A 57,671-nucleotide genomic window follows, 5' to 3' on the forward strand; every position below is an offset into this window, starting at 1 on the left:
CCTACTGCGCTCCGCACCACTCGGCCACGATGCAGTCCCTGGTCGGCGGCGGACCGGGCATCGCACGCCCCGGAGCGGTGTCCCTCGCCCACCGCGGCGTGCTGTTTCTCGACGAGGCGCCCGAGTTTCGCAGCCAGACCCTGGACGCGTTGCGCCAGCCGCTGGAGTCGGGGCACGTGGTGATCGCGCGCAGCGCCGGCGTGGTCCGGTTTCCGGCGCGCTTCCTGATGGTGCTGGCGGCCAACCCCTGCCCCTGCGGGCGGTTCTCCCTCCGCGACTCGCTGTGCGAGTGCCCGCCGTCGGTGATCCGCCGCTACCAGTCCCGGCTGTCCGGCCCCCTGCTGGACCGGGTGGACCTGCGCGTCGAGGTCGATCCGGTCACCCGGGCCCAGCTCACCGAGCCCGGCGCCCGGGGCGAGTCCACGGCGGCCGTGGCCGACCGGGTACGGCAGGCCCGGGGGCGTGCCGCGGCCCGCTTCGCCGGCACTCCCTGGCGCACCAACAGCGAGGTGCCCGGCCGGGAACTGCGGAGCCGGTACCAGGCCGCCGCCGGGGCGATGGACGAGGCCGAACGCGGCCTGGAGCGGGGGCTGCTCACCGCCCGGGGCATCGACAGGGTCCTGCGTGTCGCCTGGACGGTGGCCGACCTGGTCGGACACGACCGCCCGGACGCGACCGACGTCGCACTGGCCCTGCACCTGCGCACCGGCGTCCCCCGGGGCGTGCCGATGGCCCTGGGGGCCCTGACATGAGGGAAGCCGGCGCTCCCGGCGGCGGACTGCTCGGCCGTGTCCTCCTCGCCCGGGTCGTAGAGCCCGGGGACGAGACCGCCGGGCGGTGGGTGCGGGAGCTCGGGGTGGCGGAGGTGGTACGGCGGCTGCGGTGCGGCGGGGAGCCGCTGCCGGGGGTGAGCGGCACCCGATGGGCGGGCCTCGTCGCGCGGGCCGGGCGCGCCGAACCGGAGCGGGACCTCGCGGTGGCCCGGGCCGCGGGCGCGCGGTTCGTGTGCCCGGGGGACGCCGAATGGCCGGGGCAGCTCGACGACCTCGGGGACGCGCGGCCCGTCGGGCTCTGGGTGCGCGGCCTGCCGAACCTGCGGATGTGGGCGCTGCGCTCGGTCGCCGTGGTGGGCGCGCGGGCCTGCACCGAGTACGGCACCCATATGGCGGCCACCCTCGCCTCGGACCTCGCCGAGCGCGGATGGGTGGTGGTCTCGGGCGGAGCGTACGGGGTGGACGGCGCCGCCCACCGCGGCGCCCTCGCCGCCCGCGGGGCCACCGTCGCCGTCCTGGCCAGCGGCGTCGACCGGCCCTACCCGCGTGGCCACGCCGCGCTGATCGGCCGTATCGCGCAGCAGGGCCTGGTGCTGGCGGAGCTGCCGCCGGGGGACCATCCGACCCAGAGCAGGTTCATCCTGCGCAACCGGGTGATCGCCGCGCTGACCAGAGGCACCGTCGTCGTGGAGGCCGCCCGCCGCAGCGGCTCGCTGGCCACCGCGCGGGCCGCGCAGCGCCTCGGACGGTTCACCATGGGCGTCCCCGGCCCGGTCACCAGCGCCCTCTCCGCCGGAGTGCACGAGCTGCTGCGCGGCGAGGCGGCCCTGGTCACGGACGCCGCGGAGGTCGTCGAGCTCGTGGGCGACATGGGTGACCTGGCGCCCGCCCGGCGCGGCCCCGTCCTCCCGCGTGACCTGCTTCAACCCGCCGCCCGGACGGTGCTCGCCGCCCTGCCCGGCGACCGGGTGGCCGGCGTGGAGGAGATCGCCCTGGACGCGCGGACCACGCGGGACGAGGCGATCGCGAGGCTGTACGAACTCCGCGCGCTCGGCTACGTCGAACGACACGGCGAGGGCTGGAAGTTGACACGCCAGGCGCTGAACTCGGTCCGCAGCGGTCACCATCCGCGGTGACCGCGGGTGTTCGGCCGTCCGGGGGAACACCCGACGCCCTTTGCATTTCCTGGAGTTGGCACCTCCGGCCGGTCACACAGAGCGAGGCGCGGACCGCCGTCACATCCCCGGCACGGGCACCCCGCGCACGGGTGGTGCCTCGTTGTTCGCGCACCGCGACTCCCCAGTCACGCTACGCTCACGAAGGAGGCTTCACAGACCCCGCCAACCCGACACCAGACCGACACCTCACCCAGGCAGCCCACTTCCTCCTACTCACCCTCACCCCGGTGCACACCGCAGCACCTCACGGCACACCACGACACTTCACGGCAGAACGGCACAAGGCGACGAATGCCCCAGCACACCTCCGGGTCCGACCGGGCGGCGATCCCCCCAGCCGCCCGCGACGGTGGCAGCGTGCGGCCGCCCGCTCCCTCGACGCTCGACGAGCTGTGGCGGTCGTACAAGGCGACGGGGGACGAGCGGCTGCGGGAGCAGCTGATCCTGCACTACTCGCCGCTCGTGAAATACGTCGCGGGCCGGGTGAGTGTCGGTCTGCCGTCCAATGTGGAGCAGGCGGACTTCGTCTCCTCCGGGGTGTTCGGGCTGATCGACGCGATCGAGAAGTTCGACATCGACCGGGAGATCAAGTTCGAGACGTACGCGATCACCCGGATCCGCGGCGCGATGATCGACGAACTGCGGGCGCTGGACTGGATCCCCCGCTCCGTCCGGCAGAAGGCGCGCAACGTCGAGCGCGCGTACGCCACCCTGGAGGCCCGGCTGCGGCGGACGCCGACGGAGAGTGAGGTCGCCGCCGAGCTCGGCATGGAGGTCGACGACCTGCACGCGGTGTTCAGCCAGTTGTCGCTGGCCAACGTGGTCGCCCTGGAGGAGCTGCTGCACGTCGGCGGTGAGGGCGGGGACCGGCTCAGCCTCATGGACACGCTGGAGGACACCGCCGCGGACAACCCGGTCGAGGTGGCCGAGGACCGGGAGCTGCGGCGCTTCCTGGCCAGCGCGATCAACACGCTGCCCGAGCGGGAGAAGACCGTGGTGACCCTGTACTACTACGAGGGGCTGACTCTCGCCGAGATCGGCAATGTGCTCGGGGTCACCGAGAGCCGGGTCAGCCAGATCCACACCAAGTCCGTGCTGCAGCTGAGGGCCAAGCTGGCGAGCTTCGGGCGCTGAGTCGCTCCCGTCCGCCCGGACGCGTCCGTAAAGTGGTCGCCGTGCCAAGGATCAGAGCGGCCTCCGTGGCCGAGCACCGGTCGATGCAGCGAGCCGCCCTGCTGGACGCGGCCCGTTCCCTGCTGTCCGAGGGCGGGACGGACGCCCTGACCTTTCCCGCGCTGGCGGAGCGGACCGGGCTGGCGCGGTCGTCCGTGTACGAGTACTTCCGGTCCCGGGCGGCGGTGGTCGAGGAGCTCTGCGAGGTCGACTTCCCGGTGTGGGCGGCGGAGGTCGCGGCGGCGATGGAGCGTGCCGGCACGCCGGAGGGCAAGGTCGAGGCGTATGTCCGGCAGCAGCTGGCCCTGGTCGGGGACCGGCGGCACCGGGCGGTCGTGGCCATCTCCGCGAGTGAGCTCGACCCGGGGGCGCGGGAGAAGATCCGGGCGGCCCACGGCGGACTGGTCGCGATGATCGTCGAGGCGCTGGGTGAGATGGGGCACGATCGGCCCCGGCTGGCGGCGATGCTGCTGCAAGGGGTCGTGGACGCGGCTGTGCGGCGCATCGAACTGGGGGCGGCGGAGGATCCCGCGACGATCACGGACGCCGCCGTGGCCATGGCGCTGCGGGGTCTGCACGGCTGAGGCCGGCCGGTGCCGTCGGTGCGCGTGTCCTCGCGGACCCACGGTCGCGGGGTGCCGCCGCGCCCACCGGCGCCGCCCGACGCCCCGGCTGCCCGCAGCTGCGCAGGAGCCGACCGTCCGCGGTCGTCCGCCGGCCCCGGAGCGCAGAGCGACAGGGCGGGGGTGGTTCTGGCCGGTTCGAGCGGGGGGCCACTGCCCCTGCGGGGGTCGGCCGGGCCGGCTGCCGTGCGGGATCGGCAGAACGGCTGCTGCACAGGGCGGCCGCCTGCCCCCGGCTCGGCCGGACCGGCTGCGGATCGGTGTGACCGTGTGCCGTCGGGTCGGCTGGGTCGGCTGGGTACCGATGTGACCGCCGACCGCCGCGTCGGCCGGACCGGTGGGGGATCGGCGTGACCGTGCGCCGTCGGGTCGGCCGGACCGGTTGGGAATCGGTGTGACCGTGTGGCGTCGGGTCGGCTGGGTCGGCTGGGAATCGGCGTGACCGTGTGCCGTCGGGTGGGCCGGGCCGCCGGGGATCGGCATGTTCGCCTGCCGCCGGGCGGCCCGGCCGGGGTCGGAGCGCCAGGGCGACCGCCTGGCGGGGCTTCGGCGGGGCGGGCCGCCGTGCGGGCGTGGCCGCGTGCCCTCGGGGCGGCCGGACCCGCTGCAGCTCAGGGGATGCCCGTCCGCGGCCCGCGTCCGCCTGACCGCCCGCGGCTACCCGGGCGGCGGCACGCCCAGCACCGGCAGCAGCCGCGACGGCCCCCTGTGCAGCAGCCACGGCGGGAGCAGGGAGAGCGGGTCCAGGTAGGCGGCGCCTCGCAGCAGACCCCAGTGCACGCACGTCGCCCGCCCGCAGTGCGAGCCCGCCGGTTCCACCGCTCCCACCACCTCGCCCGCCCCCACCTCGTCGCCCTTCCGCACCGCCGCGCTCACCGGCTCGTACGTGGTGCGCAGGTCCGTGCCCGCGAGGTCCACCGACACCACGCCCCGCCCCGCGACCCGCCCGGCGAAGTACACCCGCCCGGCCGCCACCGCGCGTACCGGGGCGCCTGCCGGGGCCGCCAGGTCCACCCCCCGGTGGCCGGCGCCGTACGCCGTCGCCGGCGGCTCCCAGCCCCGGAGCACCGGCGGGCGGACGCCCACCGGCCAGGCGCGGCCGACGGCCGGGACCGGTACCGGCGGGGAGGGCGGCGGCGCCGGAGCCGGGGCGTCCGCCCGAGCCGAAGGGGCCAGCGCGGCCGCGGTCAGGACCAGCGGCCCGACCGCCCGCAGCGAGACGCATAGCATCACTCGTCGCATGCGAGAACCGTCCCGCACCCGCACCGGCCACCGCCGGACCCTGTGGACCACTCCCCGGTTGTGGACAGCGGCGTCACCCGGCGCCCCGCCGGTCCCGTACACTTCTTCTGGCGATCCGGGTCACCGGGTCGACTTCGCACGCCCCGGTACGGCAGCCGGCAACGGTTCGTACCAAGCGCCTCTCGGTCCATCGCGGCACGGCGCACCCGGGCGTCAGGCGCGACCGCCGTCCGGCGGACGCGGCACAACCGAGAACACCGAGGAGAAACGGCCATGGCCGTCGTCACGATGCGGGAGCTGCTGGAGAGCGGCGTCCACTTCGGTCACCAGACCCGTCGTTGGAACCCGAAGATGAAGCGCTTCATCTTCACGGAGCGCAACGGCATCTACATCATCGACCTGCTCCAGTCGCTGTCGTACATCGACCGCGCCTACGAGTTCGTCAAGGAGACCGTCGCCCACGGCGGCACGGTCATGTTCGTCGGCACGAAGAAGCAGGCGCAGGAGGCCATCGCCGAGCAGGCCACCCGCGTCGGCATGCCCTACGTGAACCAGCGCTGGCTGGGCGGCATGCTCACCAACTTCTCGACCGTCTACAAGCGTCTGCAGCGCCTGAAGGAACTGGAGCAGATCGACTTCGAGGACGTCGCCGCCTCCGGTCTGACCAAGAAGGAGCTGCTGGTCCTCTCCCGCGAGAAGGCCAAGCTGGAGAAGACCCTCGGCGGTATCCGCGAGATGCAGAAGGTGCCCAGCGCCGTCTGGATCGTGGACACCAAGAAGGAGCACATCGCCGTCGGTGAGGCCCGGAAGCTGAACATTCCGGTCGTCGCGATCCTCGACACCAACTGCGACCCCGACGAGGTCGACTACAAGATCCCGGGCAACGACGACGCGATCCGCTCCGTCACCCTGCTCACCCGTGTGATCGCCGACGCCGTCGCCGAGGGCCTCATCGCCCGCTCCGGCGTCGCCACCGGTGACAAGGGCGAGAAGGCCGCGGGCGAGCCGCTCGCCGAGTGGGAGCGCGACCTGCTCGAGGGTGAGAAGAAGGACGAGGCTCCGGCCGCCGAGGCCGCTCCGGCCGAGGCCGCCGCTCCGGCCGAGGGCGAGCAGGCCGCCGAGGCCGCTCCGGCCGCCGAGGCCGAGCAGGCCTGACGCCGGTCCGTCAGCGTTCGACGGCAGGGGCGGCACTGCACCCGGAGCGCCTCCGGCGCGGTGGAGTCCGCCCCCGCCGTTCACCCGTGGGTCCGCACGACGTACGCGGTCCGCGTCCCCTGTGGACCGCGGATCGCGGACCGTGCGGATCTGAAGATCTTCCAGACTTCGAGAAAGACTCACAGACTCATGGCGAACTACACCGCCGCCGACGTCAAGAAGCTCCGTGAGCTCACCGGCGCCGGCATGATGGACTGCAAGAAGGCGCTGGACGAGGCCGAGGGCAACGTCGAGAAGGCCGTCGAGGCGCTGCGCATCAAGGGCCAGAAGGGCGTCGCCAAGCGCGAGGGCCGCTCCGCCGAGAACGGCGCCGTGGTCTCCATCATCGCCGACGACAACTCCTCCGGTGTCCTGGTCGAGCTGAAGTGCGAGACGGACTTCGTCGCCAAGGGCGAGAAGTTCCAGGCCGTCGCCAACGCGATCGCCGAGCACGTCGCCAAGACGTCCCCGGCCGACATCGACGCCCTGCTCGCCTCCGAGATCGAGGCCGGCAAGACCGTCCAGGCGTTCGTGGACGAGGCCAACGCCAACCTCGGCGAGAAGATCGTCCTGGACCGCTTCGCGCAGTTCTCCGACGGCTACGTCACCGCCTACATGCACCGCACCATGCCCGACCTGCCCCCGCAGATCGGCGTCCTGGTCGAGTTCGACAAGCAGACCGACGACATCGCCGCGGTCGCCAAGGGCATCGCCCAGCACATCGCCGCCTTCGCGCCGAAGTACCTCTCCAAGGAGGACGTCCCGGCCGAGGTCGTCGAGTCCGAGCGCCGCATCGCCGAGGAGACCACCCGCGCCGAGGGCAAGCCCGAGGCCGCGATCGCCAAGATCGTCGAGGGTCGTCTGAACGGCTTCTTCAAGGACGCCACGCTGCTCGGCCAGCCGTACGCGCTCGACAACAAGAAGTCGGTCCAGAAGGTGCTGGACGAGGCCGGCGTCACCCTGAAGCGCTTCACGCGCATCAAGGTCGGCATCTGAGTCCGTACCGCGATCGACTCCCGACCCACCGAGAAATCCCCGAGGGAATCCCGATAGGGTCGAACGCAGTCGCCCGCGCACACCGCCACACCCCGGTGTGGGGCGGACGGCAGCAGAACTGACGAGGAGGCCATTGCCGCGCATGGGAGCGAAAAGCAACCCCACCGGCAATGGCCTTCTTCGTATGTGCAACACGTGAAAGAGGCGGGATCCCCCATGACCACCAAGGCCCGAAAGAGCGACGACGGCAAAGTACGCGGCCGGTTTCTGCTGAAGCTGTCCGGAGAGGCGTTCTCCGGTGGCGGGGGCCTGGGCGTCGACCCGGACGTGGTGCACAAGATCGCCCGCGAGATCGCGGCCGTCGTCCGGGACGGGGCGCAGATCGCGGTCGTCATCGGCGGCGGCAACTTCTTCCGCGGCGCCGAACTCCAGCAGCGCGGCATGGACCGCGCCCGCTCCGACTACATGGGCATGCTCGGCACCGTGATGAACTGCCTCGCCCTCCAGGACTTCCTGGAGAAGGAGGGCATCCAGTCCCGCGTGCAGACCGCCATCACCATGGGGCAGGTCGCCGAGCCGTACATCCCGCTGCGCGCCGTGCGCCACCTGGAGAAGGGGCGTGTGGTCATCTTCGGCGCCGGTATGGGCATGCCCTACTTCTCCACCGACACCACCGCCGCCCAGCGCGCCCTGGAGATCGACGCCGAGGCGCTCCTCATGGGCAAGAACGGGGTGGACGGGGTCTACGACTCCGACCCCAAGACCAACCCCGACGCCGTCAAGTTCGACGCCCTCGGCTACGGCGAGGTCATCACCCGCGACCTCAAGGTCGCCGACGCCACCGCCATCACGCTGTGCCGGGACAACAAGCTCCCGATCCTGGTCTTCGAGCTTCTCGCGGAGGGCAATATCGCCCGGGCCGTCAAGGGTGAGAAGATCGGCACGCTGGTGGGCGACCAGGGCAGCCGGGACTGACCGGCAGACCCCGGCGTCCGGGCGCGCCACCTGTCCGGGGGACGGACGGGACGCGCCCTGGCCGGGGGATGGACAATGTCCTGCCGGTCGGGAACCGTGCAGGAAGAAGACGCGACGCAGCCGGCCGCCGACCGACTTCAGGAACCGCAGCCGGGCCTTACTCAAGACACGCAGGAGCAAGTGGTGATCGAAGAGACCCTCCTCGAGGCCGAGGAGAAGATGGAGAAGGCCGTCGTGGTCGCCAAGGAGGACTTCGCCGCGATCCGCACCGGCCGTGCGCACCCGGCGATGTTCAACAAGATCGTGGCCGACTACTACGGTGCCCCGACGCCGATCAACCAGCTGGCCTCGTTCTCCGTGCCGGAGCCGCGCATGGCGGTCGTGACGCCGTTCGACAAGAGCGCGCTGCGCAACATCGAGCAGGCGATCCGTGACTCCGACCTCGGTGTCAACCCCAGCAACGACGGCAACATCATCCGGGTGGTGTTCCCCGAGCTGACCGAGGAGCGCCGCCGCGAGTACATCAAGGTCGCCAAGGGCAAGGGCGAGGACGCGAAGGTCTCCATCCGCTCCGTGCGCCGCAAGGCCAAGGACGCCATCGACAAGTTCGTCAAGGACGGCGAGATCGGTGAGGACGAGGGCCGCCGTGCGGAGAAGGACCTCGACGACCTGACGGCGAAGTACGTCGCCCAGGTGGACGAGCTCCTCAAGCACAAGGAAGCGGAGCTGCTCGAAGTCTGATGAGCGACTCTTCGTGGGGGGCGCCGCCGTCGGCGGGGCAGGCCGGCTACTGGGGCTCCGGCGAGGGCGGGCCCGCTCGCGGGGCCGCCCCGGCGGGTCCCGCGTACGACGCGCCCGAGGCGCAGCAGACCCGCCCCATGCCCCTCGTGCCCGACGCGCCCGCGTATCACGGGGACCCGGACGGCGACCGGGGGGCCGCCCGGCCGGGCGGCCCCCCCTTCCGAGACGAGACGTTCCAGGCCCGGGGCTTCCCGGCCGAGACCCAGAACCCGGAGCCCATGTCCGACGCCCCGCAGCCGGCGCCAGCGCCGCAGAAGAAGAGCGCGGGCCGTGACCTCGGCGCGGCCATAGGCGTCGGCGTCGGGCTCGGTGTGGTGATCGTCGCGTCCCTGTTCGTCGTCAAGGCCGTCTTCGTCGGCGTCGTGGCGGTCGCCGTCGTCGTCGGCCTGTGGGAGCTGACCAGCAGACTCCGGGAACGCAAGGGCATCAGGGCGCCGCTGGTGCCGCTCGCGGTCGGCGGCGCGGCGATGGTCGTCGCCGGGTACGTGCGCGGCGCCGAGGGGGCCTGGGTCGCCATGGCGCTCACGGCCCTGGCCGTCCTCGTCTGGCGCATGACGGAACCGCCCGAGGGCTACCTCAAGGACGTCACGGCCGGCGTCTTCGCGGCGTTCTACGTGCCGTTCCTGGCGACGTTCGTCGCGCTGATGCTCACCGCCGACGACGGTCCCTGGCGGGTGCTGACCTTCCTGCTCCTGACGGTCGTCAGCGACACCGGCGCGTACGCGGTCGGCTGGCGCTTCGGCAGGAAGAAACTCGCCCCGCGCATCAGCCCCGGCAAGACCCGCGAGGGCCTGCTGGGGGCGGTGCTGTTCGCCATGGCCGCGGGCGCGGTCTGCATGCAGTTCCTGATCGACGACGGCAGCTGGTGGCAGGGCCTGGTGGTGGGACTCGCCGTCGCGGCCAGCGCCACGCTCGGCGACCTCGGCGAATCCATGATCAAACGGGATCTGGGCATCAAGGACATGGGCACCCTGCTCCCCGGGCACGGCGGCATCATGGACCGCCTGGACTCGCTGCTGCCCACGGCGCCGGTGGTGTGGCTGCTGATGGTGGTGTTCGTCGGCTCCGCGTGAAGCCGACCGCCGTACTGCCCCCGGGCCCCGTCCGCCATGCGCGGGCGGGGCCCGTCGCCGTCCCCGGCCCCTTGCCGTCCCGCGTCCCCGGCCCCTTGCCCTCCCCGGGCCCTTGCCCTCCCCGGGCCCTTGCCCTCCCCTTCGCCCCGTGGCCGCACCCGGTCCACGGATGCCGCAGCAGAAATCGCCGGGCGGGGCCGCCGGACGGCAGACTCCCTGAGAGGACGGCGTGTCCTCAGCCGCCAGGCGACGCAGCAGGGAGTGAGCCCGATGCCCCTCGACCCCGCCTCCGTACCCACGCCCCCGCCGGTGCGGTTCTGGCCCGTCGACGACCTGCCCGCCCTCGACCCGGACCCGTTCCTCGACGAGCTGCTGCGCGAAGAACCCGTCACCCGGATCCGGCTGCCGCACGGGGACGGGCACGCCTGGCTGGTCACCCGCTACGAGGACGTCCGCTTCGTCACCTCCGACCCGCGCTTCTCCCGGGAGCGGGTCGCCGGGCGCGACGTGACCACCATGCGCCCGGCGCCGGTGGCCTCGCAGACGGCGGGCCTGCAGTACATCGACCCGCCGCGGCACAGCCGGCTGCGCCGGGTCGTCGCCCGGGCGTTCACCGGCCGGAGCATGCAGCGGCTGCGCCCGCTCGCCGAGCGCAGGGCCGCCGAACTGCTCGACGGGATGGAACGCGCCGGTGCGCCGGCCGACCTCATGGAACACCTGCACGGGCCCTTCCCCGTAGCGGTGGTCCGGGACTTCCTCGGCGTGGAGGAGAAGGACTGGCACCGCTGGGCGGAGACGGGCGAGGCGCTGCTGTCCGCGGGCGCGGAGTCCGAGGAACGCGCCGGGCGGGCCGCCCGGGAGACCCGCGCCCGCATCGCCGAACTGCTGCGAAGCCGCCGTGAGGAACCCCGCGAGGACCTCGCCGGAGTGCTGGCGCAGGCAGCCGCGGCGGGTGAGATCACCGACGACGAGGCCATCTCCCTCGCCACCGCCGTCCAGGTCAGCGGCGGCCACGCCGTCCGCAACAACAGCGGCTCGATGATGTACGCGCTGCTCACCCACCCCGAGCAGATGGACCGGCTGCGCCGCGAGCCGGAACTGCTGCCGCGGGCCGTGGAGGAACTGTTCCGCTACGTCCCCCACCGCAACGGCGTCGGCATCCCGCGGATCGCCACCGAGGACGTCGAGGTCGGCGGGCACCTGATCCGCAAGGGCGATGTCGTCTACAACGCGTATGTCGCCGCCAACCGCGACCCCGAGGTCTTCCCCGACCCCGACGCCCTGGACTTCGACCGGGACGACGGCCCCCACCTGGCCTTCGGTCACGGCCCGCACCACTGCCTGGCCGCCATCATGGCCCGCATGGAGGCCGAGGTCGTGATCGGCTCCGTGCTCACCCGCTTCCCCCGCATCCGCCTGGCCGTGCCCCCGCAGGAGGTCGAGTTCCAACGCCGCGGCCTGATCCGCGGCCCCAGAACCCTCCCGGTGACCTGGTGACCGCAGGCCCGCCAGGTCACCCGATTCGATCTGCGACACTGGGTGGGCCATGCCTAAGCCCGGAGAACTCACCTTTGTCGCGCCGCGCGGAGCCAAGAAGCCGCCGCGGCATCTCGCCGATCTCACGCCTGCCGAGCGCAAGGAGGCGGTGGCCGGGATCGGTGAGAAGCCGTTCCGTGCCAAGCAGCTCTCGCAGCACTACTTCGCGCGGTACGCGCACGACCCCGAGCAGTGGACGGACATCCCGGCCGGCTCCCGGGAGAAGCTGCGCGAGGCGCTGTTCCCGGAGCTGATGACCGTCGTCCGGCATCTGTCGACCGACCAGGGGACCACCCGCAAGACGCTGTGGCGGCTGTTCGACGGCACGCTGGTCGAGTCGGTGCTGATGCGGTATCCGGACCGGGTCACCATGTGCATCAGCTCGCAGGCCGGCTGCGGGATGAACTGCCCGTTCTGCGCGACCGGGCAGGCGGGACTGGACCGGAACCTGTCCACGGCGGAGATCGTCCACCAGATCGTGGACGGCATGCGGGCGCTGCGGGACGGCGAGGTGCCGGGCGGTCCGGCGCGGCTGTCCAACATCGTCTTCATGGGCATGGGCGAGCCGCTCGCCAACTACAAGCGGGTCGTGGGGGCCATCCGGGCGCTGACCGACCCGGTCCCGGACGGGCTGGGGCTCTCGCAGCGCGGGATCACCGTGTCGACCGTCGGGCTGGTGCCGGCCATCCACCGGTTCGCCGACGAGGGCTTCAAGTGCCGGCTCGCCATCTCCCTGCACGCCCCCGACGACGAGCTGCGCGACACCCTGGTCCCCGTGAACACGCGGTGGAAGGTCCGCGAGGTGCTGGACGCAGGCTTCGAGTACACCGAGAAGTCGGGCCGCCGGCTGTCGATCGAGTACGCGCTGATCCGGGACATCAACGACCAGGCCTGGCGGGGCGACCGGCTCGGCCGGCTCCTCAAGGGCAGGCCCGTGCACGTCAACCTCATCCCCCTGAACCCGACGCCGGGGTCCAGGTGGACCGCTTCCCGGCCGGAGGACGAGAAGGCGTTCGTCGAGGCCGTCGCCGCGCACGGGGTGCCGGTGACCGTCCGGGACACCCGGGGGCAGGAGATCGACGGGGCCTGCGGTCAGCTCGCGGCCACCGAGCGGTAGTCTGAGGCCGTCCACAACTTCATACCGGCCATACCTATGCATATTCCGACAGGGGAGCGCCACAGCGCTGAGAGTGCGGCAACCGGGCCGCAGACCCTCTGAACCTCGCCCAGGTCATTCTGGGTAGGAAGTTCGGTCATCACCTCAAGCTGTTGCGCCCTGCCCGGCCTCCCGCGCGGAGCCGGGCAGGGCCGCGTCTCTTCCTGGCCGACCCCAGGAGGACATCCAGTGCACAACAAGACCCTCATGGCGGTGGCGGTCGGGCTCGGGCTGGTCACGCTGACGGCGTGCGGCTCGGCGGACACCGCGCAGTCCGCGAACTCCAAGACCGTCACCCTGGTCAGCCACGACTCGTGGGCCGTCTCCAAGAACGTGCTCAAGGACTTCGAGAAGAAGTCCGGGTACAAGGTCAGGGTCCTGGAGGACGGCGACGCCGGGCAGGCCGTCAACAAGGCCGTCCTCACCAAGGACAACCCCCAGGGCGACGTCTTCTTCGGCGTCGACAACACCCTGCTGTCCCGGGCCCTGGACAACGGCCTCTTCCAGCCGTACGAGGCGAAGGGCTCCGACCGCGTCCTGCCGCAGTACCGGGCCGACGGGGCCAAGCACCGCGTCACGCCCGTCGACACCGGCGACATCTGCGTCAACTACGACAAGGCCTACTTCCGCGAGCACCGGCTGGCCCCGCCGAAGTCCTTCGCCGACCTGGCCAAGCCCGCGTACAAGAACCTCCTCGTCACCGAGAACGCGGCCACCTCCTCGCCCGGCCTCGGCTTCCTGCTCGGCAGCGCCGCGGAGTTCGGCGACACGGGCTGGCAGGACTACTGGAAGAAGCTCAAGGCCAACGGCGTCAAGGTCGTCGACGGCTGGGAGCAGGCCTACCAGGAGTTCTCCGGCTCCTCGGAGGGCAAGAAGGCCGGCGGCGACCGGCCGCTCGTGGTGTCCTACGCCTCCTCCCCGCCCGCCGAGGTGATCTACGCGAAGAAGCGGCCCGCCACCGCCCCGACCGGGGTCGCGTACGGCACCTGCTTCCGGCAGACCGAGTACGCGGGCCTGCTGAGCAACGCGAAGAACCCCGAGGGCGGCAAGGCGTTCCTCGACTTCCTGCTCACCGAGGAGTTCCAGGAGGACATGCCGCTCAACATGTTCGTCTACCCGGTCGTGAAGGGCGCCGCCGTGCCGACCGAGTTCACGAAGTACGGAGCGGCCGCCGAGCACCCCGAGACCATGGCCCCTGACAAGATCGCCGCCAACCGCGACCAGTGGGTCAAGTCGTGGACGTCGCTCGTACTGAAGTAGCGGCCCGCACCAGGGGCACGCGCGGGAGCGCGGCGCGGCTCGGGCTGATGGCCGTGCCCGTCGCGTTCTTCGCGCTGTTCTTCGCCTGGCCCGTCGCCGCGATCCTGGCGCGCGGGCTGAGGGCGGACGGCGCCTGGCGGTTCGGCCGGCTGGCGGACGTGGTCACCCAGCCGGACATCCGGCACGTGCTGTGGTTCACCACCTGGCAGGCGCTCGCCTCCACCGGGCTCACCCTGCTGCTCGCCCTGCCCGCCGCCTATGTCTTCGCCCGCCTGGACTTCCCGGGCAAGGAGCTGCTGCGGGCCGTGGTCACCGTCCCGTTCGTGCTGCCGACCGTGGTCGCCGGCAGCGCCTTCCTGGCGCTGGTCGGGCGGGGCGGGCTGCTGGACCGGCTGTGGGGGGTGCGGCTGGACACCACGGTGTGGGCGATCCTGCTGGCCCACGTGTTCTTCAACTACGCGGTCGTCGTGCGCACGGTCGGCGGGCTGTGGGCCCAGCTCGACCCGCGGCAGGAGGAGGCCGCCCGGATGCTGGGCGCCTCCCCGCTCAGGGCCTGGCGGCAGATCACCCTGCCCGCGCTCGCGCCCGCCGTGGCCGCCGCCGCGCTGATGGTGTTCCTGTTCACGTTCACCTCCTTCGGCGTGGTCCAGATCCTCGGCGGCCCCACCTTCTCCACCCTGGAGGTGGAGATCTACCGGCAGACCTCCCAGGTCTTCGACCTGTCCACGGCCGCCGTCCTCACCCTCGTCCAGTTCGCCGCCGTAGGGGCGATCCTCGCCGTGCACGCCCGGACGGTACGGCGGCGGGAGGCAGCGCTTCGCCTCGTCGACCCGGGGGCGACCGCGCGCCGGCCGCGCGGGGCCGGGCAGCGGGCGCTGCTCGCCGGGGTGCTCGGCACGGTCGCCCTGCTGCTGGTCCTGCCGCTCGCCGTCCTCGTCCGGCGCTCGCTCGACGCGCCCGGCTTCGGCTACTACCGGGCCCTGACCGCCTCCGACGGCGGCACCTTCCTGGTGGCGCCCGTGCAGGCCGTGCGGACCTCGCTGGAGTACGCCGTCGCCGCCACCGCGATCGCCGTCGTGATCGGGGGTCTGGCCGCCGCCGCGCTGGCCCGCAGGGACGCGGGGCGGCTCGTGCGGGGCTTCGACGCGCTGCTGATGCTGCCGCTCGGCGTCTCCGCCGTGACCGTCGGCTTCGGCTTCCTGATCGCGCTCGACAAACCGCCGCTGGACCTGCGCCAGTCCTGGATCCTGGTGCCGCTCGCCCAGGCGCTGGTGGGCGCCCCCTTCGTCGTGCGGACCATGCTGCCCGTGCTGCGCGCGGTGGACGTGCGCCTGCGGGAGGCGGCGGCCGTGCTCGGCGCCTCGCCCTGGCGGGTGTGGCGGGAGGTGGACCTGCCGTTGGTGCGGCGGGCGCTGCTGGTCGCGGCCGGGTTCGCGTTCGCCGTCTCCCTCGGCGAGTTCGGGGCGACCGTGTTCATCGCCCGGCCCGACAACCCGACCCTGCCGGTCGCCGTGGCCCGGCTGCTGAGCCGTCCCGGTGACCTCAACTACGGCCAGGCCATGGCCCTTTCGACCATTCTGATGGTGGTGTGCGCCGTCTCGCTGCTCGTCCTGGAGCGGCTGCGCACCGACCGGACGGGAGAGTTCTGATGCTGCTGAGCCTCGAGGCCGCGACCGTGCGCTTCGGCGGGCGGGCCGTGCTCGACGCCGTCGGCCTCGAGGTCGCCGAGCACGAGGTGGTGTGTGTGCTCGGGCCCAGCGGCAGCGGGAAGTCGACGCTGCTCAGGGCGGTGGCGGGGCTGCAGCCCCTCGACTTCGGGCGGGTGCTGCTCGACGGCCGCGACCAGACGGGCGTGCCCGCGCACAAGCGGGGTGTCGGGCTGATGTTCCAGGACCATCAGCTCTTCCCGCAGCGGGACGTCGCCGCGAACGTCGCGTTCGGGCTGCGCATGCACGGCGTCGCCAGGGGCGAACGGGACAGCGAGGTCGAGAAGTTGCTGGAGCTGGTCGGTCTGCCGGGCGCCGGCCGGCGGGCCGTGGGCTCCCTGTCCGGCGGCGAGCAGCAGCGGGTCGCGCTCGCCCGGGCGCTCGCCCCCCGGCCCCGGCTGCTCATGCTGGACGAGCCGCTCGGCCAGCTCGACCGCTCGCTGCGGGAGCGGCTGGTGGTCGAACTGCGGGAGCTGTTCGGCCGGTTGGGCACCACCGTGCTCGCCGTGACCCACGACCAGGCGGAGGCGTTCGCGCTGGCCGACCGGGTGGTCGTGATGCGGGACGGGCGGATCGCCCAGTCCGGCACACCGCTGGAGGTGTGGCAGCGGCCCGCCGACGCGTTCGTGGCCCGGTTCCTCGGCTTCGACAACGTGGTCCGGGCGACCGTCTCCGGTACGGCCGCAGACAGTCCCTGGGGCAAGCTGCCGGTGCCCGACGGCTCGGCGCAGGGCAGCCGCACGGTCCTCGTCCGGCCCGCCGGGGTCCGGCTCGTGGCCGCCGACCAGGGCCTGCCGTGCACGGTGACCGCCCGCACCTTCAAGGGCACCCATGTGGCCGTCCGCCTCCAGCCGGAGGGCGCCCCGCGGCTGGAGGCGGCCTGCGCGCTCCGGGACGCCCCGGAGGTCGGCGCCACGGTCGGCGTGGAGTTCGACGCGACCGAGACCGTGGTCCTCGGCTGATCGTCCCGGACGGGGGCGACTCCGGCCGGTCCGCCCTCGCGGTGCGCCCCTCGGCCGGCACCTCGGCCGGCCGGCACCGCGTCCGCCGGCGCCAGGGCCGCGGGACGGGACCGCGGACACGACCGCGGCCCGTCCCCCGCGCTCGGGGGGACGGGCCGCGGTACGGCACGGCGGCGGGGGCGTCGCGGCGTCAGCCGTTCTGCCTGGCCCCGCGGCGGCGCGTGCCGAAGTAGACCGCGCCGCCGCCGACGGCGACCAGGGCGGCCGCGACACCGGCGATCAGGCCGGTGTGGGAGCCGCCGCCGGTCTCGGCGAGGTTCGACTCGCCGACCGCCGCGGACGGTGCGTTGCCGGGCGCGCCCGCCGGCGCGGTGTCGCTCTCCGAGGCCGACGGGGCCGGCGTCGCCGACTCGGCCGGGGCGGACACGGAGCGGGACGGCGACGGCTTGGCGGAGGCCGTCGGCTTCGCGGTCGCGCTCTCGGTCCGGCAGGCCGTGGACGGGGTCACCAGATCGGGCTGGATGTCCTGGTCGACGCCGTCGGCCTTGACGTGGATCCGGTAGGTGGCGCTGGGCTTCCAGTCCTCGGAGAAGGTGAGCCGGGCGCCCTTCTTCGACCCCTTGACCGGCTGCTCGCCGACCTTCGTCTCGACGCCGCCGGCGCCCTTGAGGAAGACGCTGACGGTGGCCTCGGTGGCGGAGGGGTCCGTGTCGGTGACGACGACGACTCCCTTGCCGCCGACGCACTTGGCCTCGGCGGAGAAGTCCTTGATGTCGCACGCGAGCGCGGTGCCGGCCAGGCTCAGCACCAGCGCCGCCGACCCGGAGGCGAGACCCAGAATGCGCACGGAACCGCGTACGCTGCGGCGGGTGTTGGACAACGTTTGTCCTTTACAGAGTGCAACTGCGGGGGGTGGCCGGGGGATCGGGGCGACGGACGAGGTGATGCCCCGACACCCCCGGGAGTCTCCCAGGTTTATAAGCGCTTCATAAGCAGTGTCAACGCATATGCCACCAACGGCCGTTGACTTTGCCTGCTTATTAACCGCCGAGACGTTTGATCGCCTCCGGGGCCTGCTCGATCCGGTCGACGAGGGCGATACGGGACTCCATCGCCCGCCCCCGCGCCAGTGCCCGCAGCAACGGCCAGGCCGGCAGCTCCCGCGTCCAGTGCCCGCTGTCCACGAGCACCATCGGCGCGGGCTCGCCGCGCGACCCGTAGTAGTTCGCCGTCGCGCTGTCGAAGACCTCCTGCACGGTCCCGGCCGCGCCCGGCAGGAACACCACCCCGGCGGTGCAGCGGGCCAGCAGGCCGTCCTCGCGGGTGGCGTTGGCGAAGTACTTGGCCGTGTGCGCGGCGAAGGCGTTGGGCGGCTCGTGGCCGTAGAACCAGGTGGGGATGCCCACCGACTCCCCTCCTCCCGGCCAGCGGTCGCGCACCTCGAAGGCGGCCCGCGCCCAGTCGGTGACGGACGGGCGGAACGAGGGCGCCTTGGCCAGCAGCCGCAGCGCGTCCTCCAGCATGCCGTCCGCGAAGGGCGCGGCGTACGCGCCGAGGTTGGCGGCCTCCATCGCGCCCGGACCGCCGCCGGTGGCGACCGTGAACCCGGCGCGGGCCAGGGCGCGGCCCAGCCGGGCCGCCCCCGCGTAGGCGTCCGTGCCGCGCGCCGTCGCGTGGCCGCCCATGACGCCCACGACCCGGGCGCCGGCCAGGAGTTCGTCCAGCGCGTCGGAGACGGCGTCGTCGTGGATGGCGCGGAGCATGGAGGCGAAGACGTCGCCGTCGGCCTTCGTGCGCCGGAACCAGGCGTAGGTCCGCGCGTCCGGTGTCGCCTCGTACCCCTGCGCCAGCGACTCGAACAGTTCGCCGGGCGTGTAGACGAACCCCCGGTACGGGTCGAAGGGCAGGCCGGGGACCGGCGGGAACACCAGGGCGCCGGCCGACCGGACGTGGGCGGCGGCCTCCGGGTCCATCGGGCAGCCGAGGAACACGGCGCCCGCGGCGTCGACGCGGAGCAGGACGTCGGTGCGGCCGGTCAGGTCGACGGCCTGCACACGGAACCGGGCGAGCGTGCCGTGTTCGGCGACGACCTCGTCGAACTCGGCCAGGGACTCGATCTCGCGGTCACGGGCGGCGGGATCGCGGGGGAGCGGCTGGGCGGGTGTCGGTTGCACCCGCCCATGCTGGCACGGATGTTCGGGCCGCGGGGTCAGCTCTCGATCGCGGCCGGGTCCATCCAGACGACCTCCCAGGTGTGGCCGTCGAGGTCGTCGAAGGCGCGGCCGTACATGAATCCGTGGTCCTGGGTCTCGCCGCTCGCCGTGCCGCCGGCCGCGAGGGCCTTGTCGACCAGCTCGTCCACCTTCTCGCGGCTCTCGGCGCTCAGAGCGAGCAGCACCTCGCTGGTCGCCGTCGCGTCGGCGATCGCCTTCTTGGTGAAGGTGGCGTAGAACGGCTTGGTGAGGAGCATCGCGACGATCGTGTCGCTGATCACCACCGAGGCGGCCTTCTCGTCGGTGAACTGCGGGTTGATCGTGTAGCCGAGTTCCGTGAAGAACTTCTTCGAGGCGTCGAGGTCGTTCACGGGCAGGTTCACGAAGATCATTTGCTGGTACATGGGGTCTCTCCCGTCGTCGTACGCGGTCTGCCGCGTTCGGTGGGGTAGACCGGCGGACCCCTCCGGACTCATCGGCGGCCGGAAAACTTCCTGCCCACCGGACCGCGCGTGGGGTCCGCTCAGCGGGCCGCCGGCAGCGCCGACAGCAGGCCGATCGCCAGGGTGAGCGGTGCGAACAGGGCCAGCAGGGCGGCGGCGCGCAGGGCGGCGGCGGCGCGCAGCACCGCGGCCGGCGCGCCGAGGCGGAGCAGCGCGGCGGTGGACTCAGCGCGGCACTGGCGGCTCTCCACGGCGGCGGTGAGCAGGGCGGCGAGGGTGCAGCCGCCGACCACCAGCGCGCCGAGGCCGGTCAGCGGACCGAAGGAGGGGGCCGGCCCGCCGCGCAGGGCGGTCAGCGCGCAGCCGGCGGAGGCCACCGCGCAGACCACGCCCAGCGGGCGGCCGATCCGGGTGGCCTCCGTCATGAGGATCCGGCCGGCCAGCAGCCGCAGGGCGCCCGGGCGGACGGACTGCAGGAGCCGCCCGCACAGGTGGGTGAGGCCGGGGGCGGCGAGGACGGCGCCGGAGGCGGTGAGCAGCCAGCCGGTCAGCACGGCGAGGGAGGGGACGGGGGCGGAGCGGCCGGCGTACGCCTGGACGGCCAGGCCGGCGGCGACCAGGGCCGCGCCCCAGGGAAGGCCGGCGGGTGGCCGGCCGGGGTGGGCGGCCGGCGGGTCGTCGGACTGCCGGTCCTCGGACGGCGGGTCGTCGGACGGCGACGGGGGCTCGGCGCCGGCGGCGGAGGGGACCGCGGGCTCGGGTCCGGGCGCGGCGGCCGGGACCGCGGTCCGCGGGCCGGCCGCGGCGGTCGCCGTCGCGGGGCCGCCGTCGCCGCTGCTCGTCGCGGGCCGGCGGCCGGCCCGCCCGTACGGCGCCCCGCCCGCCCGGCCCGCGTACGCTCCGGCGCGGCCGAGCCGTCGTGGGCCCGGGGCGGTCGGACGGGGGTCCACCGGGCGCAGGGCCAGGGCCACCGCCGCGGTCGCCGCCGCCGGGACCAGGGCCAGCAGGGTGAGCGCCGCCGGCACCGGCAGCGGCTGGTCCGCCGCCAGGAGGCCGGCGGCGGCGCCGTGGAAGGGCAGGCCCGTCAGGTCGCCGCGCAGGTGCAGGAAGAACAGCAGCGCCAGCAGCGAGCCCAGGGCGCACGACAGGGCCGTGGTCAGGGCGGAGTGGGCCATGAGGCGGCCCGGGCCGAGGCCCACGGCGGACAGGCCGGCGCGCGGCCGGGCGCCGGGGTCGGTGCGGGCCACCGCGAGCGCCAGGTACACCGTGGCGGCGAGCGGCAGCCCGCACCAGGCCAGGCGCAGCGCGGCGGCGCCCGCGGCCCGGGGGTGGCCGAGGGCGTGGCCGAGGCAGGACAGGAGCAGGAAGCCCGTGCCCGCCGCGGCCGCGGCCACCAGCAGGCGGCGCAGCTGGACGGCGGGCCGGGCGGCGCGGGTCAGACGGAGAGCGAGCACGCGGCCCGGCCTTCCGGGTCGGCGGGGTCGGGCAGGTGCACGGTGTGCACGCGCCGTCCGTCCAGCAGGTTCACGGTGCGGTCTGCCAGGGCGGCGGTGTCCGCGTCGTGCGTGGCGAGGACCACGGTGATGCCGTGCGAGCGGGCGGCCGTCGTCAGGGTGCGCAGGACGTGCCGGCGGTCGGCCCGGTGCAGGGGGGCCGTGGGCTCGTCGGCGAACAGGACCGTGGGGCCCGGGGCGAGCGCGCGGGCGATGGCGACGCGCTGGCGTTCGGCCTGCCGCAGCTCGTGCGGGCGCCTGCGGGCCCGGTCGCCGACGTCGAGGCGCTCCAGCCACTCCAGTGCGGCGGCCTTGGCCCGGCGGCGGGGGGCGCCGCGCAGCATCAGCGGCAGCGCGGCGTTCTCCCAGGCGTTCAGCTCGGGCACCAGGCACGGCTCGGGGCCGATCCAGCCGAAGCGGTCCCGGCGCAGCCGCTCGCGCGCCAGCGGGCCCAGGGTGTGCACGGGCGCGCTGTTGAACCACACCTCGCCGGTGCGCACCGGGACCTGGCCGGACAGACAGCGCAGCAGGGTCGTCTTGCCGCTGCCGCGCGGGCCGCAGACGGCGAGGATCTCACCCTCCCGCACGCCGAGCGAGACGCCGGCGAGTCCCGGTGAGCCGTCGCGGTGGCTGAAGTGCAGGGACCGTGCCCAGAGCACGTCGTTGTCCGGCGGGGCCTCCATGGGCGTACACCTCGGTTCTGATCCGTTATCCCGTGCCTGTTCCCCCGTACGGGGGAACGAAGGCGGGGCCGATCGGTCACTGGAACGCTAGGCAGCGGGTTGGAGGAGGCCGGACAGCACACGGCCCCGGGCCGCCGTTCTCACTCGAACGGGCGGCACCGGGGCCGGTGTTGATCAGCTGATCGGACGCGTCGGGCTCAGAGCCTGGTCCACGCCTCGGTCAGGGTCGCGCGCAGGATCTGCTCGATCTCGTCGAAGGTCCCCTGGTCGGAGATGAGCGGCGGGGCGAGCTGGACGACCGGGTCGCCGCGGTCGTCGGCACGGCAGTACAGGCCGTTGTCGAACAGGGCCTTGGAGAGGAAGCCGTACAGGACGCGCTCGGTCTCCTCCTCGTCGAAGGACTCCTTGGTGTCCTTGTCCTTCACCAGTTCGATGCCGTAGAAGAAGCCGTTGCCGCGGACGTCGCCGACGATCGGCAGGTCGTGCAGCTTCTGCAGGGTGCGCAGGAAGGCGCCCTCGTTGTCCAGCACGTGCTGGGTGAGGTTCTCGCGCTCGAACAGGTCGAGGTTGGCGAGGCCCACCGCGGCCGACACGGGGTGGCCGCCGAAGGTGTAGCCGTGCAGGAAGGTGTTGTCGCCCCGGTAGAACGGCTCGGCGAGCCGGTCGGAGACGATGCAGGCGCCGATCGGGGAGTAGCCCGAGGTCATGCCCTTGGCGCAGGTGATCATGTCCGGGACGTAGCCGAACTTGTCGCAGGCGAACATCGTGCCGAGGCGGCCGAAGGCACAGATGACCTCGTCCGACACGAGCAGCACGTCGTACCGGTCGCAGATCTCGCGCACGCGCTGGAAGTAGCCGGGCGGCGGCGGGAAGCAGCCGCCGGCGTTCTGCACCGGTTCGAGGAAGACCGCGGCGACGGTGTCGGGGCCCTCGAAGAGGATCTGCTGCTCGATCTGGTCGGCGGCCCAGCGGCCGAAGGCGACCGGGTCGTCGCCGTGGATCGGCGCGCGGTAGATGTTGGTGTTGGGCACCTTGTGCGCGCCCGGCACCAGCGGCTCGAAGGGGGCCTTCAGCGCCGGCAGACCGGTGATGGACAGGGCGCCCTGCGGGGTGCCGTGGTAGGCGACCGCGCGGGAGACGACCTTGTGCTTGGTGGGCTTGCCGACGAGCTTGAAGTACTGCTTGGCGAGCTTCCACGCGGTCTCGACGGCCTCGCCGCCGCCGGTGGTGAAGAACACCTTGTTCAGGTCGCCGGGCGCGTGGTGGGCGAGCCGCTCGGCCAGCTCCACCGCCTTGGGGTGGGCGTAGGACCACACCGGGAAGAACGCCAGCTCCTGAGCCTGCTTGAACGCGGTCTCGGCGAGTTCCGTACGGCCGTGACCGGCCTGGACCACGAACAGGCCGGCGAGACCGTCGAGGTAGCGCCTGCCCTTGTCGTCGTAGATGTAGGCGCCCTCGCCCCGGACGATGGTGGGAACGGGGGAGTTCTCGTACGAGGACATGCGGGTGAAGTGCATCCACAGGTGGTCGTACGCGGTGCGGCTGAGGTCCTTGGTGCTCACGGTCATCGGGTCCTCACGGTCATCGGGTTCCCCACATGTAGGTCTGCTTCTTGAGCTTCAGGTAGACGAAGCTCTCGGTGGAACGCACGCCGGGCAGGGCCCGGATGCGCTTGTTGATGACGTCCAGCAGGTGGTCGTCGTCCTCGCAGACGATCTCGGCGAGGATGTCGAAGGAGCCCGCGGTCATCACCACGTACTCGACTTCCGACATGCCGGTCAGCGCGTCCGCGACCGACTCGACGTCGCCCTCGACGTGGATCCCGACCATCGCCTGCCGGCGGAAGCCCACGGTGAGCGGGTCCGTGACGGCGACGATCTGCATCACGCCCTGGTCCAGCAGCTTCTGCACGCGCTGGCGCACGGCCGCCTCGGACAGCCCCACGGCCTTGCCGATCGCGGCGTACGGCCGGCGGCCGTCCTCCTGGAGCTGCTCGATGATGGCGAGGGAGACGGCGTCCAGCTGGGGAGTGCCGTTCCTGGACTCGCGGGAGGAGTCCCTCTGGTCTGCGCTTCGACTGGCCACGGCCTCACTCTGCACGACGTCTCGACAGTTTCGCAAGGTTCCAGCGATGAAATCCGTTGTTTACGATGCTGAGGCTTGCGGATTTCGCAGGACTCATGGCGGCGGGGGTGTTGAAAACGTCGACCGGACGGTTAGGGTGGGTGTCTCAGCGAGTGGACAGCTTGAACCTGATCAGGAGGCCGGCAGTGAGCACCGAGCTGCGTCGTCTGCGCAACTACATCGACGGTGAGTTCCGGGACGCCGCCGACGGACGGACCACCGAGGTGGTCAACCCCGCGACGGGCGAGGCGTACGCGACCGCGCCGCTGTCCGGGCAGGCGGACGTGGACGCCGCCATGGAGGCCGCGGCCCGCGCCTTCCCCGCCTGGCGCGACACCACGCCGGCCGAGCGGCAGAAGGCCCTCCTGAAGATCGCCGACGCCTTCGAGGAGCGCGCCGAGGAGCTGATCGCGGCCGAGGTGGAGAACACCGGCAAGCCGATCGGGCTCACCCGCTCCGAGGAGATCCCGCCGATGGTCGACCAGATCCGCTTCTTCGCGGGCGCGGCCCGGCTGCTCGAAGGCCGCTCGGCCGGCGAGTACATGGACGGGATGACCTCGATCATCCGCCGCGAGCCGGTCGGCGTCTGCGCCCAGGTCGCCCCCTGGAACTACCCGATGATGATGGCCGTGTGGAAGTTCGCCCCGGCCATCGCCGCCGGCAACACGGTCGTCCTGAAGCCGTCGGACACCACCCCGGCCTCCACCGTCCTGATCGCCGACATCGTCGGCTCGATCCTGCCCAAGGGCGTCTTCAACGTCATCTGCGGCGACCGCGACACCGGCCGCATGATGGTCGAGCACGACGTCCCGGCGATGGCCTCCATCACCGGCTCCGTGCGCGCCGGCATGTCCGTCGCCGAGTCCGCCTCCAAGGACCTCAAGCGGGTCCACCTGGAGCTCGGCGGCAAGGCCCCGGTCGTCGTCTTCGAGGACACCGACATCCCCAAGGCGGTGGAGGACATCTCCGTCGCGGGCTTCTTCAACGCCGGCCAGGACTGCACGGCCGCGACCCGCGTCCTCGTCCACGAGGCCATCCACGACGAGTTCGTGGCCGCGCTCGCCAAGGCCGCGGCCGAGACGAAGACCGGGCAGCCGGACGACGAGGACGTCCTCTACGGCCCGCTGAACAACCCGAACCAGCTCAAGCAGGTGTCCGGCTTCATCGACCGCCTTCCCGCCCACGCCAAGGTCGAGGCGGGCGGCCACCGGGTCGGCGACAAGGGCTACTTCTACGCCCCGACCGTCGTCTCCGGCCTGAAGCAGGACGACGAGATCGTGCAGAACGAGGTGTTCGGCCCGGTCATCACCGTCCAGTCCTTCACCGACGAGGACCAGGCCGTCGAGTACGCCAACGGCGTCGAGTACGCCCTCGCGTCCTCGGTGTGGACCAGGGACCACGCCCGCGCCATGCGCATGTCCAAGAAGCTCGACTTCGGCTGCGTGTGGATCAACACCCACATCCCGCTGGTCGCGGAGATGCCGCACGGCGGCTTCAAGAAGTCCGGCTACGGCAAGGACCTGTCGGCGTACGGCTTCGAGGACTACACCCGCATCAAGCACGTGATGACGTCCCTGGACGGCTGACCCCGCCGGTCCCCCCCCCGCGGCCCCGCGCCGCCCGGGGGAGCCGGCCCGCGCGAAGTGACACACCACGGCCCCGGACGGACCCCCGCCCGGGGCCGCGGTGTGTCCCCACCCCCCGTGACCCTCACCCCGCACGGGCTCCCGCACGGCTGCCCCCTTCCGGCCCCGAATGCCGTCCCGGCGTGCCCTCCTCGCCGGCCTCGCAGCACCGCCGTGCCGGCGCCACGGGCGGCGGCGTGCTCGGCTCGGGCGGACGAGGTTGGGCTGCCTGCCGTATCCGAAGGTGCGGGCACACGGTTTTGAACATGTTCAACTCCGGCGTAGGCTCCTGCCATGAACGACAGAGCCGCCCTGCTCACGGGCATTCGCCGCTGGCTGGCCCTCTTCGTCGGATGCCTCGTGCTCAGCGGGGCCACCGCCTTCCCCCTGGTGCACGAACTGCACTGGCCGGAGAGCGCGTTGCGCGCGCTGGCCGTGCCGGAGCACTTGCCCGGGCTGATGGCCTGGATCGTGCGGGTACGCGACGGGCTCGACGCCGTCGACGCCGAACACCCCTTCGTCCTCTACGGCACCGACTGGCTGGCCTTCGCCCATCTCGTCATCGCGGTCGCCTTCTACGGCCCGTACCGCGACCCCGTCCGCAACGTCTGGGTCGTCGAGTTCGGCATGATCGCCTGCGCCGGCATCGTCCCGCTCGCCCTCGTGTGCGGTCCTGTCCGGGGGATACCGCTGTGGTGGAGCGTGCTCGACATGTCGTTCGGGATCGTCGGCGTCGTCCCGCTGTACGTCGTGCACAGGAAGACCAGACGCCTGGAGACGCTCCAGGAACCGTGCGGGCACGGCCGATTGGTGCATGGCTGACGACCTGCCCTGCTCCTACGATGGGAGTCACCGTCGGGGGAGGGTGCACGTGACGCGCAGCACACCGCAGGGCAGCGGGCGTCGGCTCGAGAACGCGATCGCCTGGGCCGTCCGCAACGCGGACGGGGTCGTCGCCATCGGAGCAGCCCTCGTCATCGGGCTCATGGACGTCCTCAACCAGAACATGGACGACGACGTCGTCTCCGGCGCCACCCTGCTCGTCCTCGCCGCCCTCGTCTTCGGCTCGCTCACCGAACGCCGGCGGCGCGTGGCCGACATCCGGGCCGCGACCGCGGGGACCAGCCGGGCCATCGAGGACCTGGCGATGGTGCGGACGCTGTCCGGCGCCGAAGTGGCCCTCGCGCACGAGAGGGCCCGGCGCACCACCACCCGCTGGATCTTCAAGGGCGGCACCGGCACCTACCTGCGCGCGGTCACGCTGCCCGAGTGCGTGCTGGAGGCACAGCGGCAGCGGCGCTCCCTCAGCATGAAGATCGACATCATCAACCCCGCCGACGAGCAGGTGTGCGCCGCCTACGCGCGGTTCCGGAGCACCTTCGCGCCGGGACCCGGCGGCGGCTTCGCCGGGTGGACCGTGGAGCGCACCCGCAAGGAGGCGTACGCCACCGTCGTCGCCGCCAGTTGGCACCGGCAGCGGCTGGACACCCTGGAGATCGACGTCCACCTGTCCTCGGTGGCCCCGGCGCTGCGCTTCGACCTCTCGGACTCCTGCCTGATCATCACCCAGGACGACCCGAGCCGGGTCAGCCTCTGCGTGGAACGGGACCGGCCGCTCTACGACTACTACGTCACCGAACTGCACCAGAGTCGCGAGCAGGCGGTCAAACTCGACCTGCGCGAGGCCGTGCCGCTCGGCGACGAACCGACCGTGGACGAGGTCAGACGCCTGCTCGACCGGCTGGGCCTGCCGCTGCCGCCGAGCTTCACCGACCGTGACGTCGGCGACGTCATCGACAAGGCGCTGCACGCGGAGAACCCGTACCGCGGCTGAGCGCCGTGTTCCGGCCACCGGCCGAGGGAGGGAAGGACCATGGACTACCCGGCCCTGGAACGGGCAGCCCGGCGGCACGCCAGCGCCGAGCTGATCCGGCACGCCGTGGCGGAACTGGACCGGATCGCCTCGGGCCGCCGCGCCCTGCGGGCGGTGCGCCATCCCCTCGGCTTCGTCTGCCTGCCCCTCCTGCGCGACGGCCACGACGGCGTCTGCGTCCACCTGTTCGGCACCCCGGACGCGGTGCCCGACCGGTCCGCGCCCCAGGTGCACTGCCACAGCTGGGACCTCACCAGCACCGTGCTCTACGGGCGGCTCGGCAACCGGCGGGTGGACGTGCACCACGACCCCGGCGCGCCCACGCACCGGGTGTTCGAGGTGCACAGCGACCCCTCCGGCGTGGACGAACTGCGGCCCACCGAACGGCTCGTGCGCTGCCGCCCCGGCGCGGAACAGACCAGCGCGCGCGGCCAGACCTACGCCCTTCCGGCGGGTGAATTCCACACCAGCGTGGTGCCGGACGGCCGCCCCACCGCCACCCTGGTGCTGGGGCGGACACTGCCCGGCCGGGTGGACCTGTCGCTGGGCCCGCTGTCCGCGCCGGGGCACCGCATGGTCCGCCGGACCTGCGACGCGAGCCGGACCGCCCGGATCGCTCGGGCCGCCCTCAGGAGGATCCATGAGCCCGAACCCTGACCGCCCGGCCCCGCCGGCCGGCTACACCCGCGAGCACCGCACGGCGGTGGCCGCCGCCGAGGCCGCCGGGGCGCTGCTGCGCTCCCGCTTCCCCGACGGCTTCGCCGCCCGGCCCAAGGGGGAAGGCGAGGACGTCGTCACCGACCTGGACGTGGCGGCCGAGCGGCTGGTCGTCGGCCGGATCCGCGAGCGCTTCCCGCACGACCGCATCCTCGCCGAGGAGGCGGGGGAACTCGCCGGGGACGGCGGCGGCCGCACCTGGCTCGTCGACCCGCTCGACGGCAGCAACAACGTGGTGATCGGACTCGCCGTGTACGTCGTCGGCATCGCCCTGTGCGTGGACGACACGCCCGTGGTGGGCGTCGTCCACGATCCGATGACCGGGCGCACCTGGTCCGCCGTGCGGGGCGGCGGGGCGCACGGGCCCGGCGGGCGGCTCGCCGCGCCCGCCGCCGGCCGCCCGCTGCCCGCGGCCGGACCGCTGCTGGCCTGGACCCAGGGGCACGCCGTCCCCCGTGACGACCCCGCCGCCTGCGCCCTGAAACACACCCTCGAACTGCGCTCCCGGCGCCTGCTCCAGCTCTGGGCGCCCCTGGTCGCCTGGGCCATGCTCGCCCGCGGTGACATCGACGGCTTCGTGGGCTACCGCGCGGAGGCCGTCGACCTGCCCGCCGGTGCGCTGCTCGCCCGCGAGGCGGGCATCGCCCTGCGCCACCTCGACGGCGCCGAGTTCCGCGGCGGCTTCGGCGGACCCGACACGGGGCGCTCCTTCGTCGCCGGGCGGCCCGAACTGCTGCCGACCCTGCTCGACCTCGTCGCCACCTCCCCGGCCGGCCCCCGCTAGCGGGTCACGGCCAGCGCCGCCACCGACGCGGTCACCGCGCACACGGCCAGCACCGCTCCGGTCCCCATCAGCCGGGCGACCGGCACCCGTACGCCGTGCGCGTGGCAGCGCTCGTACCACAGCAGCGTGGCCAGGGACGCCCACGGGGTGACGACCGGACCGGCGTTGGTGCCGATGAGCAGGGCGAGGAGCTGGTCGTGGTTGGCCAGGGGGACGGCCGCCTCCCCGGCGAGGTAGACCGGCAGGTTGTTCAGGACGTTGGACAGGCCGCCGCCGACCGCCGCCGCGCGGAACTGGCCGAGCATGCCGCCGTCGTGGCCGACCGCCGCCGCGAGCAGGTGGTGCAGCCCGTGCGCGTCCACCGTCTCGACCACCAGGAACATCCCCGGCACCATGACCAGCAGCCGCCAGGGGACGAGCGACGGCCGGAGCGCGGACGGGTCACGGAGCGCGTAGGCCGCCACGGCGACCAGCGCGGCCGTGCCGGAGGCCGCCCACAGCGGCACGTCGGCCACCAGGATGGCCAGCAGGAGACCCGCGCAGGCCAGCGCGCAGGCGCGGAAGAGCACCGGGTCGGCCGGGCGGTGGACGGCGGGCCGCGCGTAACGGCCGGCGGTGTCCGCGCGCACGTCCTCGGCGCGTGCCGCGCCGGGCCCCGACACCGGGGCCGGGAGCGCGCCGGACCGGTCCGCCCCAGGGGTCCGCGGAGCCTCCCGCCGCCCCCGCCGCCAGAAGAACAGCCACAAACAAGCCATCGTCACGGCCACCGCCGCCAGCTGCGGCGCCCACATCCGGCCCGCCAGGCCCAGCGGGGACAGGGCGACCCGGTCGGCGGCCAGCAGGTTCGTCAGATTGGACACCGGCAGCAGCAGACTGGCCGTGTTGGCCAGCCACACCGTGGTCATCGCCAGCGGCACCGGCGCGATGCCCACCCGCGAGGCGAGCGCCAGCATCACCGGGGTCAGCAGGACCGCCGTGGTGTCCAGGTTCAGGGCGATCGTGGTGACCGACGCGAAGGCCACGCACAACAGGAACAGCAGCGGGTAACTGCCCCGGCCCGCCCGCGCCACGCGCGCCGCCACCACGTCGAACACCTCCGCCCGGCTGGTCAGCTCGGCCAGCACGATCACCGTGCCCAGGAACGCCAGCAGGGGGGCGACGCGGGTCATCGCGTCGGAGGCGGACGCGGCGGGCAGCAGACCCGTGACCAGGCACACCAGCCCGGTCGCCAGCAGGCCGATCGCCACCCGGTCGAGGACATGCAGACGCAGCAATGAGGCACGCACGGTCGGTAGGGTCGCACACCCGTGCCCCGCTGTGACCGGCGCACCGTCGAACGCCTCGAAACGGCCGGTGCCGGACGCCCCAGTCACGGCATGATGCCTCCATGGTGGCTCGTCAGAACATCCCGGGGGACACCGGGCCATTGGACTTCTTCATCAGCTACTCGCCGGCCGACGAACGCTGGGCGTCCTGGATCGCCTGGACCCTGGAGGAGGCCGGATACCGTACGGTCCTGCAGGCCTGGGACTTCGTGCCCGGCACCAACTTCGTCGACTTCATGGACCGCGGGGTCAGCGAGTCCGCCGCCGTCATCGCCGTGCTGTCGCGCAACTACGAGCGCTCCCGCTACGGCCGGATGGAATGGCAGGCCGCGCTGCGCGCCGACCCGGACGCGCCGGAGCGGCGGCTGATCACCGTACGGGTCGAGGACATCCCGGTGGAGGGCCTGCTGGCCACCATCACCTACGTGGACCTGGTGCCGGTCGCCGACGGGCCCGCGGCGAGGGACCTGCTGCTCACCCGGGTGCGGCAGGCGCTGGACGGCCGGGCCCGGCCCGAGGCCCGCCCCGGCTACCCGGGCGCCGACCCCCGACCGGGCCGCCCCGCGGGGGCCGTGCCGGCCGCCGCGTCCCCCGGACGGCCGCTCGGCGGGACCGGGTGGGCGGGACGGCGCAGGCCCGCCGCGCCCCCCTCGTACCCGCGGGCGTCCGCCGAGGGCGGCGAGCGGGACGCGGTGACCGTGCTCCAGCTCGCCGGGCCGGCCTTCGGGCGGGGGCAGGACCCCGCCGAGTTCCAGGCGGCGATCTGGGGCGACCTGGTCGAGCTGACCGACTCCGGTGCGCCCTCGCCCGACCTGCTGGTCGTCACCGGGGACCTCACCGCCTCCGGCAGCCGGCGCGAGTTCGAGCAGGCGCTGGCCTTCCTCACCGGGCTGCGCGCCCTGCTCGGCCTCGAACCCCACCGGGTCGCCCTGGTGCCCGGCGGCCAGGACGTCAACATGGCCGCCTGCCAGGCCTACTTCAGCACCTGCGAGGCCGACGAGATGCCGCCCCGGCCGCCGTACTGGCCCAAGTGGCGGCACTACGCCCGGCTGTTCCAGGAGCTCTACCAGGGTCTGGACGTGGTCTTCGACAGCGACCAGCCGTGGACGCTCTTCCCCGTCCCGGAACTGCACACCGTGGTCGCGGGGCTCAACTCCTCGATGGCCTACAGCCACCGGCGCGACGACCGGTACGGCCTGATCGGCCGCGAGCAGGCCGCCTGGTTCGCGCAGGCCCTGCGCCCGCACGAGACCGAGGGCTGGCTGAGGATCGGCGTGCTGCGCCACGCGCCCGGCGCCGCCCCCGGCCACCCCGCCCCCGGCGTCCGCCGGGCCGGCGCCGCGGGCACGGCCGCAGCGGACGGCGCCGGACCGCTGCGCGACACCGAGGACCTGGTGCGGCTGACCGCGCCCCGGCTGCACCTGCTGCTGCACGGCCCGGCCGGCCCGGGCGCGCCGCCCGCACTGACCACGACGGCCGGCGAGGTACCGGTGGTCGGCGCCCCCGCACCCGGCCGGCACCAGCTGCTGCGGGTCACCCGCGAGGGCGTCGCCGTCTGGCAGGGACCCGGGGAACCGCGGCGGCGACCGGTGCAGTGGCGCAGGGCGCACCGGGCCTTCGGACCGGAGGAGGAGACCCCCGGCGCGGACCCGGTGCGCCTTCCCGGCGCGGACGGCGCCCCCGCCGCCGACCCCGAGCCGCGCGCCGTTCGGACCCCGGCGGAGATCCTCCTCGCCCGGGTCGCGGAGGTGTGCCGCACCCGCCACGAGGGCGCCCAGATCCGCCCGGTGGAGGGCCCCTTCCCCCAGCTGCTGGTCACCTGGAGCCAGTCCGGCTTCGTCCGGCAGCAGCGGGTGGCCGTGCACACGGGCACCCCGACCGCACAGGACCTCGACCGGTTCCTGGCGCTCGTGCACGCCGCCGACGACGGGACCGAGGCGGAACTCGTCCACGACGGCCCGCCGCCCGCCCGCGAACTGCGCGACGCGGCCCGCCGCCGGGGCGTCCGGGTGCGCAGCTTCACCGAGTTCCAGGGCCTGCTCGACCTGCGCGGGTACGTCGCGGCGCAGAGCGAGCGGCTGCGCACCGACCCCCGCTATCCCCCCGGCCTGTACCTGCCGCAGCGGTACCGGGAGGTGGAGCGGCTCGACGCCGAGGACCGGGACGGGCTGGTGGACGAGATGCTCCGGCTGCTCGACTCCGACCAGGGCCGCTTCCTGCTGCTCCTCGGCGACTTCGGGCACGGCAAGACCTTCGCGCTGCGCGAGCTGGCCCGCCGCGTCCCGGCCGAGCTGCCGCACCTGGTGCCGCTGCTGATCGAACTGCACGCGCTGGACCGCGCCTACTCCTTCGAGGGCCTGGTCGCCGCCCATCTCGCCGCCCACGGCGTCGACAACATCGACCTGCGCGCCTTCCGGTACATGCTCCAGCAGGGCCGGATCGTGCTGCTCTTCGACGGCTTCGACGAACTCGTCAACCAGGTGACCTACGACCGCGCCGCCGAACGCCTCCAGGTGCTGCTGGACTCCGCCGTCGACAGCGCCAAGATCGTCGTCTCCAGCCGCACCCAGCACTTCCGCTCCCAGGGCCAGGTGCTCACCGCGCTCGGCGAACGCGTGGGCCTGCTCCCGCACCGCCGGGTGCTGGCCGTCCAGGAGTTCACCCCCCGCCAGATCCGGTCCTACCTGGTCAACCGCTACAACGGCGACGAACGCGCCGCCGACCACCGGGTGCGGCTGCTGGACGCCATCCCCGACCTGCTCGCCCTGTGCCGCAACCCGCGGCTGCTCGGTTTCGTCGCCGACCTCGACGACGACCGGCTCCGCGCGGTCGCCGGAGCCGGCCGTGCGCTCAGCGCGGCCGGCCTGTACGAGGAGGTGCTCACCGCCTGGCTGGACTTCGAGGCGCAGCGCGGCAGCGGCAGCCCCGGCCGGGCGCCGGGACTCGGCGCGGACCACCTGTGGAACGCGGTGACCGCGCTCGCCCTGCGGCTGTGGGAGAGCGGGCAGGACTCCCTGCGGCTGGACGAGCTGACCGACGCGGCCGAGACCCTCACCGGCCTCGCGGACACCCGGCTGTCGGTGCCGCAGACCGCCCACGCCATCGGCTCCGGCAGCCTGCTGGTGCGCAACGACGAGGGCGTGTTCCGGTTCATCCACGGCTCGGTGGTGGAGTGGCTCGTGGCCCGGGAGTGCGCCCGCAGGCTCACCGACGGCGACAGCGCCCTGCTGCGGCGGCGGCAGCTCGGCCAGCTCGCCGTGGAGTTCCTGTGCGACCTCGCCGACCACCGGATCTGCCAGGCGTGGGCCGAGCGGGAGCTGTCCGGCGCCGCCGGGGAGGAACCGGACGCCGCCCTGGACGCCGGCCGCGCCAACGCCGTCCGGATCCTCAGCCGGCTCCGCGTGCCCGCGCACACCGACCTGCGCGGCGCCGCCCTGGCCGGCGAGGACCTGTCCCACCGCGACTTCTCCGGCGTCGACCTGACCCGCGCCGACCTCACCGACGCCCGGCTGGTCGGCGCCGACCTCTCCGGAGCCGTCCTGCAGGGCGCCCGGCTGACCGGCGCCCGGCTCGACGGCGCCGACCTCACCGGGGCCGACCTGCGCGGCGCCGACCTGCGGCGGGCCCGGCTGATCGGCACCGACCTGACCGGCGCGCGGGTCGACGGCAGCCGGTGGCGGCGGGCGGCGCTGATCGCGGCGACCACCGGGCCCCTGGCCGCCGCCCCGGAACTCGCCACCGCCGCGATCGCCCCCGGCCTCGCCGTGGACTCCGGCTTCCGGCCGTCCGCGGTCGGCGTCCCCTACGGCTTCGACATGCGCACCAGCCGGCTGCCCGAACCCGTCTCCTACAGCCCCGACGGGGAACTGCTCGCCGTCGGCAGCGAGGACGGCGGCGTCCTGGTCTGCGACGCCGCCACCGGCACCCCCCTGCGCACCCTGCAGGGGCACACCGGCCGGGTGTACGCCGTCAAGTTCCGCGGACGCGTCCTGGCCACCGGCAGCGCCGACGGCAGCGTCCGCCTGTGGGACCCGGTCTCCGGCGACTGCCGGCACCGGCTGGCCGTCCACCCGAGCGGCGTCTGGCCGGTCGTCCTGAACACCGGGGGCTCCCTGCTGGCCACCGGGGACGCCGACGGCCGGGTCACCGTCTGGGACACCGCCTCCGGCGCCCCGCTGCACCGGCTGGCCGGGCACGCCGCGCCGGTCTACACCGTCGCGTTCGGGCCGGGCGACGCCACCCTGGTCACCGGGGACGCCGCCGGCGCCGTACGCCTGTGGGACCTCGGCACCGGACGGCCGGCCGGGGAACTGCCCGGCCACCGCGGCGCGGTGTTCCGGGCGCGGTTCAGCCCGGACGGCGCCCTGCTGGCCACCGCCGACCGCGGCGACGACCGCCGGGGCGGCACCGTACGGGTGTGGGACCTCGCCGCCCGCACGGTGCGGCACGCGTTCACCGGGCACGCCGGCAGCGTCTACACCCTGGACTTCCACCCCGGCGGCGCCCTGCTGGTCAGCGGTGACACCGAGGGGGAGGTGCGGCTGTGGGACCTGGCCGCCGGGCGCTCGGCCGGACTGCTCGGCGGCTGCCGCGGCGCCGTCTACCAGGTGCTGTTCGACCCGGACGGGACGCTGCTCGCCGCCGGGGACAGCGCGGGCGTGGTCCGTCTGTGGCGCGTCGACGGCGAGGCCGACCCGGTCGCGACCCCGTTGAACCGGCAGCCCGCCGAGCACCGCGGCTCCGTCTGGGTGTGCACGTTCCGGCCGCACGGCGACACCCCCGCCCAGGGCCCCGGCGCCCTGCTGGTGACCGGCGGCAACGACGGCGTGGTGCGGCTGTGGGAGCCGGCCACCGGCCAGGGCCGGCGCATCCTGCGCGGCCACGGACGGCGGATCGGCAGCCTGTCGTTCAGCGCCGACGGCTCGATGCTGGCGGCCGGCGGCAACGACGGCGTCGTCCGCCTGTGGCACCCCGCCTCCGGCCGCCGGCTGCGCGAACTGACCGGCCAGAGCGACCGCCTGGTCTCCGCGGTGTTCGGGCCCGCGGGCCCGCTGCTCGCCACCGCGAGCAGCGACGGCGACATCTACCTGTGGAACGCGGCCACCGGCGAGTACCAGCGCGAACTGGACGTCGAGACCGACCACGTCTGGGCGGAGGCGTTCAGCGCCGACGGCGAACTGCTGGCCACCGCCAACGACGACGACACCGTACAGCTGTGGTACCGGGCCACCGGCGCGCACGTCGCCGCCGTCTCCGAACACTACGGGCGGGTCCGCACCATCGCCTTCCGCTCCGACGGCGCCGTCCTCGCCACCGGCTGCGACGACCGCAAGGTGCGGATCTGGGACCTGGCACAGGGCCGCGTCACCGCCGAGCTGGAGGCCCACACCGACCGGGTGTACGCGGTGGCGTTCGCTCCCGACGGCTCCTGGCTGGCCAGCGCCTCCTGGGACGGGCAGGCGGTGATCTGGAAGGACGGCAGGGTGGCGCACCGGCTCACCGGGCACAGCGGCAAGCTCTGGACGGCGGCGGCCCACCCCCTGCGCCCGCTGCTCGCCACGGCGGGCGACGACCGGACGGTACGCCTCTGGGACCCGCACACCGGTGCGGCCACCGCCGTCCTCACCGGCCACACCGGCCGCGTCCTCGCGGTGGCGTTCAGCCCGGACGGCTCCCTGCTGGCCAGCGGCGGCGAGGACGGCACGGTCCGCCTGTGGAACGTCCCCGCCGACGCCGCCGTCACCCTGCGGGCCACGCTGGTCGGCATGCCCGACGGCTGGGCGGCGCTGTCCCCGTCCGGCGGCTACAAGTACGAGGGCGACGTCACCGGCGAGTTCTGGCACGCGGTCGGCATGTGCCGCTTCGAGCCGGGGGAGCTGGACGGCCACCTCCCCGGAGTGCGGCAGGTCCCGATGGACGATCCGCTGGAGTAGGGGAGGGGGCCCGGACGGGTCAGCGGTCGAACGCCGGGAACCCGAAGCGCCGGACGACGGGGAGCCCGTCGCCCTTGGCGTCCGTGGAGTTCACCGAGTAGACGAGGGTGCGGGACAGGTCACGGGTCGCGGCGATCACCGTGGCGTAGCCGGGACGGGAGCCGCTCTTGCCCCAGATCACCCTGCCGTTCACCTCCGACCGCTCCAGTGCCGCGCCGTACCGGGCGCCGGGCACGTCGGGCAGGGTGAACATCTCCTGCAGCTGCGGCTCGGGCACCACCCGGCCGCTGAACACCCCCACCAGCAGCCGCTCCAGGTCGGCGGTCGTCGAGATCATGTCACCGGCCGCGAAACGGTCGGACATGTTCCAGTCCGTCACGTCGACCAGCTCGCCGTCCATCCAGGCGTAACCGCGGTTGTGCGGTCCGTGGATCCGCGGGTCGCCGCCGGCCGGGAAGGAGGTGTGCCGCATGCCGAGCGGCCGGAAGATGCGCACCGCGGCCTGGTGGGCGTAGGCGTCGCCGGTCACCTTCTCGATCAGCATGCCGAGCACCAGGTAGTGGATGTTGCCGTACGTCTGCCGCGTGCCCGGCGCGTACTCCGGGCCGCCGGCGACGGAGGCCGCCACCACCTGCCGGGGCGTCAGCGTCTCGAAGCGGTGCTCGTAGCCCTCCCCGCCCGTGTCTCCGAGGGACGCCCCCGGGCGCAGGCCGCTGGTGTAGGTGAGCAGCTGCCGCACGGTGACCGGCGCGAAGTCCTCGGTGAGCAGGCCCGGCAGATACCGCTGCACGGTGCCGTCGAGGTCGATCCGGCCCTCCGCGGCCAGTTGCAGCACGATCGACGCGGTGACCACCTTCGTCACCGACCCGGCGCGGAAGCGGGCGTCCGCCAGGGCCGGCGCCCCGGTCCTGAGGTCCCGTACACCGGCCGTCCCGCGCCAGGTTCCGTCGCCGCCGACGCGGAGCAGGGCGGCGGTGGCGTCGTGGTCGGGGAGCCCGGCGATCGCGGCGGCGAGGGCCTCGGCGTCCGGGCCCGCCGCGGCGGTGTGCGCCGTGCTCGCCCGCGGCCGGTCGGGTGCGGCGAGCGCGGGCCCGGCCAGCGGGCCGGCGGCCAGCGCGGCGACGAGACCGGTGGCCAGGAGGGCGGAGCGGGTGTTGCGGCGCATGCGGGACTCCTTGAGGGGATCGGGACGAGGTCCATGGCCATCCTCCGGTGCCGGGACGGACCGCGGATCCTCACCGAGGAGGGCCCCCGACCCTCACCCCACCCCGATCAACAGGGGCCCCGCGTGCGTCAGTTGCAGGGGATCACCCTTACGGGTCGCCGGGCGGTGCGGCCGGGTCCCGGCCCGGGCCGCCGCACCCGCGGCCCCGGCCCGGCGCTCGCGGCCGCGGCGGCGCCGTCGACTGGCCGGCCCGCTCGGCCCGGACTGCGCCCGGCTCACGGCCGGTGGACGGGCGGCGGCCGAGCGGACTTCCGGCGCCGCGCCCGGCGCCCGCGTGTCGGGGCGTGCGACCCGTGCCCCCGAGCGCGGGCGGCGGCTGACGCCGCCCGGCCGTGCCGGGCTGCCGGAGGCGACGGCCGTGCTGCGATCCGGCTGTGGCAGGGCGGGCGCTCGGGCGGTCGCGGCACCGCTGGAGGCCGCCGCGTCTAGCCCGCCGTGCGCAGGGCGTGGAGCACGTCGATCCGGTTCGTCGTGATCGAGTCGACGCCCAGGTCCAGCAGCCGCGCCATGGACCGGCGGGTGTCCGGCGTCCAGACCGACAGCAGGCAGCCGTCGCGGTGGACGCGGGCCGCCAGCTCCCGGCCGACCAGCGAGAAACGGTAGTTGAGCCAGCGCGGGCGTACCGCGGCCAGCAGCGCCGGCCGGGGCGGGGCCAGCGTCGTCCAGGTCAGGGCGATCTCGGCGGCGGGGTCGGCGGCCCGTACGGCGAGCATCGCCTCGGCCTGCGCGCAGTAGTGGACCCGCTCCCGGGCCCCGCTCTGCCGTACGACGTCCAGGACCGTGTCGGCCGTCCGGCGGTCCACCCGCCCGCACAGGTCGATCATGACCCGGCTGTCGCCGGTCACGGCCAGCGCCTCCGCCAGCGTCGGCACGCCGCCCGCCGTCAGCCCCCGCACCTCCTCCGCGGACAGCGAGCGCACCGGCCGGTCCACCCCCCACAGCCGCTGCAGCGTCTCGTCGTGCAGCAGCACGGGCACGCCGTCACGGGTGAGCCGCACATCGACCTCCACCGCGTCCGCGCCCCGGTCGAGCGCGGAACGCAGCGAGTCGATCGTGTTCTCCCGGAACCGGTAGGGGTCGCCGCGGTGGGCCACGGCGGTCACGTTCTGCATGGGCCCCATTGTGGGGGGTGTCAGGAGGCGAGCCAGGAGGCGGTGTAGGCGTCGATCTCCGCGGCGATCCGCGCCTTGCCGTCCGCGTCCAGGAAGGACGTCTCGACGGCGCTCTTCGCCAGGCCGGCCAGCCCGCGCTCGTCCAGGTCCAGGAGCCGGGCGGCCACCGCGTACTCGTTGTTCAGGTCGGTGCCGAACATCGGCGGGTCATCCGAGTTGATCGTCACCGGCACCCCGGCCCGTACGAACTCCCGGACCGGGTGCTCCTCCAGGGTGCGGACCGCGCGAGTGGCGATGTTGGAGGTCGGGCACACCTCCAGCGGAATGCGGTGCTCGGCGAGGTGGGCCAGCAGCGCGGGGTCCTGCGCGGAGCTGGTGCCGTGCCCGATCCGCTCGGCGCGCAGCTCGGTCAGCGCGTCCCACACCGTCTGCGGGCCGGTCGTCTCGCCGGCGTGCGGCACGGAGTGCAGTCCCGCGGCGACGGCCCGGTCGAAGTACGGCTTGAACTGCGGCCGGGGCACGCCGACCTCCGGTCCGCCGAGCCCGAACGACACCAGGCCCTCCGGGCGGAGCCGGTCGTCGGTGGCGAGCCGGGTCGTCTCCTCGGCCGCCTCCAGACCGGCCTCGCCGGGGATGTCGAAGCACCAGCGCAGGACGGTCCCGAACTCCGCCTCGGCCGCCTTGCGGGCGTCCTCGATCGCGTCCATGAAGGACTTGTCCTCGATGCCGCGCCGGGTGGAGGAGAACGGGGTGACGGTCAGCTCCGCGTACCGCACCTGCTGCCGGGCCAGGTCACGGGCCACCTCGTAGGTGAGCAGCCGGACGTCCTCCGGGGTGCGGACCAGGTCCACGACCGACAGGTACACCTCGATGAAGTGCGCGAAGTCGGTGAAGGTGAAGTAGTCGGCCAGGGCCTCCGGGTCGGCCGGGACCCGGGAGTCGGGGTGGCGGGCGGCCAGTTCGGCGACGATGCGGGGGGAGGCGGAGCCGACGTGGTGGACGTGGAGTTCGGCCTTGGGCAGCCCGGCGATGAAGGCGCGCAGGCCGCGGGCGGCGGTGCCGGCGGCGGGTACGGAGGTGTCGGTCAAGGGGTCCTCCCCGGGACGGGCGCCCGCGCGGCGACGTCCGTCGTGCGGGCGCGGTGATCGGCTGATCGGTGGAGCGGGATCATCGTAGGCCCCGGTCCGCGGGGCCCCGGCCTGCCCTTGGCATGACGGGAGGTCCGGCGGAGGGGTCGGAGGGGTTCTGCCGCGGTGTCCGACGAGGCGCCGGTGCGGGACGCCGTCCCGACGCCGGTTCCGTCCCTCCGCGCCTCCGGTGGACCCGTCCGCCCCACCGCCCTTCCCCGCCGTACCGCCCGAGCGGCGCAGCCGGTGCCCCCGCCGCCCTCGCCCCCGTCGGTCCCGGACAGGCGCCGTACGGCCACCGGGGGCCCGCGCCGGCGGACGGCGGCGCGTACCCCGCGGGCGGCGGTGCCGCCCGGCCCGGCCTGCAGACGATGCCGGCCAGGACACGCCCCCCGCCCCACAACTCAGAGCGCACGGCTCACGGCTCCCGGCTCCGACGACGGCCGGGGCCGGGCAGGCCCGGCCGCGTCCCGCGTCAGGCCCCGGCGCCCGCGAGCCGCTCCCGCGCCTCCATCAACGCGAAGCCCAGCAGGTTCAGCCCCCGCCACCGGCCGGGGTCCGAGGCCGCCTCGTCGTCCGCCGCCAGGCCGATGCCCCACACCCGGTCGACGGGGCTGGCCTCCACGAGCACCCGGTCGCCGGTGCCGAGCAGGAACATCCGCAGGTCCTCATGGGCGGCGAACTTGTGCAGACTGCCCTCGACCACGATCCGGAAGCGCTCCCGCTCCCAGGTCTCCTCGTCGAAGCCGCGGACCAGCCCGCCCGCCTTCTTCGCCTCGGCGGGGTGCTCCGCGGCCAGCGCCCGCCGCTCCGCCTCCGCGTCCCCGAACAGCCGGGCCTTGCCCGCCATCATCCAGTGCTCGGCCGTCGCGTACTCCACCCCGTCCACCGAGAACGGCGAGGGCCACCACTGGCTCAGGCAGCTCGCGCCGATCCGGCCGTCCGGTCGCGGCCGGTGCCCCCAGAAGTGCAGGTAATCGATCCGGGACCCCGCCCGGACCTCCCTGATCAGGGCTTCCACCCCGTCGATCTTCCCCATGCACGCGAGTCTGGCACGCACCACGGACACTCCGTCCGTCCTTTTCCGCTCCCACTCGACACCTGGTCGACAGATTCCGTTGCGTAACCAAAAGGAAACAACGGAATCACTTGTTGGAGTCCGGGCCCTCTGTCAGGATCGGCAGTCACATCGAGCTGGAGCTACGCCACCCGCGCACCGCGCCGGGCGCACGGCGGAGGAGAGCGACATGCACCACCCGGGCACCGCCACCCCGGAACGATTCCCCGCACAGGACCGCCTCGCCGCCGGCGCGCAGTTCATCGCCGGCCGGCTCGCCGAGGGCACCTCGGGACGTACCCACACCGTGGTCGACCCCGCGAACGGCGAGGGGGTGTACACGTACCGGCTGGCCGGCGCCGACGACGTCGACGCGGCCGTCGCCGCCGCGCGCGACGCCTTCCCGGGCTGGGCCGCCGCCACGCCGGGCGAACGCTCGGACGCCCTGCACCGGCTCGCCGCCGTGCTCGCCGACCGCGCCGAGGAGTTCGCCCTCGCCGAGTCCCTCCAGTGCGGCAAGCCGCTGGCGCTCAGCCGCGGGTTCGACGTGCCGGGAACGATCGACAACACCGCCTTCTTCGCCGGCGCCGCCCGGCATCTGCAGGGGCAGTCGGCCGGCGAGTACTCCGGCGGCCACACGTCGTACGTCCGGCGCGAGCCCATCGGCGTCGTCGGCTCCGTCGCGCCCTGGAACTACCCCCTCCAGATGGCCGCCTGGAAGATCCTCCCGGCCGTCGCCGCGGGCAACGCCGTCGTGCTGAAGCCCGCCGAGCCGACCCCGCTGACCTCGCTGCTGTTCGCCCGGGCCGCTGCGGACGCGGGCATACCGGACGGCGTGATCAACATCGTCACCGGGACCGGCGAGGAGGCGGGGGAGCACCTGGTCGGCCACCCGGACGTGGCCATGATCTCCTTCACCGGCTCCACCGCCGTCGGCAGGCGCGTCGCCGGCATCGCCGCCGCCGGCGTCAAGCGGCTCCACCTCGAGCTGGGCGGCAAGGCCCCCTTCGTCGTGTTCGACGACGCCGACCTGGAGGCGGCCGTCCACGGCGCGGTCGCCGGCGCGCTCGTCAACACCGGGCAGGACTGCACGGCCGCCACGCGCGCGTATGTGCAGCGCCCGCTGTACGGGGCGTTCGTGGAGCGGACGGCGGCGCTGATGGAGACCGTGCGGCTCGGAGACCCCTTCGCGCCCGGAACGGACCTCGGGCCGCTGATCTCGCACGTCCAGCGCGACCGGGTCGCCGGCTTCGTGGACCGGGCGCGTGCCTACGCGCGTGTGGTGACCGGCGGCGAGGCGCCCCGAGGAGAGCTCGCGAAGGGCGCCTACTACCGGCCCACGCTGATCACCGGCGCCCCGCAGGACAGCGAGATCGTGCAGTCCGAGATCTTCGGCCCCGTGCTGGTGGTGCTGCCGTTCGACGACGATGATGAGGGCATCCGGCTGGCCGACGACACCCCGTACGGCCTCGCCGCCTCCGCGTGGACCCGCGACGTCTACCGCGCCAACCGCGCCACCCGCGAGCTCCGCGCGGGCTGCGTGTGGATCAACGACCACATCCCGATCATCAGCGAGATGCCGCACGGCGGCTACAAGGCCTCCGGCTCCGGCAAGGACATGTCGGCGTACTCGTTCGAGGAGTACACCCAGGTCAAGCACGTAATGTTCGACAATACCGCGGTGGTCCGGAAGGACTGGCACCGCACGATCTTCGGGGACCGCTAGACGACCGGGCCAGTGACCCGGGCCGATCTTTCCGAAAGGGCACCACGCGCATGGAGCAGTACGAGCCGGACCGCCTGACCCCACCCCGAGCGGCCGCGGTGCGGCGCAGCCTCCGCACCGGCAGGGCCGCCCTGACCCGCCGGTCGCTGCTGCGGGCCTCCGCGGGCGGCGCCCTCGCGGCCGGCGGCCTCGGGGCGCTGAGCGCCTGCGGCATCCCCGCGGCGGGCAGAACCCGGGGCGGCGCCACGGAGCAGGACCACTCGGCGCGGGAGAAGGTGGTGAACTTCTCCAACTGGACCGAGTACATCGACGTCGACGACAAGGGCAAGCGCCACCCGACGCTCGACGTCTTCCGGAGGCGGACCGGGATCACGGTCAGGTACAGCGAGGACATCAACGACAACAACGAGTTCTTCGGCAAGATCAAACCGCAGCTCGCCGCGGGCCAGGACACCGGCCGCGACCTCATCGTCCTCACCGACTGGCTGGCCGCCCGGCTCATCCGCCTCGGCTGGGTGCAGAAGCTGGACCCCTCGCACCTCCCGCACGCCTACACCAACCTCTCCCCCCAGTTCCGCAACCCGGACTGGGACCCGGGGCGGGCGTACTCCTACCCCTGGCAGGGCATCTCCACCGTCATCGCCTACAACAAGAAGGCGCTCGACGGCGTCGAGGTCACCTCGGTCTCCGACCTGCTCGACAACCCCAGACTCAAGGGACGCGTCGGCTTCCTGTCGGAGATGCGCGACTCCATCGGCATGACCATGCTCGACATGGGCAAGGACCCCGGGAAGTTCACCGACGACGACTTCGACGCGGCCGTCGCCCGCCTGCAGAAGGCCGTCGACAAGGGTCAGATCCGCCGCTTCACCGGCAACGACTACACGTCCGACCTCACCAAGGGCGACTTCGCGGCCTGTATCGCCTGGGCCGGTGACGTGGTCCAGCTCAAGGCGGACAGCCCGGACGTCGACTTCGTCGTCCCGGACAGCGGCTACATGACGTCGACCGACAACCTGTGCGTCCCCAGCCGGGCACGCCACAAGACGAACGCCGAACGGCTCATCGACTTCTACTACGAACCCGAGCAGGCCGCCGCGCTCGCCGCCTACATCAACTACGTGACACCGGTCGACGGTGTGAAGCCGTACCTCGCCGAGATCGACGAGGACGCGGCGCGCAACCCGCTGATCGTCCCCGACAAGGCCATGCAGGCGAAGTCCCATGCCTTCCGCTCGCTGAGCCAGCAGGAGGAGACGGCCTACGAAGGCAAGTTCGCGAAGCTCACAGGGGCGTGACGACGATGAAGACGACACCCGGCAACCGTGGAGACGTCCGCCTCACCGGCATCTCCAAGACCTACGGCTCCTTCACGGCCGTGCACCCGCTCGACCTGACCGTCCCCGAGGGCTCCTTCTTCGCGCTGCTCGGCGCCTCCGGCTGCGGCAAGACCACCACCCTGCGCATGATCGCCGGCCTGGAGGAGCCCACGACGGGCACCGTCCGCCTCGGCGACCAGGACGTCACCCGCCTCCCGCCCTACCGGCGGCCGGTCAACACGGTCTTCCAGTCCTACGCCCTCTTCCCGCACCTCGACATCTTCGAGAACGTCGCCTTCGGCCTGCGCCGGCGCGGCATCAAGAGCGTGAAGAAGCAGGTCGAGGACATGCTGGAGCTGGTCCAGCTCGGCGAGCAGGCGCGCAAGAAGCCGCACCAGCTCTCCGGCGGCCAGCAGCAGCGCGTCGCCGTGGCCCGCGCCCTGATCAACCACCCGAAGGTGCTCCTCCTCGACGAGCCGCTCGGCGCCCTCGACCTCAAGCTGCGCCGCCAGATGCAGCTGGAGCTCAAGCGCATCCAGACCGAGGTCGGCATCACCTTCGTCCACGTCACGCACGACCAGGAGGAGGCCATGACCATGGCCGACACCGTCGCCGTGATGAACGCAGGACGCGTCGAGCAGCTCGGCTCGCCCGCCGACCTGTACGAGAACCCGCACAGCACCTTCGTCGCGAACTTCCTCGGCACCTCCAACCTGATCGAGGCCGAGGTCGACTCGGTGAGCGGCGGCGACATCGTGCTGAGGGCGGGCGGCGGCAAGCTGGTGCTGCCCCGCGCCCGGTGCTCGGCCCCGACGACGGCCGGCGGCAGGGTGCTGGTCGGCGTCCGCCCGGAGAAGATCTCCCTCACGCACGCGGACGACGCCGGCTCCGTCCCCGAGGGCCGCAACCGCCTCACCGGCCGCATCGCCGACGCGAGCTTCATCGGGGTCTCCACGCAGTACCTCGTCGACAGCCCGGTCTGCGACGAGCTGTCGGTGTACGTCCAGAACGTCGAGCGCGACGGCCGGCTCGTCCCCGGCGCCGAGGTCGTCCTGCACTGGAGCCCGGCGCACACCTTCGGCCTGGACGCGGCCCAGTCCCCGCTCGCCGGGACGGTGGACCCCGCCGGCGCCGAGGAAGGGGCACCCGCCTGATGTCCACGCTCCACGAGGCGCCCCCGCCGCTGGCCCCCGCCGCACCCGCGGGGAAACCCCCGCGCCCGCGCGGCCGGCTCACCCCGTACTGGCTGCTGCTGCCCGGCATGCTGTGGCTGATCGTCTTCTTCGCGCTGCCGATGCTGTACCAGGCGTCCACCTCCGTGCAGACGGGCTCCCTGGAGGAGGGCTACCGGGTCACCTGGCACATCGCGACGTACTGGGAGGCGCTGCAGGAGTACTGGCCGCAGTTCCTGCGGTCCGTGTTCTACGCCGCCGCCGCGACCGTCCTGTGCCTGCTGCTCGGCTACCCGCTGGCCTACCTGATCGCCTTTCGCGCGGGCCGCTGGAAGAACCTGGTCATGGTCCTGGTGATCGCGCCGTTCTTCACCAGCTTCCTGATCCGCACCCTCGCCTGGAAGACGATCCTCGCCGACGGCGGCCCGGTCGTGCACACCCTGGACGCGCTGCACGTCCTGGACGTCACCGCCTGGCTCGGCTGGACGGCCGGCGACCGGGTCCTCGCCACCCCGCTCGCGGTGGTGTGCGGACTGACGTACAACTTCCTGCCGTTCATGATCCTCCCGCTGTACACCTCGCTGGAGCGGATCGACGGACGGCTGCACGAGGCGGCCGGCGACCTGTACGCCAGGCCGTGGACCACCTTCCGCCGGGTGACGTTCCCGCTGTCGATGCCGGGCGTGGTCTCCGGCACCCTGCTGACGTTCATCCCGGCGGCCGGCGACTACGTCAACGCCGAACTTCTCGGCTCCACCGACACCCGCATGATCGGCAACGTCATCCAGACGCAGTTCCTGCGCATCCTCGACTACCCGACCGCCGCGGCCCTCTCCTTCATCCTCATGGCCGCGATCCTGGCCATGGTCACGCTCTACATCCGCCGGTCCGGGACGGAGGACCTGGTCTGATGCCCCTCCTCACCTGGCTCAGGCGCCGTCTCGTCGTCATCGCGGGACTGCTGACGCTCGCCTATCTGCTGCTGCCGAACATCGTCGTCACGGTGTTCTCCTTCAACGCGCCGAAGGGACGCTTCAACTACGAGTGGCAGCGGTTCTCCACCGACGCCTGGAAGGACCCGTGCGGCGTCGCCGGCCTGTGCGGCTCGCTCTCCCTCAGCCTCCAGATCGCGGTGTGGGCGACCGCCGGCGCCACCCTCCTCGGCACGATGATCGCCTTCGCGCTGGTCCGCTACCGCTTCCGCGCGCGCGGCGCGGTCAACTCGCTGATCTTCCTGCCGATGGCGATGCCCGAGGTCGTCATGGCCGCCTCGCTGCTCACGCTGTTCCTCAACCTGGGCGCGCGGCTCGGCTTCTGGACGATCCTCATCGCGCACATCATGTTCTGCCTGAGCTTCGTCGTCACCGCCGTCAAGGCCCGCGTGATGTCCATGGACCCGCGCCTGGAGGAGGCCGCCCGGGACCTGTACGCCGGTCCCGCGCAGACCTTCCTGCGCGTCACCCTGCCCATCGCGGCCCCCGGCATCGCCGCCGGCGCGCTTCTCTCCTTCGCGCTCTCCTTCGACGACTTCATCATCACCAACTTCAACGCCGGTTCGACCGTCACCTTCCCCATGTTCGTGTGGGGGTCGGCGCAGCGCGGAACGCCCGTGCAGATCAACGTGATCGGCACGGCGATGTTCCTGGTCGCCGTGGTGTTCGTGCTGGTCTCCATGGTCATCGGCAACCGCCGCAGCAAGCACAAGGCCTAGGCCGCCTCTTTCGGCACGTCCTCTGTAGGGAGTTGAAATCATGGCCCCGAGCGCCATGAGCCGTGGCACGAACGACTGGATCGCCTCTCTCTCCGAAGCCCGGCCGGTCCCGTACTGGCTGGAAGACCCCGGCAAGCCCCGCCCCGAGCCCGCCCTCACCGGCACCGAGACCTGCGACCTGCTGGTCGTCGGCGGCGGCTACAGCGGGCTGTGGACCGCGCTGAACGCCAAGGAGCGCGACCCGCAGCGCGACGTGGTGCTGCTGGAAGGCCGCGAGGTGGGCTGGGCCGCCTCCGGCCGCAACGGAGGCTTCTGCGCCGCCTCCCTCACCCACGGCCTGCCCAACGGCCTGGCCCGCTGGCCCGGTGAGATCCACAAGCTCCAGGAGCTGGGCCGGCGCAACCTCGACGGGATCGAGGCCGCGGTCGCCCGACACGGCATCGACTGCGACTTCGAACGCACCGGCGAGATCGACGTGGCCACCGAGACCTACCAGGCCTGGGAGCTGCGCGACTGGCACCGCGAGCTGCAGCGCAAGGGCCTCGCCGACGGCATCGAGTTCCTGGACGCCGACGCTGTACGCGAGCAGGTCGACTCGCCCACCTTCGAGGCCGGCCTGTGGGACCGCCGCGGCGTGGCCATGCTGCACCCGGCCAAGCTGGCGTGGGGGCTGAAGCGGGCCTGCCTGAAGCTCGGGGTGCGCGTGTACGAGCACACGCCCGCCCTGGCCCTGCGGCAGTACGGCGCCGGGACGGCCGTCCGCACCCCGTACGGCGCGGTCCGCGCCCGCAAGGTCGCCCTCGGCACGAACGTCTTCCCCAGCCTGCTGCGGCGCGTGCGGTCGTACACCGTCCCGGTCTACGACTACGCGCTGATGACCGAGCCGCTCGGCGACGACCGGCTGGCGGAGATCGGCTGGAAGAACCGGCAGGGGCTGGCGGACAGCGCCAACCGGTTCCACTACTTCCGGCTGTCCGCCGACAACCGGATCCTGTGGGGCGGCTACGACGCGATCTACCCCTACGGCGGCCGGGTCCGCGCCGAGTACGACGACCGGCCCGAGACGTACGCCAAGCTCGCGGGCCACTTCTTCACCTGCTTCCCGCAGCTCGAGGGCGTCCGCTTCACCCACGCCTGGGGCGGCGCGATCGACACCTGCTCCCGCTTCTCGGCGTTCTTCGGCACGGCGCACCGGGGCCGGGTCGCGTACGCGGCGGGCTACACCGGCCTCGGCGTCGGCGCGTCCCGCTTCGGCGCCGACGTGATGCTGGACCTGCTGGACGGCGAACGCACCGAGCGGACCGAGCTGGAGATGGTGCGCAGGAAGCCGCTCCCGTTCCCGCCGGAGCCCTTCGCCTGGACCGGGATCGCCCTCACCAAGTGGTCCCTGGCCCGCGCGGACTCCCACGGGGGCCGGCGCAACCTGTGGCTGCGGGCGATGGACCGGCTGGGGCTGGGCTTCGACAGCTGACCCGGAACCGGTCCGCCCGGACGGACCGGCTCACTCGAACGGGTCGGCCGCACCGGCGTGACGCCCCGCGCGGTCCGCGGACGCGGTCTCCGCACCGGGACCGCCGGGCGGCACGGGAGGTCCGGGACGCCGTCGGCGCCTGCTCCGGGACACCACCGGTGCGAGGGCGGCCAGCAGCACCGCCCCCAGGCACCAGGCGGCCACGACGTCCAGCGGCCAGTGGTAGCCGCGGCGCACCAGGCCGTACGACACCCCGAGCACCAGGGCGGCGCAGCCGGCCACCAGCAGCCGGCGGGCGGCGGGCGAACGGAACCGGGGCAGGAGCAGCACGGTCGCCGAGCCGTAGGCGATCATCGCGGTCGCCGTGTGACCGGAGGGGAAGTAGCCGACCGCCGGGGGCACCGCGGGCGTCCCCGGCCGGGCGGTCCAGATCTTCAGCGGCACCACGATCGCCGGGACCAGCGCCATCAGGCCGGCCGCGGCCAGCGGCCCCGGCCACCACCGGCCCGCGCCGGCGGCACGTCCCCGCCAGGCCGCGTACGCGAGGACCGCGGCCGGCACGGGCAGCGCCACCCGCACGTCGCCGAGGTCGGAGAGGAGTTCGGAGAAGCGGTCCGGACGGACGAGGGCCCGGCTCAGGCGGGCGTCCAGCCGCAGCAGCGGACCTTGGACGGCGACCTGCCAGGTGATCAGGGCGAACAGCACGGCCGAGAGGGCCGGGACACCGAGGAGCAGGACGCGGCGGGCTGAGGTCGACACGGCGCCCAGCTTGGCAGATCGCAGAGGGAGGAGGAGGTCGGCCGCCCCGGAACAAGGGGGGTGGTTCCGGGGCGGCCGTCCGGACCGGAACGTCGCGCGCCCCGGGGGGTTTGGGGCGGCGACCGTCCGATCGGTGAGGAGATCCCGGCGTCAGGCGCCGGTGGTGTGCGCGAGGGCACGACCGGGTCGAAGCTGGGGAGGCCCCGGCCCGAATCCGCCCACAGTCCCCCGTGGGCGGGGTGTATCTCTCATCTGGGAAGAACCTACGGCAGACCGCGGCGCTCGGGCAGACGGAACCGGGTACCGTCATCCACCTCGCACACCTTCTTCACACGGCCTGCCGCAGGCGCCCTTCACCGGTGCGGACCACTCGCTCGGCTGTGCGGGGTCCGGCGCCGGTCGCGCGGTCAGACGCCGGCGAAGGCCTGCTCGATGATGTCGAGGCCCTCGTTGAGCAGGTCCTCGCCGATGACCAGCGGGGGCAGGAAGCGGAGCACGTTGCCGTAGGTGCCGCAGGTCAGGACCAGCAGGCCCTCGGCGTGGCAGGCCTTGGCCAGAGCGGCGGTGGCCTCCGGGTTCGGCTCCTTGGTGGCGCGGTCCTTCACCAGCTCGACGGCGATCATCGCGCCGCGGCCGCGGACGTCGCCGATGATGTCGAACTTCTCGGCCATGGCGGTGAGGCGACCCTTCATGATCTCCTCGATGCGCTTGGCCTTCCCGTTGAGGTCCAGCTCCTTCATCGTCTCGATGGCGCCGAGCGCACCGGCGCAGGCGACGGGGTTGCCGCCGTAGGTGCCGCCCAGGCCGCCGGCGTGCGCCGCGTCCATGATCTCCGCGCGGCCGGTCACCGCGGCCAGCGGCAGACCGCCGGCGATGCCCTTGGCGGTGGTGATCAGGTCCGGGACGATGCCCTCGTCCTCGCACGCGAACCACTGGCCCGTGCGGCAGAAACCGGACTGGATCTCGTCGGCGACGAAGACGATGCCGTTGTCGGCGGCGAACCGGCGGATCGCCGGCAGGAAGCCCTTGGCCGGCTCGATGAAGCCGCCCTCGCCGAGGACCGGCTCGATGATGATCGCGGCGACGTTCTCCGGGCCGACCTGCTTGGTGATCTGGTCGATGGCCTGCGCGGCGGCCTCCGGGCCGGCGTTCTCCGGACCGGTCGGCCAGCGGTAGGCGTAGGCGACCGGCACCCGGTACACCTCGGGCGCGAACGGACCGAAGCCGTGCTTGTACGGCATGTTCTTGGCGGTGAGCGCCATGGTCAGGTTGGTCCGGCCGTGGTAGCCGTGGTCGAACACGACCACGGCCTGCCGCTTGGTGTACGCACGCGCGATCTTGACGGCGTTCTCCACGGCCTCGGCGCCGGAGTTGAACAGCGCGGACTTCTTCGCGTGGTCACCCGGGGTCAGCTCGGCCAGCGCCTCGGCGACCTCCACGTACCCCTCGTACGGGGTGACCATGAAACAGGTGTGGGTGAAGTCGGCGAGCTGGGCGCTCGCGCGCCGCACGACGGCCTCGGCGGACGCGCCGACGCTCGTCACGGCGATGCCCGACCCGAAGTCGATCAGCCGGTTGCCGTCGACGTCCTCGATGATGCCGCCGCCGGCGCGCGTGGTGAAGACCGGCAGCACGGAGCCCACGCCCTGCGCGACCGCGGCGGTACGGCGGGCCTGCAGCTCCTGCGACTTCGGGCCGGGAATGGCGGTGACGACGCGGCGCTCCTGCGGAAGTGCGGTCATGGGGGCTCCCTGATGATCTTGCGTACCGGGGCGGTCCCGGGCGGTGCCGGGCGGTGCGATTTCGGACGCATGCCTTCTTTTCTCGCAGGCTAAGACCGGTTCCGGACGGTGGGCATGCTCCATGTGGGCGTTGTCGGCGGGGCCGGTTGTCCGCGGTGGACATAGCCCGCGCGGGCGGTAGGGCTCCTCCCGGCCGCGTAAACGGTGAACTCCCCCTGCCGGGGCGTTAGATTGACTCGCTGATGGCGGACGGAACGGCTGGTCAGGGGGCAGGACGGATGGACAGCGACGGCACCCGGGACACACGCGGCACACAAGCCACCCCCGTACCCCACCCGACGGCACCGCCCCACCCCCCCGCCATCCCCCCGATGCCACCGTCGCCGCCCAGGCCGGACGGCTCGGCGTTCCTGAGCTGGCTGCGGACCCCCCGCCCGGAGGCGGCGCCCGGCGTGTGGCGGTTCGGGCACCGGCCCCGGCCCGAACAGGAGCCGGAGCTCGTCCCGGCCCGGCAGCTGCTCGGCGGCGCGCTGATCGCGTTCCTCGTGGGCTGGCTCGTGTGGTCCCTGCTGTGGAACGGCTACCTCGGCAGCTGGTGGGTGCTGCCGCTGGAGCTGTTCACCCCCGACTCCTGGCGCCAGGGCAACGACCGCGTCGGCAACGCGATCGTCTGGTACTCGTACTACACCGTCATCGCCCTCGCCATCCTGCTGGCCGTCGGCCGCATCGGCCGCTGGGGCGAGGTCTGGCGCCGTTACGGCCCGCCCGCCTGGCGGCCCGCCGCCCCGGCGGCCGAGCACCCGCCCACCCCCGACCAGGACCCCGCCGCATGGCCGCAGCTGCGGCGGGCCGGGGCCCAGGACGCCGCCGAGCGGCTCGCCGCCGAGGCGCGGGCCGGGCTCATGCGGGACGTGGACCACGCCCGGATCACCCGGGCCTGGCAGGGCGTGCGGTCCGGCCGGCACAGCCTCGCCGCCTTCACCGGGGCCGTGCTCGAGGACGGCGCCGCCGCCTGCCCGCACCCCTCCGGCCAACGCGACCTGCCCGCCCGGCACGCCCGGCACGACCTGCTCACCGGCCAGGTCCGCCTCGGCACCACCGCGGACGACCCGCGCAACCCCTACCACTACCGCGGGGCGGGCCTCGCCCTCGGCCCCGAGCTGATCGGCACCTCGCTGCTCGCCGTCGGCCCGGCCGGATCCGGCAAGACCGGCGCCGTGGTGCGCCCCCTCGCCGAGTCCCTGTGCCTGCACGCCCTGGCCGGCCAGGCGTCGGTCGTGGTGGTCGGCGCGGCGGGGGCCGGGCTCGGCCCGGCCGAGGCCTACGACGTCGTCGTACGCGTCGGGCACCCCGACTCCGCGTACGACCTCGACCTCTACGGCGGCACCACGGACCCCGACGAGGCCGCCGCCATACTCGCCGAGGCCCTCGTCGGCGACCTCGCCGACCCGCACCCGGGCAGCGACCACCGCCGATCCACCACCGTCCTCGCCCAGCTGCTCGGCCCCTTCCGCGCCGTCCACGACCGCTTCCCCTCCGTACCGGAACTGCGGCAGCTCCTCGACGGCGCCCCCGGCCCGCTGACGGCGCTGCGCAAGGGCCTGACCGACGCGGGACACGCCTCCCTGCTGCGCGAGCTCGACGCGCGGGAGCGGCAAATGGCCCATCCGGGCGACGCGGGCACGGTCCTCGCCGACCGGATCGCCCTGCTCGACCGGCCCGCCTTCGCCGCCTTCTTCGACACCTCCGGACGGAGCCGGCCGTTCTCGCTCCGGGCCCTCGACCACCCCGTCCGGGTCCGCATCGACCTCCCCCAGCGGGGCCACGCCGACGCCTCGCGGATCCTGGCCCGGCTGGTGCTCGCCCAGTTCACGGCCGCGGTGACGGCACGGGAGGACCGCTCGCTGTTCTCCTGCCTGCTGCTCGACGACGCCACCGGGGTCGTCACCCCGGAGGCCGTACGCGGCATCCAGCGGCTGCGCAGCGCCAACGCCGGCACGGTGCTCACCCTGCGCACCCTGGACGACGTGCCCCGGCCGCTGCGCGGCCCGCTGCTCGGCGCCACCGGCTGCCGGATGGCGCTGTCCGGGCTCACCCCCTGGGACGGACAGGACTTCGCCGAGGTGTGGGGCAAGGAGTGGACCGAGACCCGGGACGTCACCGACCGGCAGATCATCGCCGAGACCCCGGCCGGCAAGGCCGTGCACATGCTGCGCCGGGTCATCACCGGCCAGGCACCCACGGCCCGGGCCGTCACCGTGCGGCAGGTGGAGCGGGAGCGGTGGTCCGCGTCCGAGCTGGCCCACGGGGTGCCGCCGGGGCACGCCGTGCTGTCGCTGACCACCGTGCGAGGGGAGCACGCGCCGCCGCTCCTGGTGGACCTGCGGGGGTAGGGCCGGGCGGAGGGCGGCGGCGCATCGTACGGTGAGGCAGAATCGGCGCAGGACGTTCATACACGGCGGCCAAAAGATCACCCGTCCCTCACCCTGAAGGCCCCATGCCCCCGACTCTCGCCTCGCTCGTCCACCACTCCGCGCTCAAGCTGACCGTCCGCGCGGGTGAGGACCGGCTCGACGTGCCCGTCCGCTGGGCGCACGTCAGCGAGCTGGCCGACCCCGTCCCCTACATGGAGGGCGGCGAGCTGCTGCTGATCACCGCGCTGAAGCTGGACGCGGAGAACCCGGAGGCGATGCGGCGGTACGTGCGGCGACTGGCCGGCGCGGGCGTGGTGGGGCTCGGTTTCGCCGTCGGGGTCAACTACGAGGAGATCCCCCAGGCCCTCGTCGACGCCTGCGCGCAGCAGGGGCTGCCCCTGCTGGAGGTGCCCCGCCGCACCCCGTTCCTCGCCATCAGCAAGGCGGTGTCCGCGGCGATCGCCGCCGACCAGTACCGCGCGGTGACGGCCGGGTTCGCCGCCCAGCGGGAGCTGACGAGGCAGGCGCTCACCTCCGGACCGGAGGGGGTGCTCGGGGCGCTCGCCGCGCAGGTCGACGGCTGGGCCGCGCTGTACGACGCCTCGGGCGCCGTCGTCGCCGCCGCCCCCGAGTGGGCGGGCCGCCGCGCCGCCCGCCTCACCGCCGAGGTCGAGCGGTTGCGCGAGCGGGCCGCCCCGGCGTCCTCCGTGGTCGGCGGCCCCGAGCACGACGACCGGGTGGAGCTGCACTCCCTGGGCACGGGCCGGCGCGCCCGGGCGGCGCTCGCGGTGGGCACGGCCGCCGCGCTCGGCACGGCTGGACGGTACGCCGTGCACTCCGCCATCGCGCTGCTCACCCTCACCACCGAACGCTCTCGTTCCCTGCACGCGGCCGAGCAGCGGGTCGGCGCGGCGGTGCTGCGCATGCTGCTCGCCGGCGAGCCCGACCACGCGCGGGCCGTCGCCGGGGACCTGTACGGCGGGCTGCTGGACGCGCCGTTCCGGGTGATCGTCGCCGAGTCCGCGTCCGGGGCGGCGGGCGAGCCGCTGGGCGGACTCGCGGAGGCCGTGGAGTCGGCCGCGGCGCGCTCCGGGGAGTCCGTGCTGGTCGTGCCGGAGGGGGAGCGGCTGGTGGTGCTGGCCGCGGACGGGGGTGCGGCGGTGGCCGCGTGCGCCGCCTGCGCGGCGGCGCGGGAGGCCGCCCGGGCCGCGTCGGAGCAGGGGCGCGCGGAGGAGGACGACCTGGTCGTCGGCCTGTCGGCGCCGTCCGGGCCGATCGCGGCGGCCACCGCGTACAAGCAGGCGGAGCAGGCGCTGTCGGTGGCCCGGCGGCGGGGGCGGGTGTTCGTGGAGCACGAGCGGCTGGCCGCCGGGTCGGTGCTGCCGCTGCTGGCCGACGACGCGGTGAAGGCGTTCGCCGACGGGCTGCTGCGGGCGCTGCGCGAGCACGACGCGACGGGCCGGGGTGACCTGGTCGCCTCGCTGCGGGCCTGGCTGTCGCGGCACGGGCAGTGGGACGCGGCCGCGGCGGACCTGGGAGTGCACCGCCACACCCTGCGGTACCGGATGCGCCGGGTGGAGGAGATCCTGGGGCGGAGCCTGGACGATCCGGACGTCCGCATGGAGCTGTGGCTGGCGCTGAAGGCGACCTCGGGGCAGTAGCGGGGGCCGCCGAGCGCCCCGGACGCACCACCGAGTAGTCCAAACAGTAGTGCCCGGGCCCTCCACTGCTACGACTCGGACAAACGACCCTTCGCGGCGCCCGCCCTACCGTGGACCACGCAAACCACGCACACCCCCAACGCGGAAGGGCCGGGACTCGTACATGACTTCCACCCATGCCTTCTGGCTCGCCGGCCGCCAGGTCACCGGCGAGGACACCTTCGACGTCACCTCCCCGTGGGACGGCCGCCTCGTCGGCAAGGTCGGCGTGCCGACCGACGCCCAGATCGAGGAGGCCGTGGCCGCCGCGTACGCCGTGCGGGACGAGTTCGCCGCCACCCCGGCGCACGTGCGGGCCGCCGCCCTCGACCACGTCAGCAAGCGGCTGGCCGAGCGCACCGAGGAGATCGCCCGGCTGATCTCCGCCGAGAACGGCAAGCCCGTCAAGTGGGCCCGCGGCGAGGTCGGCCGCGCGGTGTCCGTGTTCCGGTTCGCCGCCGAGGAGGCCCGCCGCTTCAACGGCGGCGAGGCCCAGCGGCTCGACACCGACGCCGGCGGCCAGGGCCGGCTGGCGCTGACCCGCCGCTTCCCGAAGGGCGTCGTGCTCGGCATCGCGCCGTTCAACTTCCCGCTGAACCTGTGCGCCCACAAAGTGGCCCCGGCGATCGCCGCCGGTGCGCCGATCATCCTCAAGCCGGCCCCCGCCACCCCGCTGTCCGGCCTGATCCTCGGCGAGCTGCTCGCCGAGACCGAGCTGCCCGCCGGTTCCTGGTCGATCCTGCCGGTCCCCAACGACCGCATGCCCGCCCTCGTCCAGGACGAGCGCCTGCCGGTCATCTCCTTCACCGGCTCCGAGAAGGTCGGCTACGCGATCATGGACTCGGTGCCGCGCAAGCACTGCACCCTGGAGCTGGGCGGCAACGGGGCCGCGGTCGTCCTCGGCGACTACTCCTCCGACGCCGACCTGGACTGGGCCGCGAACCGCATCGCGACCTTCTCCAACTACCAGGGCGGCCAGTCCTGCATCTCCGTCCAGCGGGTGATCGCCGACGCGTCCGTGTACGACCGGCTGCTGCCGCGCATCGTCGCCGCCGTCGAGGCCCAGGTCACCGGTGACCCGTCGGACGACAAGACCGATGTCGGCCCGCTGGTCAGCGAGGACGCCGCCCGGCGCGTCGAGTCCTGGGTGGACGAGGCCGTCGCGGCCGGGGCGAAGCTGCTCACCGGCGGCGAGCGCGACGGCGCCTCCTACGCGCCGACCGTCCTCACCGACGTGCCGGCCGACGTCACGATCGCCTGCGAGGAGGTCTTCGGTCCCGTCCTCACCGTGCAGAAGGTGGACGGCGAGGCCGAGGCGTTCGCCGCGGTCAACGACTCCAAGTACGGTCTCCAGGCGGGCGTGTTCACCCACGACCTGCAGGTCGCCTTCCGTGCCCACCGCGCCCTCGAGGTCGGCGGCGTGGTGATCGGCGACGTGCCGTCCTACCGCGCCGACCAGATGCCGTACGGCGGCGCCAAGCAGTCCGGCGTGGGCCGCGAGGGCGTGCGGTTCGCGATGGAGGACTACACCTACGAGCGCGTGCTGGTCCTCACCGGTCTCGCGCTCTGACCTGCCACGGACAGGTCGGCGACAGGACGGCCGCAGCCCGCTGTGCGGGGGCTGCGGCCGTCCTTCGTGCCGTGCGGGGGTGCCGGCCCCGTCAGGAGCGGGCCGCGTCGCGCAGGCCGCGGAAGAAGGCCCGGACATCGCCGACGAGCAGGTCGGGCTGTTCCATCGCGGCGAAGTGGCCGCCTCGGTCGAACTCCGTCCAGCGGACGATGTTGTTCGTGCGTTCGGCGATGTGACGCAGGACGATGAAGTTCTCCCGCGGGAAGGAGGCGAACGCGGTGGGGGCCGAGGAGGGCTCGGGCGGCTTCCCCCACGAGGAGGCGTGGGCGCGCTCGTAGTAGATGCGCGCGGAGGAGCCGGCGGTGCCGGTCAGCCAGTACAGCATCACGTTGGTCAGCAGGTGGTCGCGGTCGACGGCGTCCTCCGGCCGGTCGGTGGAGTCGGTCCACTCCTTGAACTTCTCGGCGATCCACGCCAGCTGGCCGACCGGGGAGTCGGTGAGCGCGTAGGCGAGGGTCTGCGGACGCGTGGACTGGATGTCGGCGTAGCCCTGCCTGTCGCGGCTCCACGCCTGCATCCGCTGCCAGGAGGCCAGGGTGCGTTCCCGTTCCGCCGGGCTGAGGGCGGCCAGTTCCGCTTCGGTCGGCTCGGCCGTCGCCCCGGCGCCGGGGATCAGGTTCAGGTGGACGCCGATGACCCGGTCGGGGTGGATGCGGCCCATCTCGCGGGAGATCGCCGCGCCCCAGTCGCCGCCCTGGGTCCCGTAGCGGTCGTAGCCCAGGCGGCGCATCAGCTCGGCGAACGCCGCCGCGACCCGGTGGTACTCCCAGCCCCTGTCGCGGGTCGGGCCGGAGAGACCGAAGCCGGGGATGCTCGGCAGGACCAGGTGGAAGGCGTCCGCAGGGTCGGCGCCGTGCGCCCGGGGGTCGGTGAGCGGGCCGGCGATCCGCTCGAACTCGACGATGGACCCGGGCCATCCGTGCGTGATGATCAGAGGCGTGGCGTCCGGTTCCGGGGAGCGGATGTGCGCGAAGTGGACGTCCGCGCCGTCGATCGTGGTGATGAACTGCGGCCACCGGTTCAGGCGGCTCTCCGCCGCCCTCCAGTCGTACGCGTGCCGCCAGTGGTGCGCCAGCTCCCGCAGGTAGTCCCGCGGGACGCCGTAGTCCCAGCCGACGTCCGGCAGCTCGTCCGGCCAGCGGGTGCGGTCGAGGCGGTCACGCAGGTCGTCCAGGTCGCTCTCCGGGATCGACAGGCGGAACGGCCGGATGCTCTCGTTCGGCGATGTGGTCATACCGGCGCAGCCTAGGTGTCCGGCTCCACCGAAGGTCGGCCCTTTTCCGCGGCGTCGGCGCCCTCCCACCCGCGACAGCCGCGGACCCGCAGCCGCGCCGCGCGCGGCCACCCGTTCGGCGCAAGCCGCTCAGCGGCGTCCGCACGGCTGCCCTGGCCCCGGGTGCGGCGCCGCGCCCGGCCGGGGATCCCGGCGTCCCGGCGCCCCCTCCCGCTGCGCCGGCATCCGCTCGGCGGGCCCGCTTCCGGCCGGCCGGACGCGCCAGGGGTGGTGGGGGCGGCCCGTTTCGGGTACCAACGATCCCGTAGCACCGGTCGGCAACGAACAGTCCGCCAACATCCCTCTTCGCGGCGAGGTGAGCCTCCATGTCCGCCACCACCCCACGCACCACCGTCACCGAACGCGAGGCCC

46 protein-coding genes and 1 riboswitch (2 of these 47 cut by a window edge) are annotated in these 57,671 nt (G+C 73.7%); of the genes, 30 read left to right on the forward strand and 16 right to left on the reverse strand.

What is annotated here, in order from left to right; translation table 11 throughout:
• The 4 genes from ABZ261_RS18740 to ABZ261_RS18755 form a co-directional block, all read left to right on the forward strand.
• Nucleotides 1-752, forward strand: the 3' end of a protein-coding gene (locus tag ABZ261_RS18740) for a YifB family Mg chelatase-like AAA ATPase (RefSeq protein ID WP_356860442.1). The gene continues 874 nt to the left of window position 1, outside the view; only the last 752 of its 1,626 coding nucleotides appear in the window; its start codon lies beyond the left edge, outside the window; the stop codon is at nt 750-752.
• The gene (dprA, locus tag ABZ261_RS18745) at nt 749-1,909 is read left to right on the forward strand and encodes a DNA-processing protein DprA (RefSeq protein WP_356860444.1); all 1,161 of its coding nucleotides are present in this window, start codon (nt 749-751) and stop codon (nt 1,907-1,909) included. Before ABZ261_RS18740 ends, dprA begins: the two co-directional genes overlap by 4 nt.
• 333 nt (nt 1,910-2,242) lie before the next feature.
• Nucleotides 2,243-3,085: an RNA polymerase sigma factor WhiG gene (gene whiG, locus ABZ261_RS18750; protein WP_356860446.1), complete on the forward strand. Its 843-nt coding sequence runs from the start codon at nt 2,243-2,245 to the stop codon at nt 3,083-3,085.
• Between the two features lie 65 nt (nt 3,086-3,150).
• Nucleotides 3,151-3,708, forward strand: coding sequence for a helix-turn-helix domain-containing protein (locus ABZ261_RS18755; protein ID WP_356860532.1), 558 nt, complete (start codon nt 3,151-3,153; stop codon nt 3,706-3,708).
• A gap of 696 nt (nt 3,709-4,404) precedes the next feature.
• Here the strand turns inward: ABZ261_RS18755 and ABZ261_RS18760 are convergent.
• Nucleotides 4,405-4,989 (reverse strand): M23 family metallopeptidase, encoded by a 585-nt coding sequence (locus tag ABZ261_RS18760; protein WP_356860448.1) that lies wholly within the window; start codon nt 4,987-4,989, stop codon nt 4,405-4,407.
• Nucleotides 4,990-5,262: 273 nt separating this feature from the next.
• On the opposite strand from ABZ261_RS18760, the gene rpsB reads away from it, so the two are divergent.
• The 10 genes from rpsB to ABZ261_RS18810 all read left to right on the forward strand — a co-directional run bounded on the left by rpsB (nt 5,263) and on the right by ABZ261_RS18810 (nt 16,648).
• Complete coding sequence (rpsB, locus tag ABZ261_RS18765) at nt 5,263-6,144, forward strand: 30S ribosomal protein S2 (RefSeq protein WP_356860450.1); 882 nt, start codon at nt 5,263-5,265, stop codon at nt 6,142-6,144.
• 189 nt (nt 6,145-6,333) lie between these two features.
• On the forward strand, nt 6,334-7,179 hold the full coding sequence (gene tsf / locus ABZ261_RS18770; protein WP_356860452.1) for a translation elongation factor Ts: 846 nt from the start codon (nt 6,334-6,336) through the stop codon (nt 7,177-7,179).
• Nucleotides 7,180-7,395: 216 nt separating this feature from the next.
• The gene (pyrH, locus tag ABZ261_RS18775; RefSeq protein WP_356860454.1) at nt 7,396-8,154 is read left to right on the forward strand and encodes a UMP kinase; all 759 of its coding nucleotides are present in this window, start codon (nt 7,396-7,398) and stop codon (nt 8,152-8,154) included.
• A gap of 183 nt (nt 8,155-8,337) precedes the next feature.
• A complete protein-coding gene (gene frr, locus ABZ261_RS18780) occupies nt 8,338-8,895 on the forward strand; it encodes a ribosome recycling factor (RefSeq protein ID WP_356860456.1) in 558 nt (185 codons plus the stop codon).
• The gene (locus ABZ261_RS18785) at nt 8,895-10,028 is read left to right on the forward strand and encodes a phosphatidate cytidylyltransferase (RefSeq protein ID WP_356860458.1); all 1,134 of its coding nucleotides are present in this window, start codon (nt 8,895-8,897) and stop codon (nt 10,026-10,028) included. The genes frr and ABZ261_RS18785 overlap by 1 nt, the downstream gene beginning before the upstream one ends.
• A gap of 270 nt (nt 10,029-10,298) precedes the next feature.
• Nucleotides 10,299-11,525: a cytochrome P450 gene (locus ABZ261_RS18790; RefSeq protein WP_356860460.1), complete on the forward strand. Its 1,227-nt coding sequence runs from the start codon at nt 10,299-10,301 to the stop codon at nt 11,523-11,525.
• A 49-nt stretch (nt 11,526-11,574) separates the two neighbouring features.
• Entirely contained in the window at nt 11,575-12,681 is a 1,107-nt protein-coding gene (gene rlmN, locus ABZ261_RS18795; protein ID WP_356860462.1) for a 23S rRNA (adenine(2503)-C(2))-methyltransferase RlmN, read from the forward strand.
• Between the two features lie 40 nt (nt 12,682-12,721).
• Nucleotides 12,722-12,829, forward strand: a riboswitch (TPP riboswitch).
• An 80-nt stretch (nt 12,830-12,909) separates the two neighbouring features.
• Nucleotides 12,910-13,980 (forward strand): thiamine ABC transporter substrate-binding protein, encoded by a 1,071-nt coding sequence (locus ABZ261_RS18800; RefSeq protein ID WP_356860464.1) that lies wholly within the window; start codon nt 12,910-12,912, stop codon nt 13,978-13,980.
• Between the two features lie 47 nt (nt 13,981-14,027).
• On the forward strand, nt 14,028-15,629 hold the full coding sequence (locus ABZ261_RS18805) for an iron ABC transporter permease (protein ID WP_356860466.1): 1,602 nt from the start codon (nt 14,028-14,030) through the stop codon (nt 15,627-15,629).
• Nucleotides 15,629-16,648 carry an ABC transporter ATP-binding protein gene (locus tag ABZ261_RS18810; RefSeq protein ID WP_356860468.1) on the forward strand — a complete coding sequence of 340 codons (1,020 nt, stop codon included), beginning with the start codon at nt 15,629-15,631 and terminating at the stop codon, nt 16,646-16,648. Before ABZ261_RS18805 ends, ABZ261_RS18810 begins: the two co-directional genes overlap by 1 nt.
• A 190-nt stretch (nt 16,649-16,838) precedes the next feature.
• Here ABZ261_RS18810 and ABZ261_RS18815 read toward each other — a convergent pair whose 3' ends face one another.
• From ABZ261_RS18815 to ABZ261_RS18845, 7 genes are all read right to left on the reverse strand, one after another.
• The gene (locus ABZ261_RS18815; protein WP_356860470.1) at nt 16,839-17,495 is read right to left on the reverse strand and encodes an LAETG motif-containing sortase-dependent surface protein; all 657 of its coding nucleotides are present in this window, start codon (nt 17,493-17,495) and stop codon (nt 16,839-16,841) included.
• 193 nt (nt 17,496-17,688) lie between these two features.
• Nucleotides 17,689-18,822, reverse strand: coding sequence for an LOG family protein (locus tag ABZ261_RS18820; RefSeq protein WP_356860472.1), 1,134 nt, complete (start codon nt 18,820-18,822; stop codon nt 17,689-17,691).
• 35 nt (nt 18,823-18,857) lie between these two features.
• The gene (locus ABZ261_RS18825) at nt 18,858-19,265 is read right to left on the reverse strand and encodes a VOC family protein (RefSeq protein WP_356860474.1); all 408 of its coding nucleotides are present in this window, start codon (nt 19,263-19,265) and stop codon (nt 18,858-18,860) included.
• A 119-nt stretch (nt 19,266-19,384) separates the two neighbouring features.
• Nucleotides 19,385-20,758 (reverse strand): hypothetical protein, encoded by a 1,374-nt coding sequence (locus ABZ261_RS18830; RefSeq protein ID WP_356860476.1) that lies wholly within the window; start codon nt 20,756-20,758, stop codon nt 19,385-19,387.
• Nucleotides 20,740-21,480 carry an ATP-binding cassette domain-containing protein gene (locus ABZ261_RS18835; RefSeq protein ID WP_356860478.1) on the reverse strand — a complete coding sequence of 247 codons (741 nt, stop codon included), beginning with the start codon at nt 21,478-21,480 and terminating at the stop codon, nt 20,740-20,742. The genes ABZ261_RS18830 and ABZ261_RS18835 overlap by 19 nt, the downstream gene beginning before the upstream one ends.
• A gap of 197 nt (nt 21,481-21,677) precedes the next feature.
• Nucleotides 21,678-23,048 (reverse strand): aspartate aminotransferase family protein, encoded by a 1,371-nt coding sequence (locus ABZ261_RS18840; RefSeq protein WP_356860480.1) that lies wholly within the window; start codon nt 23,046-23,048, stop codon nt 21,678-21,680.
• Nucleotides 23,049-23,061: 13 nt separating this feature from the next.
• Nucleotides 23,062-23,580: an Lrp/AsnC family transcriptional regulator gene (locus ABZ261_RS18845; RefSeq protein ID WP_356860482.1), complete on the reverse strand. Its 519-nt coding sequence runs from the start codon at nt 23,578-23,580 to the stop codon at nt 23,062-23,064.
• 170 nt (nt 23,581-23,750) lie between these two features.
• Here ABZ261_RS18845 and ABZ261_RS18850 point away from each other — a divergent pair, with 170 nt between their 5' ends.
• The 5 genes from ABZ261_RS18850 (at nt 23,751) to ABZ261_RS18870 (ending at nt 28,603) form a co-directional block, all read left to right on the forward strand.
• Nucleotides 23,751-25,190, forward strand: coding sequence for a gamma-aminobutyraldehyde dehydrogenase (locus ABZ261_RS18850; RefSeq protein ID WP_356860484.1), 1,440 nt, complete (start codon nt 23,751-23,753; stop codon nt 25,188-25,190).
• 333 nt (nt 25,191-25,523) lie between these two features.
• Nucleotides 25,524-26,051 carry a hypothetical protein gene (locus ABZ261_RS18855; RefSeq protein WP_356860486.1) on the forward strand — a complete coding sequence of 176 codons (528 nt, stop codon included), beginning with the start codon at nt 25,524-25,526 and terminating at the stop codon, nt 26,049-26,051.
• Nucleotides 26,052-26,100: 49 nt separating this feature from the next.
• Entirely contained in the window at nt 26,101-27,063 is a 963-nt protein-coding gene (locus ABZ261_RS18860; RefSeq protein WP_356860488.1) for a hypothetical protein, read from the forward strand.
• 39 nt (nt 27,064-27,102) lie between these two features.
• Complete coding sequence (locus ABZ261_RS18865; protein ID WP_356860490.1) at nt 27,103-27,759, forward strand: hypothetical protein; 657 nt, start codon at nt 27,103-27,105, stop codon at nt 27,757-27,759.
• Entirely contained in the window at nt 27,743-28,603 is an 861-nt protein-coding gene (locus ABZ261_RS18870; RefSeq protein ID WP_356860492.1) for an inositol monophosphatase, read from the forward strand. The genes ABZ261_RS18865 and ABZ261_RS18870 overlap by 17 nt, the downstream gene beginning before the upstream one ends.
• On the opposite strand, the gene ABZ261_RS18875 is transcribed toward ABZ261_RS18870, so the two are convergent.
• The gene (locus ABZ261_RS18875; RefSeq protein WP_356860494.1) at nt 28,600-29,889 is read right to left on the reverse strand and encodes an SLC13 family permease; all 1,290 of its coding nucleotides are present in this window, start codon (nt 29,887-29,889) and stop codon (nt 28,600-28,602) included. The genes ABZ261_RS18870 and ABZ261_RS18875 overlap by 4 nt on opposite strands.
• Nucleotides 29,890-29,990: 101 nt before the next feature.
• Between ABZ261_RS18875 and ABZ261_RS18880 the strand changes: the two genes are divergently transcribed.
• Nucleotides 29,991-35,861, forward strand: a complete 5,871-nt coding sequence (locus ABZ261_RS18880; RefSeq protein ID WP_356860496.1) for a TIR domain-containing protein — start codon at nt 29,991-29,993, stop codon at nt 35,859-35,861.
• A gap of 19 nt (nt 35,862-35,880) precedes the next feature.
• Here ABZ261_RS18880 and ABZ261_RS18885 read toward each other — a convergent pair whose 3' ends face one another.
• The 4 genes from ABZ261_RS18885 to ABZ261_RS18900 all read right to left on the reverse strand — a co-directional run bounded on the left by ABZ261_RS18885 (nt 35,881) and on the right by ABZ261_RS18900 (nt 40,364).
• A complete protein-coding gene (locus ABZ261_RS18885; RefSeq protein ID WP_356860498.1) occupies nt 35,881-37,026 on the reverse strand; it encodes a serine hydrolase domain-containing protein in 1,146 nt (381 codons plus the stop codon).
• A gap of 485 nt (nt 37,027-37,511) precedes the next feature.
• On the reverse strand, nt 37,512-38,198 hold the full coding sequence (locus ABZ261_RS18890) for a glycerophosphodiester phosphodiesterase (protein ID WP_356860500.1): 687 nt from the start codon (nt 38,196-38,198) through the stop codon (nt 37,512-37,514).
• A 20-nt stretch (nt 38,199-38,218) separates the two neighbouring features.
• Nucleotides 38,219-39,352: an adenosine deaminase gene (locus tag ABZ261_RS18895; RefSeq protein ID WP_356860534.1), complete on the reverse strand. Its 1,134-nt coding sequence runs from the start codon at nt 39,350-39,352 to the stop codon at nt 38,219-38,221.
• A gap of 448 nt (nt 39,353-39,800) precedes the next feature.
• Nucleotides 39,801-40,364, reverse strand: a complete 564-nt coding sequence (locus ABZ261_RS18900) for an NADAR family protein (RefSeq protein ID WP_356860502.1) — start codon at nt 40,362-40,364, stop codon at nt 39,801-39,803.
• 208 nt (nt 40,365-40,572) lie between these two features.
• On the opposite strand from ABZ261_RS18900, the gene ABZ261_RS18905 reads away from it, so the two are divergent.
• The 6 genes from ABZ261_RS18905 to ABZ261_RS18930 are packed head-to-tail and all read left to right on the forward strand — an operon-like array spanning nt 40,573 to nt 47,781.
• The gene (locus tag ABZ261_RS18905) at nt 40,573-42,108 is read left to right on the forward strand and encodes a gamma-aminobutyraldehyde dehydrogenase (protein ID WP_356860504.1); all 1,536 of its coding nucleotides are present in this window, start codon (nt 40,573-40,575) and stop codon (nt 42,106-42,108) included.
• Between the two features lie 50 nt (nt 42,109-42,158).
• A complete protein-coding gene (locus ABZ261_RS18910; RefSeq protein WP_356860506.1) occupies nt 42,159-43,406 on the forward strand; it encodes a spermidine/putrescine ABC transporter substrate-binding protein in 1,248 nt (415 codons plus the stop codon).
• Between the two features lie 5 nt (nt 43,407-43,411).
• Nucleotides 43,412-44,581 carry an ABC transporter ATP-binding protein gene (locus tag ABZ261_RS18915; protein WP_356860507.1) on the forward strand — a complete coding sequence of 390 codons (1,170 nt, stop codon included), beginning with the start codon at nt 43,412-43,414 and terminating at the stop codon, nt 44,579-44,581.
• Nucleotides 44,581-45,510, forward strand: coding sequence for an ABC transporter permease (locus tag ABZ261_RS18920; protein WP_356860508.1), 930 nt, complete (start codon nt 44,581-44,583; stop codon nt 45,508-45,510). Before ABZ261_RS18915 ends, ABZ261_RS18920 begins: the two co-directional genes overlap by 1 nt.
• The gene (locus tag ABZ261_RS18925) at nt 45,510-46,310 is read left to right on the forward strand and encodes an ABC transporter permease (protein ID WP_356860510.1); all 801 of its coding nucleotides are present in this window, start codon (nt 45,510-45,512) and stop codon (nt 46,308-46,310) included. The genes ABZ261_RS18920 and ABZ261_RS18925 overlap by 1 nt, the downstream gene beginning before the upstream one ends.
• 40 nt (nt 46,311-46,350) lie before the next feature.
• A complete protein-coding gene (locus tag ABZ261_RS18930; protein WP_356860512.1) occupies nt 46,351-47,781 on the forward strand; it encodes an FAD-dependent oxidoreductase in 1,431 nt (476 codons plus the stop codon).
• Between the two features lie 30 nt (nt 47,782-47,811).
• On the opposite strand, the gene ABZ261_RS18935 is transcribed toward ABZ261_RS18930, so the two are convergent.
• The gene (locus ABZ261_RS18935) at nt 47,812-48,540 is read right to left on the reverse strand and encodes a phosphatase PAP2 family protein (RefSeq protein WP_356860514.1); all 729 of its coding nucleotides are present in this window, start codon (nt 48,538-48,540) and stop codon (nt 47,812-47,814) included.
• Nucleotides 48,541-48,947: 407 nt separating this feature from the next.
• Nucleotides 48,948-50,282, reverse strand: coding sequence for a 4-aminobutyrate--2-oxoglutarate transaminase (gene gabT, locus ABZ261_RS18940; protein WP_356860516.1), 1,335 nt, complete (start codon nt 50,280-50,282; stop codon nt 48,948-48,950).
• Between the two features lie 278 nt (nt 50,283-50,560).
• On the opposite strand from gabT, the gene ABZ261_RS18945 reads away from it, so the two are divergent.
• The 3 genes from ABZ261_RS18945 to ABZ261_RS18955 all read left to right on the forward strand — a co-directional run bounded on the left by ABZ261_RS18945 (nt 50,561) and on the right by ABZ261_RS18955 (nt 55,966).
• The gene (locus ABZ261_RS18945) at nt 50,561-52,675 is read left to right on the forward strand and encodes an ATP-binding protein (protein WP_356860518.1); all 2,115 of its coding nucleotides are present in this window, start codon (nt 50,561-50,563) and stop codon (nt 52,673-52,675) included.
• 104 nt (nt 52,676-52,779) lie between these two features.
• Nucleotides 52,780-54,357 carry a PucR family transcriptional regulator gene (locus ABZ261_RS18950; RefSeq protein ID WP_356860520.1) on the forward strand — a complete coding sequence of 526 codons (1,578 nt, stop codon included), beginning with the start codon at nt 52,780-52,782 and terminating at the stop codon, nt 54,355-54,357.
• A 163-nt stretch (nt 54,358-54,520) separates the two neighbouring features.
• The gene (locus ABZ261_RS18955; protein ID WP_356860522.1) at nt 54,521-55,966 is read left to right on the forward strand and encodes an aldehyde dehydrogenase family protein; all 1,446 of its coding nucleotides are present in this window, start codon (nt 54,521-54,523) and stop codon (nt 55,964-55,966) included.
• A 91-nt stretch (nt 55,967-56,057) separates the two neighbouring features.
• Here ABZ261_RS18955 and ABZ261_RS18960 read toward each other — a convergent pair whose 3' ends face one another.
• Complete coding sequence (locus ABZ261_RS18960; RefSeq protein WP_356860524.1) at nt 56,058-57,260, reverse strand: epoxide hydrolase family protein; 1,203 nt, start codon at nt 57,258-57,260, stop codon at nt 56,058-56,060.
• A gap of 365 nt (nt 57,261-57,625) precedes the next feature.
• Between ABZ261_RS18960 and ABZ261_RS18965 the strand changes: the two genes are divergently transcribed.
• Nucleotides 57,626-57,671, forward strand: partial view of an acyl-CoA dehydrogenase family protein gene (locus ABZ261_RS18965; protein ID WP_356860526.1) — the 5' portion only. Its footprint extends 1,889 nt past the window's final position; the window shows 46 of its 1,935 coding nt (coding positions 1-46); it begins with the start codon at nt 57,626-57,628; the stop codon falls past the right edge of the window.

Source organism: Streptomyces sp. NPDC006193 (assembly GCF_040613915.1).
GTDB lineage: Bacteria > Actinomycetota > Actinomycetes > Streptomycetales > Streptomycetaceae > Streptomyces.

Bases quoted from the DNA above. Each gene is read 5' to 3' on its own strand.
- dprA (WP_356860444.1), top strand. From the start codon at position 749: ATGAGGGAAGCCGGCGCTCCCGGCGGCGGACTGCTCGGCCGTGTCCTC.
- whiG (WP_356860446.1), top strand. From the start codon at position 2,243: ATGCCCCAGCACACCTCCGGGTCCGACCGGGCGGCGATCCCCCCAGCC.
- ABZ261_RS18760 (WP_356860448.1), bottom strand. From the start codon at position 4,989: ATGCGACGAGTGATGCTATGCGTCTCGCTGCGGGCGGTCGGGCCGCTG.
- rpsB (WP_356860450.1), top strand. From the start codon at position 5,263: ATGGCCGTCGTCACGATGCGGGAGCTGCTGGAGAGCGGCGTCCACTTC.
- tsf (WP_356860452.1), top strand. From the start codon at position 6,334: ATGGCGAACTACACCGCCGCCGACGTCAAGAAGCTCCGTGAGCTCACC.
- pyrH (WP_356860454.1), top strand. From the start codon at position 7,396: ATGACCACCAAGGCCCGAAAGAGCGACGACGGCAAAGTACGCGGCCGG.
- ABZ261_RS18785 (WP_356860458.1), top strand. From the start codon at position 8,895: ATGAGCGACTCTTCGTGGGGGGCGCCGCCGTCGGCGGGGCAGGCCGGC.
- ABZ261_RS18790 (WP_356860460.1), top strand. From the start codon at position 10,299: ATGCCCCTCGACCCCGCCTCCGTACCCACGCCCCCGCCGGTGCGGTTC.
- rlmN (WP_356860462.1), top strand. From the start codon at position 11,575: ATGCCTAAGCCCGGAGAACTCACCTTTGTCGCGCCGCGCGGAGCCAAG.
- ABZ261_RS18805 (WP_356860466.1), top strand. From the start codon at position 14,028: ATGGCCGTGCCCGTCGCGTTCTTCGCGCTGTTCTTCGCCTGGCCCGTC.
- ABZ261_RS18810 (WP_356860468.1), top strand. From the start codon at position 15,629: ATGCTGCTGAGCCTCGAGGCCGCGACCGTGCGCTTCGGCGGGCGGGCC.
- ABZ261_RS18825 (WP_356860474.1), bottom strand. From the start codon at position 19,265: ATGTACCAGCAAATGATCTTCGTGAACCTGCCCGTGAACGACCTCGAC.
- ABZ261_RS18835 (WP_356860478.1), bottom strand. From the start codon at position 21,480: ATGGAGGCCCCGCCGGACAACGACGTGCTCTGGGCACGGTCCCTGCAC.
- ABZ261_RS18840 (WP_356860480.1), bottom strand. From the start codon at position 23,048: ATGACCGTGAGCACCAAGGACCTCAGCCGCACCGCGTACGACCACCTG.
- ABZ261_RS18855 (WP_356860486.1), top strand. From the start codon at position 25,524: ATGAACGACAGAGCCGCCCTGCTCACGGGCATTCGCCGCTGGCTGGCC.
- ABZ261_RS18865 (WP_356860490.1), top strand. From the start codon at position 27,103: ATGGACTACCCGGCCCTGGAACGGGCAGCCCGGCGGCACGCCAGCGCC.
- ABZ261_RS18870 (WP_356860492.1), top strand. From the start codon at position 27,743: ATGAGCCCGAACCCTGACCGCCCGGCCCCGCCGGCCGGCTACACCCGC.
- ABZ261_RS18880 (WP_356860496.1), top strand. From the start codon at position 29,991: ATGGTGGCTCGTCAGAACATCCCGGGGGACACCGGGCCATTGGACTTC.
- ABZ261_RS18885 (WP_356860498.1), bottom strand. From the start codon at position 37,026: ATGCGCCGCAACACCCGCTCCGCCCTCCTGGCCACCGGTCTCGTCGCC.
- ABZ261_RS18890 (WP_356860500.1), bottom strand. From the start codon at position 38,198: ATGCAGAACGTGACCGCCGTGGCCCACCGCGGCGACCCCTACCGGTTC.
- ABZ261_RS18900 (WP_356860502.1), bottom strand. From the start codon at position 40,364: ATGGGGAAGATCGACGGGGTGGAAGCCCTGATCAGGGAGGTCCGGGCG.
- ABZ261_RS18905 (WP_356860504.1), top strand. From the start codon at position 40,573: ATGCACCACCCGGGCACCGCCACCCCGGAACGATTCCCCGCACAGGAC.
- ABZ261_RS18910 (WP_356860506.1), top strand. From the start codon at position 42,159: ATGGAGCAGTACGAGCCGGACCGCCTGACCCCACCCCGAGCGGCCGCG.
- ABZ261_RS18915 (WP_356860507.1), top strand. From the start codon at position 43,412: ATGAAGACGACACCCGGCAACCGTGGAGACGTCCGCCTCACCGGCATC.
- ABZ261_RS18920 (WP_356860508.1), top strand. From the start codon at position 44,581: ATGTCCACGCTCCACGAGGCGCCCCCGCCGCTGGCCCCCGCCGCACCC.
- ABZ261_RS18925 (WP_356860510.1), top strand. From the start codon at position 45,510: ATGCCCCTCCTCACCTGGCTCAGGCGCCGTCTCGTCGTCATCGCGGGA.
- ABZ261_RS18930 (WP_356860512.1), top strand. From the start codon at position 46,351: ATGGCCCCGAGCGCCATGAGCCGTGGCACGAACGACTGGATCGCCTCT.
- gabT (WP_356860516.1), bottom strand. From the start codon at position 50,282: ATGACCGCACTTCCGCAGGAGCGCCGCGTCGTCACCGCCATTCCCGGC.
- ABZ261_RS18945 (WP_356860518.1), top strand. From the start codon at position 50,561: ATGGACAGCGACGGCACCCGGGACACACGCGGCACACAAGCCACCCCC.
- ABZ261_RS18950 (WP_356860520.1), top strand. From the start codon at position 52,780: ATGCCCCCGACTCTCGCCTCGCTCGTCCACCACTCCGCGCTCAAGCTG.
- ABZ261_RS18955 (WP_356860522.1), top strand. From the start codon at position 54,521: ATGACTTCCACCCATGCCTTCTGGCTCGCCGGCCGCCAGGTCACCGGC.
- ABZ261_RS18960 (WP_356860524.1), bottom strand. From the start codon at position 57,260: ATGACCACATCGCCGAACGAGAGCATCCGGCCGTTCCGCCTGTCGATC.